Genomic DNA, 56,849 nt, shown 5'->3' with positions numbered 1-56,849 from the left:
TCGCCGGCGCCGCGGGCATCTCGCGGCGCACCTTCTTCCGACAGTTCCGGTCGAAGGAGGACGTGGTGTTCGCCGACCACGAGATCCTCCTCCAACAGGCGTCGGAGTACCTGGCCGAGGACCACGCCGATCCGTGGAACGCCGTCTGCGAGGCGGCGACGATCGTCTTCGAGCGGTTCGCCGAGTGGAACGACGTCGCGTCCCGACGGTACGAGGTGATGCACGAGGTGCCCGTCCTGCGGGACCGCGAAATCGTCACCAGCAACCGCTACGAGCGACTGTTCGTCGACTACCTGCGGCGCGCACTCCCCGACGCGCCGGACCTGGCGGTGGTGCAGTTCGCGGCGTCCGTCATCGCCACCCACAACTACCTGCTCCGGCGCATGGTGCGCGACGGTGTCGACACCACGTCCGCTCAGTTGCGTACCGCCCTCGCCGAGATCCGGCGGGGTGCTGCGCCGTCGGGCGCCGGTTCGGGGGTCGCCTCCGACGACGAGGGGGACGTCGTCGTCGCCGTCTTCCCGCGCGGAACCGCTCCGGATCGGGTTGCGGACGTCGTGCGGCGTCATCTCGGCGCACTTGGCTGACCCCCACCGCGTTGGCACTGGGTGCCGCGCCGTGGCACGTGGTACCCGGGAGTTCTGAATGTCGTGGGGTATGATGAGGCTCGAATGGCACTGAGTGCCGCCTTGGTGGCCGTGCGGTGTGCCACCTCGAATCCCTCTCGCAAGGAGTGACTGATGGCCGGAAACCCGGACTTCGACCTGTTCAAGCTCGGCGACGAGCACGACGAGCTGCGGGCTGCGATCCGCGCGCTGTCCGAGAAGGAGATCGCGCCGCACGCCAAGGACGTCGACGAGAACTCCCGGTTCCCGGAAGAGGCCCTCACGGCACTCAACAACTCCGGCTTCAACGCCATCCACGTGCCCGAGGCCTTCGACGGCCAGGGCGCGGACTCCGTGGCGACCTGCATCGTGATCGAGGAGGTCGCCCGCGTGTGCGGCTCCTCCTCGCTGATCCCCGCCGTCAACAAGCTCGGCACGATGGGCCTGATCCTCAACGGCTCCGACGAACTCAAGGCGAAGGTTCTGCCGGACCTCGTGAACGGTGAGATGGCGTCCTACGCGCTGTCCGAGCGTGAGGCGGGCTCCGACGCCGCCTCGATGCGCACCCGCGCGAAGGCCGACGGCGACGACTGGATCCTCAACGGTTCCAAGTGCTGGATCACCAACGGTGGCAAGTCCAGCTGGTACACCGTCATGGCCGTCACCGACGCCGACAAGGGCGCCAACGGCATCTCGGCGTTCATGGTCCACAAGGACGACGAGGGCTTCGTCGTCGGACCGAAGGAGAAGAAGCTCGGCATCAAGGGCTCGCCCACCGCGGAGCTGTACTTCGAGAACTGCCGCATCCCCGGCGACCGCATCATCGGCGCCCCGGGCACCGGCTTCAAGACCGCGCTGCAGACGCTCGACCACACGCGTCCGACGATCGGTGCGCAGGCTGTCGGTCTGGCGCAGGGCGCCCTCGACGCCGCGATCGCGTACACCAAGGACCGCAAGCAGTTCGGTACCTCGATCGCCTCGTTCCAGAACACCCAGTTCATGCTCGCAGACATGGCGATGAAGATCGAGGCCGCGCGTCTCATGGTGTACACCTCGGCGGCGAAGGCCGAGCGTGGCGAGAAGAACCTCGGTTTCATCTCCGCCGCCGCCAAGTGCTTCGCGTCGGACGTCGCGATGGAGGTGACCACCAACGCCGTGCAGCTGTTCGGTGGCGCCGGTTACACCACCGACTTCCCTGTCGAGCGCATGATGCGCGACGCCAAGATCACCCAGATCTACGAGGGCACCAACCAGATTCAGCGCGTCGTCATGTCGCGCGCGCTGCTCAAGTGAGCTGAGCCGTACTCGCCCTGTTCCCCGGTGCCGCGACGCGGTACCGGGGAACAGTCGTATTCGCTCGCTAGGCTGTGGTCATGCCCCGATTTCCTCTGAGCGAGCGGTGGTACCGCTGGAGCGCAGAGCATGTCGTCGGTATCGACCGGACGTTCGCCGCGCTCCTGACACTGTTCTGCCTGATCTTCGCGGCGGCGTCGGACCCGTGGATCGTGTCGGTGGTGGTCTCGCTGGGGATGACCGTGCCGCTCGCGTGGCGCCGCACCCGGGTCGCGTTGTCCGGTGCGGTGGTCGTCGCGTTCTCGGTCCTGCACGTGATCGTGATCCCGGACATGCTGCTGCCGTCGGTGGTGGCGGTTCCCGTCTCCCTGTACGCGCTCGCCGCCTACGGTCCCCGGTGGGCGAGCAGCGCCGGCCTGGCGGCGGCAGTGCTCGGGTCGATCGCGGCCGGGCTCCGTTACTTCGGTGGCGAGTACATGACGCGGGCGTCGACGGCGTTCACCACGGCCTTCCTGCTCGTGTTCGTCGTCGCGGTCTGGGCGTTCGGCGACCTGCGCAGGGTGCGCAACCAGGAACTCGAAGGCCTGACGGAACGGGCCCGGCTGCTGGAGCTTGAACGCGCCCAGGAGGCGGAACTGGCGGCGATGGCGGAACGCACCCGCATCGCCCGCGAGATGCACGACATCGTGGCCCACTCGCTGACGGTCGTCATCGCCCAGGCGGACGGCGGGCGGTACGGCGCGAAGGCCGACCCCGATGCCGCGATCACGGCACTCGAGACCATCGCGCGGACCGGCAGGCAGGCGCTGACGGACATGCGGGCCTTGCTGTCGGTGCTGCGCGAGGACCGGCCACGTGACACCCGGTCGACGCCGCAGGTGGCCGACATCGACGCGTTGGTGCAGGACCTTCGCGACGGTGGCCTGCGGGTCGAATTGCGTGCGGAGGGGGAGCCGCGGGCACTGACCACCGGCGCCGAGTTGACCGCGTACCGCATCGTGCAGGAGTCACTGACCAACGTTCTCAAGCACGCGGGCCCCGCCGCTTGCGTGGTGGTCGGGGCGCGGTGGACGGACGTCGGCCTCGATCTGACGGTGACGGACGACGGTCGAGGGGCGTCCGGCGGTTTGGTGCCCTCGACGGCCGGAGGGCAGGGTGTGCTGGGGATGCGGGAGCGGGCCGAACTGCACGGTGGGCGGTTCACCGCGGGGCCGGTGGCCGGCGGTGGATACCGGGTGCGCGCCGAGCTCCCGTACACGAGAGAGGTGTGAGCGGTTGTCCGACAAGGTGATCAGGGTGGCGCTGGTCGACGATCAGCAGCTGGTGAGGGCCGGTTTCCGGATGGTGATCGACTCCCAGGACGACATGGACGTCGTCCTGGAGGCATCCGACGGTGCGCAGGCGTTGCGGGAACTCGAGCGGGTCGCCGTCGACGTCGTGCTGATGGACGTGCAGATGCCGAACGTCGACGGCATCGAGGCGACGCGGGTGCTGGCGGCGCGGGAGTCGTCGCCGAAGGTGGTGATGCTCACGACCTTCGACAACGACGACTACGTCGTCGGCGCCATCTCGGCGGGCGCGAGCGGATTCCTGCTCAAGGATGCGGACCCCGAAGAATTGCTGGACGCGATCCGGACGGTCGACAGCGGCGACGCAGTCATCGCCCCGCGGTCCACGCGACGGCTGCTGCAGCACGTGGGGCCGCTGCTCGCCGGGACGGCGGCACGCCCGCAGCTGCCCGACCTGACGCCGCGCGAGGTCGAGATCCTCGAGGCGATGGCGCACGGACTGTCGAACGGGGAGATCGCGGTCAAGTTCACCGTCTCCGAGGCGACGGTGAAAACACATGTGGGACGGGTTCTCTCGAAGACGGGATCGCGGGACCGGGTTCAGGCGGTGGTGTTCGCCTACAGTTGCGGGCTCGTCCGTCCGGAGGACCTGCTCGGCGGCTGATCCTCCGACGGGGGGATCGTCGCGTCCGTCCACGGTAGGACGAGCCGGACCCGAAGATCGCCCGCGGCGCCGACGCGGAGCGTGCCGCGTCGTCAATACCGTCGACGACATGACTCCACAGCATCTTCCGGCGGCCCGTGCGGTCGCTCTGACCAAGATCTTCGGGGCGGGGGACGCTTCCGTGACGGCGCTCGACGCGGTCGACGTCGACTTCGCGACGGGTGCCTTCACCGCGATCATGGGTCCGTCCGGATCCGGGAAGTCGACGCTGCTGCACTGCCTGGCGGGGCTCGACGATCCGACGGCCGGCCGCGTGTACCTCGGGGACACCGATCTCACCCTGCTCGGGGACCGCGGGTTGACCGAATTGCGCCGTGACCGGATGGGTTTCGTGTTCCAGTCGTTCAACCTGCTGCCCGTGGTGACGGCCGCGGAGAACATGCTGCTGCCGATGCGCCTGGCGGGCGCGCGGCCGGATTCGGGATGGTTCGACGAGGTGGTCACCCGCCTCGGGCTCGCGGGCAGGTTGTCCCATCGGCCACACGAACTGTCCGGCGGTCAGCAGCAGCGCGTCGCCGTGGCGCGGGCGTTGCTACCGCGCCCCGACGTCGTCTTCGCGGACGAGCCGACCGGAAATCTCGATTCGCAGTCCGGCGCGGAGGTGCTGAGCCTGTTGCGGTCGAGTGTGCGTGAGTTCGGGCAGACCGTGGTGATGGTCACCCACGATCCGGTCGCGGCCTCGTACGCCGACCGTGTCGTCCTGCTCGCCGACGGCAGGCCGGCGGGTGAGATCGACGACCCCACACCGGATTCCGTGGTCCGGGTGATGCGCGAACTCCGGGCTCCCGCATGCTGAGGCTGACGCTGGCGCAGGTGCGGGCGCAACTCGGCCGGGTCCTGGCGTCCGGCGTGGCGATCGTGATCGCCGTCGCGTTCGTCGTGTCCACCCTCGTCCTCGGGTCGACGATCTCGGCGAGCGTGACTGCGTCGCTGGCGGGGCAGTATCGGAGCAGTGCGGTGGTGGTCGACGACGTCGGCGGGGCGGCCGCGGCCGCGGCCGCGGCGGAGCGGGTCGCCGGGGTTCCCGGCGTGCGGGCGGTGTCCGTCGACGCGCAGGCGCCGGTCAAGGTGACCGGAGGCGGAACCGGTTCCCACTACGGGACGGTGTCGTCGCTGGCCGAATCGCCGGAACTGCGGTGGCAGACGCTCACCGAGGGGCGATTCCCGTCGGCGCCCGGCGAGATCGCCGTGGGATCCGATGCGGGGCTGGCGGTCGGGGACACAGTGGCCGTGACCGTGCGTGGCGTCCGGGCGGACGAGCACTCCGAACGGGGCACCGAATCCGCGACGGTGGTCGGCGAGATCGACCTGTCCGGCACCGCACAGCGTCTCGACGGCGTGTCCGCCTTCGCGACGGCCGATCAGCTCGACTCCTGGGCGGGAGACGCCGCCCACCGCGAGCTCCGGGTCGCCGGCGACGGAGACGGATTGACGGACGCGGTCACCGCGGCGCTCGACCCGGGTGCCGTCGTGACCACCGGCGCCGAGCGGGCCGAACAGGCCTCCGCGGGCTACCTGGGTGACGTCGACGAGATCCGCAACGTCCTGCTCGCGTTCGCTGCGGTCGCCGTCGTGGTCGCCGGGTTGGTCATCGCGAACACCTTCGCGGTCCTGTTCGCCTCCCGCACCAGGGAGCTGGCGCTCCTGCGCTGCGTCGGTGCGACCGCAGCCCAGATCCGGCGCGGTGCCCGCATCGAGGCACTGGTCCTCGGCGCGGTCGCATCCGCCGCCGGAGTGCTGGTGGGGATCGCCCTGGCGTGGACCGTCACCCGCGCAGCGACCGCGTTCGATGCGCCCGTACCCCTCGACACGCTGGCCGTGCCGCTCGGCGGTGTCGTCGCGGGCTTCGCAGTGGGTGTCGTCGTGACCCTGATCGCAGCGGTCGCTCCGGCGCGTGCCGCGACCAGGGTGTCCCCGCTGGCGGCGCTGACCCCGGTCGAAGCGGGCGCCGAACCCGCGACGGTCTCCCGTCTTCGCGTGGCGGCCGGGATCGCGGGGTTCGTCGGCGGCGGTGCGGTCCTCGCGCTCGGTGTGGCCGAGGAGCAGGTGATGCTCGCGTGCGCGGGCGGCATCACGACGGCACTCGGTGTGGTCCTCCTGGGCCGGATCGTCGTCCCGCGCGCGGTCGCGGTCCTCGGGCGAGCGCCGGCGCGTCTCGTCGGGCCCCTCGGCGAACTGGCCGTCGGCAACGCCCTGCGCAATCCCCGCCGGACCACCGCGACCGCGACCGCGCTGCTCGTCGGTGTCACGGTGACGGCGACGATGGTCGTCGGGATCGCGACGGTCGGGGCCGCCGCGCCGCACGCACTCGACGAGCAGTTCCCCGTGGACGTCACCGTCGATGCCGAGAGCGCGCTCCCGGCGAATCTGGGAACGCTCGCACGGGACACGACACACGTGACGGCGGCCGCGACCCTGCTCGGTTCGGAGGTTCGATCCGCCGACGGCCACCGGATCGACGTGCTCGGCGTCGACGTGTCCGACGTCGCCGCGACACTGCGCGTACCGCTCACGCTGCCGCGGACGGGGGAGATCTCCCTGTCTCCGGAGCAACTCGGCGCGATCGGATCGTCGCCCGGATCCCGACTGGAACTGGAGAACTCGGGTGTTCGCAGGCAGCTGACGGTCGCATCCGGGCGTGAGGGACAACCGGCACTGGTGACCACCGCCGATGCCGTCGCCCTCGGTGGCGTGCCCCGATCGGTGTGGATCAGGTTAGCGGACGATCTCTCCGATCCAGATCGTACGGCGGCGCTGGACGAGATCACCTCGCTGGCGGAGGAACTCGCACCGACTGCCGACGTCGGCGGCGCGGTGGCAATGCGCGCGGCGGTGGCCTCGGTACTCGATGTACTGCTCCTGGTGGTCGTCGGCCTGCTGTCGGTGGCGGTGCTGATCGCGCTGATCGGGGTCGGGAGCACGATGGCGTTGTCGGTGGTCGAGCGTCGGCGGGAGACGGGATTGTTGCGGGCGCTGGGCGTGACGAGGGCCGGAGTGCGGTGCGTCCTGATCTGTGAGGCGGTTCTGGTTGCGGTCGTGGCGTCCGTGCTCGGCGTGCTGCTCGGAACCGTGCTCGGTTCGGCGGGCACGGCGTCGGTGTTCGGCGCGGACGCGCTCGTTCCCGGCGCGGTGCCGTGGCTCCAGCTCGTCACGATCGTGCTGGTGGGTGGGATCGCCGGAGTCGTCGCGGCCCTCGTCCCGGCCCGGACCGCCGCGAAGGTGACGCCGCTCCAGGCTCTGGCGGGGTGACACCGCGCAGAGGAGGCCGTCGGGTGGCTCAGACGCTCATCGCAGGACAAGTAGCGTGATGACGGAGTCCTCGACGGCCTGGAGTCGGTGCGTCAGCTCGGCGTCGACGTGCACGGCGACGCCGGGCACGAGGTCGACGGTGCGGTCGGCGGTGGCGAACGTGACGTGTCCGGACTGTCCCTGCACGAGGATTGGGAACCGTGCCTTGTGGTCTTCCATGCTCTGCCCCGCGCGAAAACTCAGCCGGACCACGGTGACTCCCGCGACTGCTGCTACGCGTTCGATCCGCGGCGCGGTGCCGTCCTGGGTGTTCGCGTCCCGCAGGCCCGTGATCTCGGTGAGGGTCCTGGTGTCCTGGTCGACGCTCATGCGGTCTTCCTCGCGATGATCTCGATCGCGACGAGATGGTCGCGGTACTTGGTGAAGGTGCGGCGCATCGCGAGCACCCGCTTCCGAGCGTCCGAGTCGGTCGCGACGTTGCGGACGAACTTCAGGGTTCCGAGCAGTCCCTCGTCGGCGATGATCCGGGTCGGGTCGAGCAGCGCCATCGGTGCGAAGTGCACCGCCTCGATCTCGAAACCGTTGTCGATGAGGAGGTCTCGCCACTCCCGGGCCGTGAGTGGCCGGGCGTTGACCTTGATCGAGCGGGCGAGGGCCTGCCGGATCTCGGTCTTGATCTCGTCGGCCACATCGTCCGGTTCGATCGCCAGTTCGTGGATCGCGTAACGGCCGCCCGGCCGTAGCACCCGCAATGCCTCGCTCGCGATCTCGGCCTTGTGCCGGTCCGTCTGCATGGTCAGCATCGCCTCGCCGACGATGACGTCCGCGCTGGAATCGGGGCGTCCGGTCTTGGCTGCCTCGCCGGTCACCACGGAGCCGCCGGCGCCGATCGCCTTGCGGGTCAGCTCGGCGGCGTGGTCGTCCGACTCGACGCCGACGTAGCTGGCGGGGGAGTGCTCGAGGATCGAGACGGCGGTCTTGCCGAGGCCTGGGGCGAGCTCGACGACGTCGGCGCCCGCGAGCGCCGCGTGCGTGAGGAGCTGCTCGGTCATTTTCCGACCGCCCGGTCGCAGGACGCGCTTGCCGAGCCGCGCGAGGAGCCAGTGCCCCGGAAGGTTCGCGGCGCCCCGGTCGGCCAGGGGGAGTTCCGGGTTCGCGTGGTCGGCAGGCTTGTCCGCCATCGTGTCCTCCTTCTCAGTCGTTCTTTGGTAAGTCAAACCTAATTAGAGGATTAATGTACGGTAATTTCCCATGAGTGGGAAGGGTTCACCCGTGTCGTGTGCGGTGACCAGCACAGCGACGCCCGAATCCGCCGCGCGGGACAGCACCTCGGCCACGAGACGCGCCGACCCGGAGTCGAGATGCGCGAACGGCTCGTCCGCGAAGACGACGGCGGGATCACCGAACAGGGCGCGCGCCAACGCAACCCGGCGCTGCATTCCGCCGGAGAGCCGAAACGGCGGCATCGCCGCGGTACCCTCCAGTCCCACCGACTCCAGTAGCCGTTCGACGTCGGGATTCGACGACCGCGACCACACCCCGCGTCCCGGAGCTCCGAGGAGGACGTTGCGCTGCACCGACATCCACGGCAGCAGGCGCGGCTCCTGGAAGAGCACCCCCTGCCGCTCCACTCGCCGGGTCACGGTGCCTGCGCTCGGCTCGACGAGCCCTGCCGCCGCGTGCAGCACCGTGGTCTTGCCGCGGCCCGACGGGCCGACGAGCGCGACGACCTCACCCGGTTCGATCCGCATCGAGAAGTCCTCGACGATCACCCGCCCGCCCCGCGACAGGTCCACCCTGTCGAACTCGACCAAAGGACTGTCGTGACCGCTCATCTTTCCCTCCGTTCGGTGCCGGCGACGACGGCCGCCGTGGTGCTCGCGGCCGGGCTGCTCGCCGCGTGCGGCTCGTCGGACCCGGTGACGTCGTGTGGTGAGGCGCCCGCGCACGGCGAGGTCGTCGCGGGGCTGCCGGAGTCGCTGCGGGTCGGCGTCGCCAACAACATCGCGATGGCGGCGCCCGTCACCGAGTTGGACTCGCTCGGCATCGCGAACACCGAGGTCGCGACCGCCAGCACGCCCGAGGAACTACGCACCAATTTCATCGCCGACCGCTACGACGTGGCGGCCATGCCCATCAACATCGCCGCGAACCTCTGCGCGCAGGGTATCGACCTGGCGCTCCTCGGCGCCGTCAGCGGCAACATCGTCTACCTCGTCGGGCCCGAGGGGACCACACTCGACACGCTGCGCGGCCAGACGCTGCACGTGCCGTTCGAGAACGACATCGTCGACCTCGTCACCCGCGCGCTCCTCGACTCCGCCGGACTTACCTACACGGGCGAGAACCCCGACGTCACGTTGGAGTACCACCCGACACCGCTCGACATCGCCAGCGGTCTGGCCGCCGGGTCGATGCAGTACGCGGTGATGCCCGAGCACCTCGCGACCGTCGTCGCCGGAACTGCGCCGGGGATCGTGAAGGCGCAAGGACTGCAGGACCTCTGGACCGAGCGGACCGGCGCGACCGGCCTGCCGTTCGCGGGATTCGTGATCCGCGGAGCACTGGCCCGCACCCATCCCGATCTGGTGGCGGCGCTGCAGGCCAATTTCCTGTCCTCGGTGATCGCGGTGTCCTCGTCGCCGGCCGCGGGTGCCGCCGCGATCGCCGAGGTGGTGCCGGTGCCGCAGGAGATCACCGCCCAGGTTCTGCCCGGCATGCGACCCGTGTACCTGCCCGCCGTCGACGCCGAACCGGACATCGAGGCGCTGTACGAGTCCCTCGTCGAGGCGGTTCCCGCGTCGGTCGGCGGCGAACTGCCCGCCGACGGCTTCTACCTGGGATCGCAGTGACGGGACGCGCCCTGAGAGGACGCTCGCCCCGGTTCCTGCTCGGGGCGCTCGCCGGGGTCGCGCTGTTCCTGGTGCTGTGGGAATGGGCGGCACGGGGTCAGTCGCCCGCCGTCATGCCGAGCCCCGCCCGGACGTTCGAGGCGCTCGGCGGACTGATCACGGACGGGACGTTGCTCCCCGAGTTGGGGCTCACGGTCGGCCGGGCGTTCGTCGCGACCCTGTGTGCGGCGGTCGTCGGCGTGCTGTTCGGCTGGGCCGCCGCACGATTCGACTTCGCAGACGGACTGCTCGCGCCGCTGCGGGCCGTGCTGCAGGGACTGCCACCGATCGTCCTCATCGTGTGCCTGGTGCTGTGGATGGGCAGCGACCCGGCGATCACGGTCATCGTGTGCACGACGGTGATGGTGCCGCTGGTCGCGGCCGCCACCACCTCCGCGCTCCGCGGAGTGGATCCGCACCTGCTGGAACTGGCTGCGGGACTGCACCTCTCCCGAACACGGCGCACCGTGTTCGTGGTGGTTCCCGCCGTTCTGCCCGCGATCCTCGCGGCGACCGGAGCCGTGGCGTCGGCGTCGCTGCGCGTGGTGGTGATGGCCGAACTGCTCTCCGCCCCGGACGGGATCGGAGCCGCCATCGCGCAGAACCGCACACTGCTGCAGACGCCCGAGCTGTACGCCTGGACCCTGGTCCTGGTCGGCTGTGCACTGGCGGTGGACGTCCTGGTGCGTGCCGTCGTGTCGCGCTGGTCCGCGGTCTTCACTCCCAGCCGCCGAGCTCCTGGTGGGCGACCCGCCCGTGTAGCTGGTGGGCGACCCGCCCGCGTAGCTGGTGGGCGACCCGCCCGTGCGGTCAGTTCGCGTAGCCGGGCGGGCACGCGAAGCCGTTGAACGAGGCGATGTCGCAGACGCTGCGCGCCGACAGCACCCAGGTGCCGTCGAGGTAGCGGAAGGCCAGGCGCAGCGGGGTTTGCGGTCCCGCCGCCCCGGCGAAGGTGACCTGAAGCAGACCCGATGCGGTGTCCCCGTCGACGGCAACCGGATCCACGATCGTCGGCTGGACCACGCGGAGCATGGTCGCGGCCCGTTCGCCGATCTGGGTCAGCACCGCAGTCGCCTCGCCGCCGCGTTCGACGTTCTGCGCGCGGACGTCGAGCGGCCGGGACGGGTCCACTGCGGAGTGCAGGACTGCGGTGAGTTGGTCGGCGGTCGGCGCCGGCGGCTGGGCGGGCGCGGCGGCGGCCTCCGGAGCGGGTGCGGGCACGGCGACCGATGGCATCGATGTCGTGTCGAGGACTCTCGGCGCCGGCGTCGTCGTGCCGGGTGCGGCCGCGGGAATCGGCGCGATGCCCGGATCTGCGGGATCGGGTGCGGCCCCCGGCACGACGGTGCCGCGATCGGCGGCGAGTGCCTGCAACGCCGCCAGGATCATCGCGTTCGACGAGTCGTCATCGGTGATGGGTCCGTCCTGCCTGGATTCGACGGCGATCGTCACCGATGCCCCTGCGGTGACCACCGCGGCGAGGCAGGTGACGACCGATGCCGCGGCGATCCAGGGGAGGGCAGCGGTTCGCCGGCTCTTCGAGGCGGGTCGTACCGTGGTCTCGGAGGGTGGTGTCGCCGTCATGCGGGACACTATAGAGGAGAATTCTCCGGTAAATAAGGGTTACCTACCCTTTGTGCCCGGAGTCGGGCCGAGAGGGCGTGACATGGCGTCGAAGCAGCGTGACCGGGTACTCGAACTGCTCAGGAACGCAGCAGAGCCGATGGACGCGCACCAACTCGCCGAGATACTCGACATTCACGTGACCACGGTGCGTTTCCATCTCTCCGGACTTGCCGACGAGGGTCACGTGCGGCAGCAGGCGATTGCGACACAGCGGGTCGGTCGTCCCCGCATCGGCTACGTCGCCATGCGTGAACCCTCGTACGGCGATCTCGTTGCACTCATGGCCGGGCATCTCGGGGGCACCCGTGACGAGCGGGCCCGACGTGCCCAGCAGGTCGGGCACGACTGGGCGGCCACCGTCGACCTCGGATCTGCAACCGACGCATGTGACCTGGTCGTGGATGCCCTCGCGCGACTCGGCTTCCAGACGCTCGCGGTGACCAGTTCCTTCGGAACCCACACCCTGACTCTCTGCACCTGCCCGCTCGCGGAGACCGCGCGCCGGAACCCCGAAGTCGCCCGCGGCATCCAACAGGGCCTGGTCCAAGGGTTCCTCGACGAGGCGGCGGAGCGGCTCGGAACCCGGCACACCGTGGATGTCGCACCCGCTCCCGCGGGGGAGCGGCACGGCGTGTCCGACACCTGCCGGGTGCACGTGGTGTTCGGGGCGATCGCCCGTGCCGAGGCGCGGACAGTGATGTGAGCGGCCTATGCGCGACGCGCGGTGACCTTCTCCGATTCCGTGCGCTGCGCCATCCGCTCCTCGTCGGGGTTGCTCACCTGCACCAGCGACGCCTGCGCGACGAAGACGGCGAGCAGTCCGTCGACGAGTTCGCCGGTCGTGGTCCAGTCGGTCGTCGAGAGCACCCGGTCCTCGGCCGAAAATCCTTGTGCGGCAGCGGATCGGCGGGCGGCGTCGAGGGTCTCCGCCGCCGTCCGGCCGTCCAGTGCCGCGGCGTCGGCGGGCGCCGGGTCCGGGCGGAACTGGTCGCCGTGCACGCGCACCGCAGTCGCGTAGTCGGTGACACCGATCGGCAGGTCCGGCGCCGGGCGGCCGAACGGATCGAGGGAGAGCACCGCGAGTTCCGGGGCGTCGGCGGCCTCGTCGAGCCGGTCCGCCGTCACCAGCGCGAGGTCGGCATCCGGGTCCGGTTCCAGCACCACCTCGGTTCCGGCCCACCAGCACCCGAGCAGCACCGCAGCGGTCTGCCAGTGTGCGGGCAGCAGCACCGACACCCGTGCGCCCGGCATCAGTCCGACCTCGTCACGAACGAGGTTTGCGGTCTTCGCCGCCCAGTTCGCCAGCGTCAGCGCCGACAGTTCGATGCGGGCGCCGGAGGCGTCGTCGTACCAGGTGATCCGAGGTCCGGCAGGGTCTCGTTCCATGATCGGGTCGAGCAGGGCCACCGTGAGATTGGGTGCTGCCATGGTACTGCGGTGCTCCTCGGTTCGAGCGTCAGTTGACGCACTGTGGTCCGCTGCGGCCCGCGTCGATCGGCGGACCGGCAGGGACCGGGGTCGGGCTGGTGCCCAGGTCGAGAATTCCGGATTCGGTGTCACCGGACCCGTCGTCGGACGCGGAGCCCGACGTCGAGTCCGCACCCGGACCGGAGTACCCGGAGGCCAGCACCACCAGGACGGTGTCGCTCGCCACGGTGGAATCCTGCACCACGGGCAGGTCGCCGAGCGCCGCGGCCACCGATTTTGCCGATTCCGAGTCCGGGTCGGCGGCGTGGACCTCGCTCTCGGTGACCGTGTCTCCCGCGTTGTTGCCGACGGAGCCGGGAACGTAGCCCTTCGTCGCGAGCGCGTCGGACACCCGGCTCGCGAGGCCGCTGATGCCGCTGTCGTTCGCCACGTCGACCGTGATCGTGGTCGGGTCCACCGTCGGATCGACGTCGGATTCGTCGGTGTCGCCGTCGGCGAGGCTCGACACGAACGAGCGCACAGCGGTGGGCTCGACCTGCACGATCGACTCGCCGTAGTCGGTCATCGCGTTGATGTCGACGACGGGAATCGTCTGGAACTGCACCGACCCGCCTGCGAGGTTCTGCAGCTCCTTCGCGAATCCGATGACGTCCCAGTCCTCGTCGAGGACCACAGACCGCTGCACCGCCGAGGTGAGCTGGCTCAGCTTCCCGGGGTTGCTGAGGGTCCGGGCGCTGAGCACCTCGTGCGCCAGCGAGGCCATGAACACCTGCTGGCGGACGATCCGGTCGAGGTCGCCGCGGGGAAGCCCGTGCCGTTGCCGCACGAACGACAGTGCCTCCGAGCCGTCGAGGGCCTGCTCGCCCGCGGCGAAGTTCGCTCCCGAGAGCGGCTCGTCGACGGCGTCGTTCAGGCACACGTCGACGCCACCGACGGCGTTGGTGAGGAGGACGAATCCGAGCAACCCGATCTCGGCGTAGTGGTCGACGGTGACGCCGGTCAGGTCGGCGACCGACTCGATCAGCGCCTCGCGGCCAGCCTGGGTGGCCTGCTGGTCCGCACTGGCGTCGTCGACGCCCTCGTCGATCAGCTTCTGCTTCTCGGTGAGCTTCGTCGCGCCGAATGCGGCGTTGATCTTGGACATCCCGATCCCGGGCACCTTGACGTAGGAGTCGCGGGGGATGGAGATGGCGGTGGCGGATTCACCGTTGCTGGGGATGCGGACGAGAACGATGGTGTCGGTGTTGTCGGCCTCGGCCTCACCGGCGCGCAGGGACTCGAGTTCCTGCTGGCTGAGGGGGTTGCCGTGTGCGTCGGTGCGGCTGTCGGTGCCGACGAGGAGCAGGTCGAGAGCGCCGTCCTTCATTCCGCCGAGCCCGAGCCTGGCGGTCGCGAGGTTCGACTCGAGTGCGTCGACGCTGCGCCATGCGAAGCCCGTCACGGCGAGGACGACGACTGCCACCGCGGCGACCGCGACCTGCACGGGCCGTGCTCGGCGTGGCGGGAGGGCCGCTGCGTCGGTGTCGGGGCCGGGATCGCCTTCGCGTGGCCGTGCCGAGCGGCCGCGTTCCGGCCGCCGGGTCCGGGACCCTCTCGTTCCGGCGCCCGGCGTCCCGCCCTCCGGCGCACGTCTGCGCGGTGGCCTGCTGTCCGGCAAACCTTGCCCCTCACACTTCATCGACTGCTGTGTGGTCACCACGACGCGGCGCGGCCACCCTCTGTCTCGACCCGTCAAGGCTACTCACGAACACCCGGTGTCCCGGGGACCGCGATCCGGCGTGCCAGACTTTCGCGTGTGATCAACATCCTTGTGACGGGGGCAGGCGGGCAACTCGCCGGCAACGTGATCCGACGCGGCAGCCCGGGCGTGTCGATCCGCGGGCTCACGTCGTCGGACCTGGACATCACCGACGCGGGCGCGGTTCGCGACGCGGTGCGGCCGGGCGACGTCGTGCTGAACTGCGCCGCCTACACCGCCGTCGATGCGGCGGAGACCGACGAGGACGCTGCCGTCGCCGTCAACGCCACCGGGCCGCGGATCCTCGCCGAGGCGACCGCGCGTGTGGGTGCCCGCCTGATCCACGTGTCCACCGACTACGTGTTCGCGGGTGACGCGTCCGAGCCCTACGAGGTGGACGATCCGACCGGCCCGCGAACCGCCTACGGCCGGACCAAGCTGGCGGGCGAGCGGGAGGTCCTGGCGGCCGACCCGGCCGCGGTCGTGGTGCGCACCGCCTGGGTGTACACGGGTGTCGGGTCCGACTTCGTCGCGACCATGCTGCGGCTGCAGCGCGAACGCGACACGGTCTCGGTCGTCGACGACCAGGTGGGGTCGCCGACGTACGCCTGGGACCTGGCCGGTGGGCTCCTCGAGCTCGCGGGGCGTCCCGACGTCGCCGGCGGTGTGCTGCACGCGACGAACGCGGGCCGGGCCACCTGGTTCGACCTCGCGCGGGCGGTGTTCGCCGGGGTCGGCGCCGATCCGGAGCGGGTTCGTCCGTGCACGACGGCGGACTTCCCGCGTCCGGCGCCGCGTCCGGCGTTCTCCGTTCTCTCCCCGACGGCATGGGCCCGAGCCGGGCTGACGCCCCTGCGGCCCTGGGCCGACGCGCTCGCCGACGCCCTGGCACAGCTGCCGCCGTCCGCCACCGACTAGGGTTGTCCGAGTGAGTTCGCAGCTGGCCGTGGTGACGGTGACGTATTCGCCCGGTAGACATCTCCGGGAGTTCTTGGAGACCCTCGAGGTCGCCACCACACTGTCCACCCAGGTCATCCTCGCGGACAACGGGTCCACGGACGGGGAACCGGAGGCAGCCGCCGCCGCCCACGAGCACGTCCGACTGCTCCGCACCGGCGGCAACATCGGGTACGGCGGCGCCATCAATCGCGCCGTCGCGGAACTCGACCCGGAGGCGGAGTTCGTCGTCGTCGCGAATCCCGACATCCGGTGGGAAGCTGGTTCGATCGACGCGCTGCTCGAGGCCGCGGAGCGGTGGCCGCGCGCGGGTGCGCTCGGTCCGCTGGTGCGCGAGCCCGACGGCACCGTGTACCCGTCGGCCAGGCACGTGCCGGGGCTGGTGTCCGGTGCCGGGCACGCCGTGCTCGGCACGGTGTGGCCCTCGAATCCGTGGACCACGCGGTACCGGCAGGAGGACGAGTCGATCTCGGAGCGCTCGGTCGGGTGGCTGTCGGGTTCGTGCCTGCTGGTGCGGCGCGCGGCGTTCGACTCGATCGGCGGATTCGACTCCCGCTACTTCATGTACATGGAGGACGTGGACCTCGGCGACCGGCTGGGGAGGGCCGGCTGGCACAACGTCTACGTGCCGGGCGCGGAGGTCACCCACGCGAAAGGGCATGCGGCGGGACGGCATCCGGAGCTGATGCTCCCGGCCCACCACGCCAGTGCCTACCGCTTCCAGGCGGACCGGCATCCGCACTGGTGGCAGGCGCCGCTGCGGTGGGCGTTGCGTGGCGGACTGGCAGTGCGATCGAAGTTGGCCGTCGCGGCGGCAACTCGGAACAGAGCGAAGGACGAGGGGAACTGACATGACTGTGACGAGCGACGGCGCACAGGTGCCGACTGCCGGACCGGTGGACGCGGTCATTCTGGTGGGAGGCAAGGGCACTCGGCTCCGCCCGTTGACCCTGTCGGCACCCAAGCCGATGCTGCCCACCGCTGGGCTGCCGTTCCTCACGCACCTGCTGGCGCGGATCAAGGCCGCAGGCATCACCCACGTCGTGCTCGGCACCTCCTTCAAGGCCGAGGTGTTCGAGGAGCACTTCGGTGACGGTAGCGAGATGGGCCTGGAGATCGAGTACGTCACCGAGACCGAGCCTCTCGGTACCGGCGGCGGCATCCGCAACGTGCTGCCGAAGCTGCGCGCCGACAACGCGATCGTGTTCAACGGCGACGTGCTGGGCGGCACCGACCTGCGCGAGGTCATCGCCTCGCACGAGGCGAACGACGCCGACGTCACCCTGCACCTGGTGCGGGTCAGCGATCCCCGCGCATTCGGATGTGTGACCACCGACGAGAGCGGTCGCGTCCTGGACTTCCTGGAGAAGACGCAGGATCCGCCGACCGACCAGATCAACGCCGGGTGCTACGTCTTCAAGCGGGAGATCATCGAGAAGATCCCCAGCGGCCGTGCCGTGTCCGTGGAGCGTGAGGTGTTCCCGGGCCTGCTTGCCGACGGACGGCGCGTGTTCGGCTTCGTCGACAGTTCCTATTGGCGTGACATGGGCACCCCCGAGGACTTCGTGCGCGGCTCCGCCGACCTGGTCCGCGGCATCGCGCCGTCGCCGGCGCTGAACGGTCAGCGCGGCGAGTCGCTCGTGCATCCCGGCGCCGGTGTCGCGCCGGGCGCGGTACTCATCGGCGGGACCGTCGTCGGACGCGGCGCCGAGGTCGGCGCCGGTGCCCGACTCGACGGTGCCGTGGTGTTCGAGGGCGCCATCGTGGAGGCGGGTGCGACCGTCGAACGGTCGATCATCGGCTTCGGCGCGAGGATCGGTCCGCGCGCACTGGTACGCGACGCCGTGATCGGCGACGGCGCGGACGTCGGAGCCCGCTGCGAGCTGCTGCGCGGGGCCCGAGTGTGGCCGGGCGTCACCCTCCCCGACGGCGGAGTCCGCTTCTCCACCGACGTCTAGCTTCTGCGTGCGACCCGGTCCGCTGTGACCGGGCGCACGCTGGCAGGATCGATCGGGTGAGTGTTGTCGGACCCGTCTTCCACCGGTACGTCGCCCTCGGCGACTCGTTCACCGAAGGGCTGGGTGATCCGGCGCCGTCGCGGCCGAACCAGCTGCGCGGCTGGGCAGACCGCGTCGCCGAGCACCTCGCAACCCGGACCGACGACTTCGCCTACGCCAACCTCGCTGTTCGTGGGAAGCTGCTCGGGCAGATCCTCGACGACCAGCTGGACGCAGCGCTCGCCATGTCACCCGATCTGGTGACCGTCTACGCGGGCGGCAACGACCTCATGCGGCCTTCCGTGGACATCGACGCACTCGTCGCCCACTACGACGACGCGGTCGGAAAACTCACCGCCGCCGGAGCGACCGTCGCGATCTGGACCGCCTACGACGCCGGCTGGGACGCGGTGTTCAAGGTCCTGCGGGGACGCACGGCGATCTACAACGAACTGGTCCGTGAGGTCGCCGAACGGCACGGCGCCACCCTCGTCGACTTCTGGCGGTTCGACGGATACGACGACGATCGGATGTGGGACTGGGACCGCCTCCACATGTCGTCCGCGGGCCACCAGCGGATGGCCGTCGAGGTGCTCGATGCGCTCGCCGTGCCGCACGGGCTGACAGCGCCCGACCTCGGTCCGCGGCCGGTGCGCAGCCGCGAGGAGCAGAAGAAGATCAACTCGACGTGGCGCCGGGAGTTCCTGCTGCCCTGGTTCGGCCGGCGGCTCACCGGCCGGTCGTCGGGTGACGACGTCACCGCCCGCAGGCCCGTCCTCGCCGGGATCGCCGAAACCGACTGACGCGCACCGCAATTCCTCCTGTCGTTCCCAAATGGCCCACTGAGTCGTTCAGACCGACCGACTGGGCCATTCGGGAAGGGGAAGTGCGTGCGGACGAACCGTCAGCGCAGGCGGGCGAGTGCGACGAGGTGGTCGATGGTCTCGCGCTCGGCGGTGTCCGGGAGGGCGTCGACGGGCCACCAGCGCAGGTCGTCCGACTCGTCGCTTCGTACCGGCTCCGAGCCGGCCGGTGCCCACACCAGGAACCTCAGGTCGAGGTGACGTGTCGGCTTGCCGAGCGAGCAGGTGATCGGGTGGGTGTGCGCGGAGAGCAACTGCGGGTCGATGCGCAGGCCCGCGATGCCGGACTCCTCGGTGGCCTCGCGGAGTGCGGCGTCGACGACTGTCTCGTCCGACGGCTCGCAGTGCCCGCCGAGCTGAATCCACCTGCCCACCTTCGGATGAAGGGTCAGCAGCACGTGTTCGGCGTCCTCCGTGATCACCAGTGACGACGCCGTGATGTGCCCGGGCTCGTGCTCGCGCAGGCATCCCTTCGGGGAGGCGTCGAGGAATGCGAGCATCGTGTGCCGCAGTGACTCGTCGGCCTCGTTCGGTGTGCGCCACCGGTCGAGCGCTGCACGCGCGGACGCGTGCAGCGAATCCGCTGTCACAGCTCCACCAGCAGTTCGCCGGGCTCCACCGGGGGCCGGGGGACGAGCGGCTCGTCCGGATGTCCGATCGCCACCGCACCGAGGGGCTGCCAGTCGTCGGCGAGGCCCAACTCGGCTCGCACCACGTCGGGGGCGAAGATCGTCGATCCGATCCAGCAGCTGCCGATGCCCCTGGTCGCCAGCGCAACCAGGAGTCCCTGCACCGCGGCGCCCGCCGCGACGGTGAACATGGTCTGTTCGGCGGCGGTGCGCGCGGCGTCCGGGTAGCTGTGGGCCCCGTCGGGAACGCAGAACGGGATCACCATCTCCGGCGCGTCGAACAGGATGTTGCCGCGATCGAGGCGTGCGGCGATCGCTGCGGCGCTCAGTCCGTCCGAGGTGAGGTCGGCGCGCCAGCGCGCGCGCATCGCGGTCAGCAGCCGCCTGCGCACCTCGGGAGTGCGCACCCACACGAACCGCACCGGCCGAGTGTGGTGCGGCGCAGGCGCGGTCAACGCGTCCGCGATCGAATCGCTGACCAGTCGGGGCTCGACACTGTCCGAGGCGAAGGAGCGGACCGACCGACGGAGCAGAAGGGCCTCGCCGTGGCCGCGTGCGATCGCCTCGTTCGTGCCGAGCCAGAACAGGTCCTCGTCGCCGCGCCGGATCAGATCCGACGCGCTGGAACCGTCGTCCGGGAGGCCGACGCCGCGTGCGACGGCGACGGGCATACCGCCCGTCTTGCCCTTGACCAGGTCGCCGGCCGCCGCGAGCTCGTCCGCGACCGCGACCGACGTGACCAGCAGTTCGTTTCCCTGTGCGTCGACCGACCCGGCGTAGCCGTGCAGGACGGGCAGCCCAGCGGACCCGATCGCGGCGTCCGTCTGGCCGTTCCGCCAGGCGCGGCCCATCGTGTCGGTCACCACCACGGCCACGGTCACCCCGAGCAGCTCGCGCAGCCGTTCCCGAAGGGCGCGGGCGCTCGCATCGGGATCCTCGGGGAGTAGTGCCAGTTCGCCCGGGTGCACGTTGGAGCCGTCGATGCCGGACGCCGCCTGCACGATGCCGAGACGGTTCTCGGTGATGAGGGTGCGGCCCTTACGTGCCAGCACCCGCACCGCCTCTTGATCGACGAGCACGCGGCGGGCGGCGTCCCGGGCCTCGGGGTCGGTGGGGGAGGGCACGATTCGGCCCTCGACCTTCGAGACGATCTTGCTGGTCACGATGAGGACGTCGCCGTCGCGCAGCCAGGGCGCGGCACCGGCGAGCGCGGCGGCGAGGTCGTCGCCGGGACGGAACTCGGGCAGCCCGGGGACGGGGAGGATCTCGATGCCGTCACTTGCGCCGTGATCGTCCACGTTGTCCGGTGCCGTGCCGTCGCTCACAGCGTGACCCCGGCGAGTTCCAGTGCGGCACGAGCCATTTCGGCGGTGGTGTCGGGATCGGTCATCAGGAGCGGAACCGCGCGCACCTCGACGCCGGGAACGTCGGCGGTGTCCGTGTCGTGGATGAGCCAGCCGTCGAGGATGCCGGTCGACGAACGAGCGCCGTAGTGACGACCCACGGCCTCCGCGGAGGTTTCGACGCCGATGACGTCGAGGCATTCGTCGGCCATGCCGCGCAACGGCTTTCCGTCGATGACCGGTGAGAGTCCGATCACCTTCGCCCGTCCGGTGCGGAGGGCGCCGCGGATCCCGGGAACGGCGAGGATCGCGCCGATGCTCACGACCGGGTTGGACGGGGCGAGGAGCACGACGTCCGCTTCCTCGAGTGCCTCGACGACGCCGGGCGCCGGCTTGGCCGCGTCGGCCCCGATGTGGGCGAAGCTGTGGGTCGGAATCTGCGCGCGGTACCGGACCCACCATTCCTGGAAGTGGATCGCGCGCTGGTCGCCGTCCTCGGGGTCGGTCACGACGACGTGGGTCTCGCTGCGGTCGTCGGTCACGGGGAGCAGGCGGACGCCGGGCTGCCACCGGTTGCACAGCGCCTCGGTGACGGCGGAGAGGGGGAATCCGGTCCGGAGCATCTGCGAGCGGATGAGGTGGGTCGCGATGTCGCGGTCGCCGAGGCCGAACCAGTCCGGCTTGGCGCCGTACGCGGCGAGCTCCTCCTTGGCGTTCCACGTTTCACCGACGTGGCCCCACCCGCGCTCGGGGTCGATGCCCCCGCCGAGCGTGTACATGCACGTGTCGAGGTCGGGACAGATGCGCAGCCCGTGCATCCAGACGTCGTCTCCGACGTTGACCACTGCGGTGATCTCGTGCTCCCGGGCGCCCGCGTCGGATCGGTCGAGGAGGCTGCGCACTCCCTGGAGGAAACGCGCGCCACCGACACCGCCGACCAAAACTGTGACCTTCACGTCGAAGAGCGTAGGCGGTGCCCGGTGCGGTGGGCACACCCCCGCCGGGCCTGCTCGCGCGGGTGCGATGCGCGACACGCTGTTGACGGGCGGGAACGCGTTTCTTGCGGAAACCGGTATTCGGGGATGGTAAATATTCGGACTTCCGGCTTGACCCTGCTCAGTGGTCCGTGTCTAATCACGTGTATGTCATTTTGCGGTCGCCGTCCGGGAACGGATGCAGTACCGCCGTTTTCGATCCGGTGTTCCGTCGGTGGATTCACCATGGTGTCGCTCAATGACATTGTCGGGGAGGCAATTTCAACAAGTCAGGAAGTTCTGCGCTATCAAAGGTGAGGAGGCGGAACGGATGGCCATCCAGCACGAAGTGTCGAGTATTCGAACGAGCGCGCTTGGCAACGAACCGCAGACCGATTCCATGGCAGGAGCAGCGGGGGGCGCCTGCCGGCCCGAGGGTGAGAGTGACAGCGATCGCCCCGTGTTGAGCCTGATCGCCGGCGGTTTCGACGCAATGTTCGAGGCCGTCGAGGATCAGTGGCAAGACCGCGCGCTGTGCGCGCAAACAGATCCCGAGGCGTTCTTCCCCGAAAAGGGAGGGTCGACTCGTGAGGCGAAGCGGATCTGCCTCGGATGCGAGGTGCGAGACGACTGCCTCGAGTACGCGCTCGCCAACGACGAGCGATTCGGTATCTGGGGCGGACTTTCCGAACGGGAACGCCGCCGCCTCAAGCGAGGCATCATCTGACGCGCTGAATCTCCTCGAGGTTCGGCGCGTGTGTTTTTCGGGCCGACTGTCATTCGATCGACCGGCCGCGTGGTCGACGGTCGATCGAATGACAGTCGAACACCGGACATTTCGGCTTCGGTGATGTCCTGCCTCTGCCCGCCCACGCGAATGTTCGCCTGTCGGAACCTCACTCGTGCCGCCGGCGTCATGCGCCTCAGTCGTCCGGGTCGTCCGTCATCTCCGGATCGATGACCTCCGGTCCCACGCCGAGGTAGGTCGCGACCTGCCGGACCAGGACCTCGTGCAGCAGGTCGACGAGTTCGTCCGGGTGCTTCGCTCGCAGTTCGAGCGGGCGCCGGAACAACACCAGTCTCGCGCGGGTGGCGTTCCCGTGTCGATCCACTCCCGCGGGCACCAGACGTGAGAGGGGCACAGGCCCCTCCGCGACAACTTCCGGCGGCCAGGTCACCGAATCGGGATCGAGCGCCCGGATCTTCGGCACCTCGTCGACCGCGACGTCGAGTTTGGTCATCCGCTCGTGCCATCGGGCGTCGATCGGTGCGAACGCCTCCAGGACGAGCATGTCGAACTGCTCGGCTCGACTCCGCCACGCCGGGACCCCTGGCGGGAGAACGGGCCCGCGAATCCCACGCCCGCGCCGAGCCGCGGAACGCGAGGTCAGTGGACGTCCGTGTCGGGCTCTGTGCATGACTGTCGATGCTACCGAGACCGGCCGTGCCGCACCCGTCGCCTACGTCCACCCGGCGCGGTGTCCGAATCCGGTGTGTCCGAGTAGGCGGTGACCGGTCGGGGCGCTACCCTCTCATTCGTGAGAGGACTGCGTCGATGCTGCCGGCCCGGGTGCAAGAACCCCGCCGTTGCGACGCTGACCTACGTCTACTCGGACTCCACCGCGGTCGTCGGTCCGCTCGCGACCGTCGACGAACCGCATTCCTGGGACCTGTGCGAGGCGCACGCTTCCAGGATCACGGCGCCCAAGGGCTGGGAGCTCGTTCGCTACGAGGGTGGATTCTCGAGTTCCACCCCCGACGAGGACGATCTGACGGCCCTCGCGGAGGCGGTTCGTGAGGCAGGTCGCGGTGAGGGGCCGAGCGTGGACCGCGTCACGCCGACACCGGCGGCCCGAACCGGGCGACGCGGCCACCTGCGGGTACTGCCGGATCCCGGGAACTGAGCCGGTCGGCGATGTGCCGTGGGTCACCGTCGTGAAACGAGGGTCCGGCGGGACGTGTAGCCATGGCACTAGGGTGATCTCGGCACGCCCGCAACCGGGTGGCGACACGCAGTGTGCAACTCCGGACCGCGCCGGCGCCCGACCGCACAACCGAACGAGGAGACCCGTAGTGGCACGAACCGCCGAATCCGTCCATGCCGTCATCAAGGCATACGACGTCCGCGGCGTCGTCGGTGAGCAACTCGACAGTGACTTCGTGCGGGACGTTGCGGGGTCCTTCGCTCGCCTGATGCGCGAGGACGAGGCGCAGCGGGCGACCCGCATCGTGGTCGGTCACGACATGCGGGCCTCGTCTCCGGAACTCGCCGCCGCCTTCGCCGACGGGGTGACCGCCCAGGGCCTCGACGTGGTTCTCATCGGGCTGGCGTCGACCGACCAGCTGTACTTCGCGTCCGGACTGCTCGACTGCCCGGGCGCCATGTTCACAGCGAGCCACAACCCGGCCCGCTACAACGGCATCAAGCTGTGCCGGGCCGGCGCGAAGCCGGTCGGCCAGGACACCGGGCTGGGCACCATCGCGCAGGACGTGATCTCGGGTGTGCCGGGCCACGACGGTCCGCACGGGAAGACGACCGAGCAGGACGTCCTCGGTGACTACGCGGCCTTCCTCGGCGGACTCGTCGATCTCACCGGCATCCGTCGGCTCACCGTCGCGGTGGACGCAGGCAACGGCATGGGTGGGCACACGGTGCCCGCGGTGTTCGGTCCGCTGCCGCTGACGGTGGAGCCGCTGTACTTCGAACTCGACGGCACGTTCCCCAACCACGAGGCGAACCCGCTCGATCCGAAGAACCTCGTCGACCTGCAACAGCACGTCCGGGCGACCGGCGCGGACATCGGGCTGGCGTTCGACGGCGACGCCGATCGCTGCTTCGTCGTCGACGAGAAGGGCAACCCGGTCTCGCCGTCGGCCGTGACCGCGCTCGTCGCGCAGCGCGAACTGGCGAAGGAGCCGGGGGCGACGATCATCCACAACCTGATCACGTCGCGGGCGGTACCCCAACTGGTCACCGAGCTCGGCGGCACACCGGTTCGTACCCGGGTCGGCCACTCGTTCATCAAGCAGCAGATGGCGGAGACCGGTGCGGTGTTCGGCGGCGAGCACTCCGCGCACTACTACTTCCGCGACTTCTGGGGCGCCGACTCCGGAATGCTGGCCGCGATGCACGTTCTCGCCGCGCTCGGCGAACAGGACCGGCCGCTCTCCGAACTGATGGCCGGCTACAACACCTACGCGGCGTCGGGTGAGATCAACTCGACCGTCGCGGACGCCGGGCAGCGGACCGAGGCGGTGCTCGCGGCCTTCGCCGAGCGCACGGCATCCGTCGACCGCCTCGACGGCGTGACCGTCGACCTCGGCGACGGCGCCTGGTTCAACCTGCGTGCGTCGAACACGGAGCCCCTGTTGCGGCTGAACGTGGAGGCTCGTACCGGCGCACAGGTCGACGCGCTCGTCGACGAGATCCTCTCCGTGGTGCGTGCCTGACCGAAGCAGCGCCCGAGACGTCGCCCGAGGTCGGACCGACCCGAGCGGCCGGGCATTCCGCCGGCACGCGAACGGGACGGAGGCACCGCGAGCCGTGCGCGTGACGAGGCGACCACACTTCCCGTCCCGGCGGTGCGAGAATGGTCGAATCGGGCAGTGTGGGTCCGGGCGGTTCGACATCGGTCAGTGCGAGAAAGGCAGGTTGCCATGACGGCTCCATCACCCCTTCTCGATCTCGACGACGCCGCGAGCGTCGCCGCTGCCGACACCGAGGGCGCGATGCGTGCGGCCGCCCTCGGCGGAGCCCAGGTCAGGTCGGTCGCCGAGGCGGTCGGTGAGGGGCTCCTCGACCGGGTCCGGGAGATGCGCCCGCGGAGTGTCGTCGTCGTGACGGCGGGCGGGCGAGCGGCCCGCGCCGCAGCCGTCCTCGAAGCCTCCGTCGGTCCGCGCCTCGGGGTGCCGATCGTTCACACGCCCGTCGTCCCGCCGTGGGTCGGTTCGCTCGACGTCGTGGTCGTGGCCGGCGACGACGCCGGTGATCCGCGGCTCGTCTCCGCCGCGGACTCGGCGCTGCGCAGGCGCGCCGAACTCGTCGTCGTTGCACCGGACGAGGGTCCGTTGCGCGCGGCCGCGGCAGGACGCGCCGCATTGCTCGCGCCGCGGGTACGCACACCCGACCGGCACGGTTTCCTGCGCTACCTGGCGGCAGGCGTCGCCGTGCTGGGAGCCCTCGACTCCGGCCCGCGCGTGTCGTTGCCCGACCTCTCGGAGCTCGCCGACGTCCTCGACGGGGAGGCGGCCCGCAACCATCCGTCCGCGGAGGTGTTCCACAATCCTGCGAAGTCGCTGGCGGTCCGGCTTCAGAATCGCCGAGTCGTGATCGCCGGGGACGGCCCCGCGACGACGGCGCTGGCCGGACACGCCACCGACATGCTTCTGTGCGCGGCGGGGTCGTCGGCCGTCGCAGCGGGACTGTCGGACGTGCTGGCGTCGGCGCCGCTGCTGTCGGGGGTGGGTGAGCTGCCTCCCGGATACGACCCGCTCTTCCACGACGAGGAACTCGACGGACCGGCGCCGGTGACACCGGCGCGGGTGTTCGTGCTGGCGACGTCGCAGTCGCGGGTCGCGACGACCAGGCGCCTCGGCGCGCTCGCCGACGCGGAACTGGTCACGGCAGCGCCCGACGCGGACGACCTCGCAGCGGGTGACCATTACGGAACAGGGGACAGTGAGATGACGAGTCGGGCCGCGCACGGTCCCGCTCAGGGGGAGCGCGCCGAGATGGAGCAATTGGCGGTGCTTGCCGTCCGTGTCGAGATGGCTGCCGTGTACCTACGGTTGATCGGCGGTCGTTAGGTGCACGTTCTGCAGGGCGCGCTCCGCACCTACGCCTGGGGGTCGCGCACCGCGATCGCCGAACTGTGCGGCCGGCCGGTTCCCTCCGATCACCCGGAGGCCGAACTGTGGCTCGGTGCCCATCCGGCGAATCCGTCGCGACTGAGGATCGGCGCCGACACGGTGTCGCTGCTCGACACGATCGCGGAGGACCCGGCCGGGCAACTCGGCCCGCGGGCCCGGGCCGGATTCGGCGACCGTCTGCCGTTCCTCCTCAAACTGCTCGCCGCGGACGAGGCACTGTCGCTGCAGGCGCACCCCAGCGCCGCTCAGGCGAAGGAGGGATTCGCGCGGGAGGAGGCCGCGGGCATCCCGCGGGACTCGGCGGTGCGCAACTATCGCGACGACAGCCACAAGCCCGAACTCGTCGTCGCCCTGACCCGGTTCGAGGCACTCGCCGGGTTCCGTGCGCCGGACCGAACCGTCGAACTGCTCCGCGCACTGCGCGTTCCCGAACTCGACCACTACATCGCGTTGCTCGAGGGGCAGCCCGACTCGTCGGGTCTCCGGGCCCTGTTCACGACGTGGATCACCCTGCCGCAGCCGGCGCTGGCGTCGCTGCTCCCGCAGATTCTGGACGGCTGCGTCCGGTACCTGTCCGCGCCGGGCGAGTCCCGGGAGTTCGCGCCCGAGGTGCGGACCGTCCTCGAACTGGGCGAGTCCTATCCGGGGGACGCAGGGGTGCTCGCGTCGATCCTGCTCAATCGGGTCACGCTCGAACCCGGTGAGGGGCTCTACCTCGCGGCGGGCAACCTCCACGCCTACCTGCACGGGCTGGCTGTCGAACTGATGGCGAACTCCGACAACGTGCTGCGCGGTGGCCTCACGCCGAAGCACGTCGACGTGCCGGAGCTGTTGCGGGTTCTCGACTTCGAGCCGCTCACCGGTCCGGTCCGGACAGCCACTCCGATCCCGGGTGACAGCGCGGTGCACGTGTACGACACGCCCGCGCCCGAGTTCGCGCTCTCGCGCATCGACCTGACACCGAGGTCGCCGAGCGCCGAACTGGGACGGACGGGGCCCCGCATCCTGCTGTGCACCGCTGGATCGGTCTCCCTGCGCTGCGGTGGCCAGGAGCTCGAGCTGGCGCGCGGCGAGTCGGCGTGGATCGCCGCCTCGGACCCGCCGGTGGAGATCGTCGCGACCGCGGATGCGCAGGTGTTCAGCGCCACCGTCGGCTGAGCCGACCTCCGGCACCTCCGCCGAGCAGGCCGTCGGCGTTGCCGAATCGACGCTTCCGAGGTGACGCAAATTCGCGGAGGGAACGGCGGCGGGCAATAGGCTCGGACGGTACCCCAGTCGAGGAGGCCTGCGATGGCAGATCACGAGAGCCCGGGTGGCGCAGCCGCACGGCGGACGGGACTGCGACGGATCAAGTCGGTCGAGCAGTCGATCGCCGACACCGACGAGCCGGACAGCAAACTCCGCAAGGACCTGACCGCGTGGGACCTGACCGTCTTCGGCGTCGCGGTCGTTGTCGGTGCAGGCATCTTCACCCTCACCGCCCGGACCGCGGGCAACGTCGCGGGCCCCTCGGTGTCGCTGGCATTCGTGCTCGCCGCCATCGCCTGCGGCCTCGCCGCCCTGTGTTACGCCGAGTTCGCGTCGACGGTGCCGGTGGCGGGCAGCGCCTACACGTTCTCGTACGCGACGTTCGGTGAGTTCGTCGCGTGGATCATCGGCTGGGACCTGATCCTCGAGTTCGCGCTCGCGGCGTCCGTCGTCGCGAAGGGGTGGTCGCTGTATCTCGCGGACGTCATCGGCGCGGAGTCGACCGTCGTGCAGATCGGCGGTGTCGACTTCGACTGGGGTGCGGTGCTGTTGATCGCGGCGCTGACCTCGTTGCTGGTGACCGGGACCAAGCTGTCGTCGCGGGTCTCCGCGGCGATCACCGCGATCAAGGTGTTCGTGGTGCTGTTGGTGATCGTCGTCGGCGCGTTCTACATCACCGGGTCCAACTACTCGCCGTACATTCCGCCGTCGCAGCCGGGCGAGACGGGCGAGGGCATCCACCAGTCGCTGTTCTCGTTCCTGACGGGCGCGGGCGGGAGCACGTTCGGGTGGTACGGACTGCTGGCCGCGGCGTCGCTGGTGTTCTTCGCGTTCATCGGTTTCGACGTCGTCGCGACCACCGCGGAGGAGACGAAGAATCCGCAGAAGGCGCTGCCGCGCGGCATCCTCGGCTCGCTCGCGATCGTGACCGTCCTGTACGTGGCGGTGACGCTGGTACTGACGGGAATGGTCAACTACACCGAACTGTCGGGGGAGGACTCGACACTGGCGACGGCCTTCGAGTTCCACGGCATCACCTGGGCGCAGTGGGTGATCAACCTCGGCGCCCTCGCCGGCCTGACCACGGTTGTGATGGTGATGCTGCTCGGCCAGACCCGCGTCGCGTTCGCCATGTCGCGCGACGGTCTGCTGCCCACGCCGTTGGCGCACACCGGCAAGCGCGGAACCCCGGTCCGGATCACGCTGATCGTCGGCGTGATCTCCGGAACGCTCGCGGCCTTCTTCCCGATGGGCACCCTCGAGGAGATGGTCAACATCGGCACCCTGTTCGCGTTCGTGCTCGTGTGCATCGGTGTCGTGGTGCTGCGCCGCACCCGGCCCGACCTCGAGCGAGGATTCCGGGTCCCGTGGGTGCCGCTGATCCCGATTCTCGCGGTCCTCGCGTGTCTGTGGCTGATGCTGAACCTGTCGGTCGAGACGTGGATCCGATTCGTGGTCTGGATGGCGATCGGCGTCGTCGTGTACTTCGCATACGGGCGCAGGCACTCGCTCGTCGGAAAGCGGCAACGTCCGCAGCCGGGCGTCGAGTCGGAGGCGCTCGACCATCTGGGCGGACCCGACGAACCACGTCATCGGGGGAAGTGAATCCCTCTCACTCCGGACCAGGCACCACCGACCAGGACACGGCCTCGGCGAACCGCCGGGGCCGTTTCCTTCGACTCGCGCGGTTTACAAATCACCGACTATGTATAGACAGACGACAAACTGTCGAATAGTGTCGAATCTCGAGTGGTGCGGGTCACATCGGTGGCCCTCGGCCTGGAGGTGGGGATGGACATGCGAACGGAACGCGAGACGCCGGTGGTGTGGCGCGACAAGAAGCGTTACCTGTGGCTGCTCGGTCTGGTGCCGCCGACGGCGGTGTTCCTCGCGGCGGCGCTGGTGTGGGGGTTCAACGAACTCGGCTGGGAGTCGGTGTCGCCGGTCTGGTGGTGGATCGGTCCGATCCTCGTCTACGGCCTGCTCCCGGTTCTCGACGTCTTCTTCGGGCCGGACGGGCAGAATCCGCCCGACGAGGTGATGGAGCAGCTCGAGAACGACCGGTACTACCGCTGGTGCACCTATGCCTACATTCCGTTCCAGCTGGTGAGTCTCGTGTTCGCGTGCTACCTGTGGACCGCCGACGACCTGACCTGGCTCGGAATCGACGGCGGACTCGGGTGGGTGTCGAAGGTCGGGCTCGCGCTGAGCATCGGCGTGATGGGTGGCATCGGCATCAACACTGCCCACGAACTGGGACACAAGAAGGACGACCTCGAGCGGTGGCTGTCGAAGGTCACGCTCGCGCAGACCTTCTACGGCCACTTCTACATCGAGCACAACCGCGGGCACCACGTGCGCGTGTCCACGCCGGAGGATCCGGCGAGCGCTCGATTCGGTGAGACGTTCTGGGGGTTCCTGCCGCGCAGCGTGTGGGGCAGTCTGCGCTCCTCGTGGGAGTTGGAGAAGGCGCGTCTGCAGCGACTCGACAAGGGGCCGTGGACGATTCGCAACGACGTGCTCAACGCGTGGCTGATGTCGGTGGTGCTGTGGGGTGCCCTGGTCGCGGGGTTCGGCTGGGAAGTGCTGCCGTTCCTGCTGATTCAGGGAATCTACGGGTTCTCGCTGCTGGAGACCGTCAACTACCTCGAACACTACGGGCTGCTGCGGCAGAAGACCGCGAGCGGTCGGTACGAGCGGTGCACGCCCGAGCACAGCTGGAATTCGGACCACATCTGCACCAACATCTTCCTCTACCACCTGCAGCGGCACAGTGACCATCACGCGAATCCCACGCGCCGCTATCAGACGTTGCGCAGCATGGACGGTGCACCGAACCTGCCCAGCGGGTACGCGAGCATGATCACCTTGGCGTACGTCCCGGCCGTCTGGCGCCGGGTCATGGACCGCCGGGTGCTCGACCACTACGACGGTGACATCACCAGGGTGAACGTGCACCCGTCCAAGCGGGACCGGATCCTCGCCCGGCACGGGGCGGCGTGACGATGGCGGCGTACGTGTGTCCCGTGTGCGAGTACGTGTACGACGAAGCGGAAGGTGCTCCGCGAGAGGGATTCCCGGCAGGCACGGTCTGGGAGCGAGTTCCCGACGACTGGTGCTGTCCCGACTGCGGTGTGCGGGAGAAGATCGACTTCGACAGAAAGATCTCGTGAAGGTGGCTGTCATGAAGCTCTACCGATGTGTCCAGTGCGGATTCGAATACGACGAGGAACTGGGCTGGCCCGAGGACGGCATCGAACCCGGCACCCGCTGGGAGGACATCCCGGACGACTGGAGTTGCCCGGACTGCGGCGCCGCCAAGGCCGACTTCTACATGGAGGAGGTGGCACGTCCGTGACCGGGTGTGGTGCCGTCGCGGTTTGACGACGTCGCGTCGCCGGTGTCAGGGTCGCCCTCATGACGAACCGCGTTCCGTTTCAGCAGGCCACCCGAACCCTGCTGCGTGACTCGGTGCTCGGCGCGATGCGGGAACTCCTCGCGGGCAAGGACTGGTCGGAGATCACCATGACCGACGTCGCCACTGCCGCCGGGGTCAGCAGGCAGACCGTCTACAACGAGTTCGGCTCCCGGCAGGGACTGGCTCAGGCGTACGGGCTGTCGCTCGCAGACGTCTTCGTCGACACCGTCGACGCCGCCGTGTACGCGCACGTCGGTCGCGCACACGACGCGCTGGTCGCCGGGTTCACCGGATTCTTCGAACGTGCCGCGGCGGATCCGCTCGTCCAGTCCTTGCTCGGCGGGGCCGTCAAGCCCGACCTGCTCCGACTGATCACGACCGACGGCGCGGTCCTCATCGACCACGCCGCGGCCCGGCTGGCCGAAACCTTCCGGCGCAGCTGGGTGCAGGCGTCGGAGGCCAACGCCGTGGTGCTCGGCCGGGGTATCGCGAGGCTGGCGATCAGCTACATCGCGATGCCGCCGGAGCCGGACCGCGACGTGCCCGCGGACCTGGCCCGGGTGTTCGCGCCGTTCGTCGAGGCGATCGGTTCCGCAGGTGGAGACGGTCCGGGAACGACGCGGTTCCGCTAGTCCGCGCGGTACCGATAGCCTTACCTGAGATATTTCCAACCAGGAGAGGCAGATGACGACCAGCGTGTCTGTAAACAAGCTCGTGGCGGACAGCCGCAACGGAATCGACTACAAGGTGGCGGATCTCTCGCTCGCGGAGTTCGGCCGCAAGGAGATCCGGCTTGCCGAGCACGAGATGCCCGGTCTGATGGCGCTGCGTCGCGAGTACGCCGAGGTCCAGCCGCTCAAGGGCGCGCGCATCTCCGGCTCGCTGCACATGACGGTTCAGACCGCCGTCCTGATCGAGACCCTCGCCTCGCTCGGTGCCGAGGTCCGCTGGGCGTCGTGCAACATCTTCTCCACCCAGGACCACGCCGCCGCCGCGATCGTCGTCGGTCCGCACGGCACCCCGGAGGAGCCGAAGGGCATCCCCGTCTTCGCCTGGAAGGGCGAGACGCTGGAGGAGTACTGGTGGGCGGCCGAGCAGATGCTGACCTGGCCGGGCGAGCCCGCCAACATGATCCTCGACGACGGTGGCGACGCCACCATGCTCGTGCTGAAGGGCGCGCAGTTCGAGAAGGCCGGAGTCGTCCCGCCGACCGACGACGAGCACGACTCCGACGAGTACAAGGTCTTCCTGGCGTTGCTGCGCGCCTCCCTCGAGGCCGACAAGTCCAAGTGGACGACGATCGCGGCGTCCGTGCGGGGCGTGACCGAGGAGACCACCACCGGCGTGCTGCGCCTGTACCAGGTCGCCGCTGCCGGTGAACTGACCTTCCCGGCGATCAACGTCAACGACTCGGTCACCAAGAGCAAGTTCGACAACAAGTACGGCACCCGGCACTCGCTGCTCGACGGCATCAACCGCGGCACCGACGTCCTCATCGGTGGCAAGGCCGCCCTCGTCTGCGGCTACGGCGACGTCGGCAAGGGCTGCGCCGAGGCGCTGCGCGGCCAGGGCGCGCGCGTCACGGTCACGGAGATCGACCCGATCAACGCGCTGCAGGCGATGATGGACGGCTTCGACGTCAAGACCGTCGAGGAGTTCATCGGTCAGGCCGACATCGTCATCACGTCGACCGGCAACAAGGACATCATCTCGTTCGAGCACATGAAGCAGATGAAGCACCAGGCGATCCTGGGCAACATCGGCCACTTCGACAACGAGATCGACATGGCCGGCCTGGAGCGGGCCGCGGACGTCACCCGGATCAACATCAAGCCGCAGGTCGACGAGTTCACCTTCGCCGACGGTCACAGCATCATCGTGCTGTCCGAGGGCCGCCTGCTGAACCTCGGCAACGCCACCGGGCATCCGTCCTTCGTGATGTCGAACTCGTTCGCGAACCAGGTCATCGCGCAGATCGAGCTGTGGACCAAGCCGGACGAGTACGACAACGAGGTGTACCGGCTGCCCAAGCACCTGGACGAGAAGGTCGCCCGGATCCACGTCGAGGCGCTCGGTGGCTCGATCACCAAGCTGACGAAGGACCAGGCGGAATACATCGGCGTCGACGTCGAGGGCCCGTACAAGCCCGAGCACTACCGGTACTAGCGGCTCCGCAGCCTGTGCGTGAATTCCTCCCCCGGCGGGCCCCACCCGACAGGGGTGACATTCACGCACAGGCGCGCAGCGCATAGGGTCTCCGGTCGTGGGCATCCTCATCGCACTGGAAGGTCTAGACGGCGCGGGCAAGCGCACCCTCGTGGACAAGGTCGTCGCCGCGTTGACGGCGTCGGGCCTGCGGGTGGCGGTGGGTGCGTTCCCCCGGTACGGCGAATCGCTGCACGCCGACGTCGCGGCCGAGGCCCTCAAAGGTGGTCACGGCGATCTCGCGGATTCCGTCTACGGGATGGGTCTGGTGTTCGCACTCGACCGCGGTGGCTACGCCGACGAGCTTCGGAAGCTGCTGTCCGACAACGACATCGTCATCCTCGACAGGTATCTCGCGTCGAACGCGGCGTACGGTGCCGCACGACTGCGACAGCACGCCGACGGTGAGTACACGCAGTGGGTCCGGGAACTCGAACTCGGCCGGCTCGGTCTGCCCGCGCCCGACCTGCAGATGCTGCTCGACGTCCCGGTGGAGCTGGCGCGGGAGCGGGCCAAGGCGCGGGAGGCGCAGGATGCGACCCGCGAACTCGACGCCTACGAGCGCGACGGCGACCTGCAGTCCCGTACCGGCGAGGTCTACCGGGAACTCGCGTCGACGAACTGGGTCAGCCGGTGGCGAGTGCTGTCCCCGGACGTCGACCCGGCGGCGCTCGCCGCGGATCTGGCAGAGTGGAAGTGACCACGACACGCCACCCGAGCACCGTTTACGCCGGGATTCCGGGGACAGGGATGACACGATAGGGACATGAAGCCACGCATTCTGGTTGTCGACGACGACACGGCGCTCGCCGAGATGCTCACCATCGTCCTCCGCGGCGAGGGCTTCGAGCCCTACGTGGTGGGTGACGGCACGCAGGCACTGTCCGCGGTCCGGGAGATCCGCCCGGACCTGGTCCTGCTCGATCTCATGCTGCCGGGAATGAACGGCATCGACGTCTGCCGGGTGCTGCGCGCCGACTCCGGAGTGCCGATCGTGATGCTCACCGCCAAGACGGACACCGTCGACGTCGTGCTCGGGCTGGAGTCCGGCGCCGACGACTACGTGATGAAGCCGTTCAAGCCGAAGGAACTGGTGGCGCGTGTTCGTGCGCGACTGCGGCGTACCGAGGAGGAGCCCGCGGAGCTGCTGTCGATCGCAGACATCGACATCGACGTCCCGGCCCACAAGGTGACGCGGGACGGTCAGCTCATCTCGCTGACGCCCCTGGAGTTAGACCTGCTCGTGGCGCTGGCCCGTAAGCCGCGCCAGGTGTTCACCCGTGAGGTACTGCTCGAACAGGTGTGGGGTTACCGGCACGCGGCCGACACCCGCCTGGTCAACGTGCATGTCCAGCGACTGCGCGCGAAAGTGGAACGTGACCCGGAGAATCCGCAGGTGGTACTCACGGTCAGGGGGGTCGGCTACAAGGCCGGACCGCCGTGATCCGAACCCGCATGAGGCGCCGGATCAACGGCACGTTCACGCCGTTGCTCCGCCGGTTCCGGAACACGAGCCGGGCTCTGGCGCATCTGTGGCGGCGGTCCCTGCAGTTGCGGGTCGTCGTGTCGACGCTCAGCCTGTCGCTGATCGTCATCACCATCCTCGGTGTCGTGCTGACCAGTCAGATCACCGACCGGCTGCTGGAGGCGAAGATCTCCGCGGCGACCGAGGAGATCGATCGTGCGCGCGGAACCGTGCAGAGCGAGCTGGCCGGTACCGACGAATCCGCCGCGCTCAGCACCCGTCTCGACGCGGCACGAGCGTCGCTGACCAATCGGAACTCCGACTCCGGCCCGGCGTCGGGTGCGGCGGGCACGTTCGACACGGTGCTCATCGCCGGGACCGACGACCCGGCGGGTGAACCGGCCGCCGGACCGGCCGACCAGATCCCGCGCAATCTTCGGGACTTCGTGCACAACGGGCAGATCAGCTACCAGTTCACGACGGTCGCCGATCCCGACGGCTACTCCGGTCCGGCGCTGCTGGTGGGCAGCCCCGTGGTCGCCGACATTCCCAACCTGGAGCTGTACCTGGTGTTCCCGCTCGCGAGCGAGGACCGCAGCCTGTCGCTGATGCGCAGCACGCTCCTGATCGGTGGTGCGGTGCTGCTCGTGCTGCTCGCCGCGATCTCGCTGATCGTCGCCCGGCAGGTCGTGTTGCCGATCCGCTCGGCCTCGCGGATCGCCGAGCGGTTCGCGGAGGGCAAGCTGCGTGAGCGGATGCCCGTCCGCGGTGAGGACGACATGGCGCGCCTCGCGATGTCGTTCAACGACATGGCGGAATCGCTCTCGAAGCAGATCACTCAGCTGGAGGAGTTCGGCAACCTGCAGAAGCGGTTCACCTCCGATGTGAGCCACGAGCTGCGCACCCCGCTCACGACCGTGCGGATGGCGGCGGACCTGATCCACGACGGCAGCGCCGAACTCGATCCCGCGCTGCGTCGCTCGTCCGAGCTTCTCGTCGCCGAACTCGACCGGTTCGAGACCCTGCTGAACGACCTGCTGGAGATCAGCAGGCACGACGCCGGTGTCGCGGAACTCGCCGCGGAGAAGCTCGACCTGCGGATGAGTGCACGCGCGGCGGTGTCGACCATCCGTCACCTGGCCCGGGAGACCAGCACCGAGCTGATCCTCGACCTGCCCGAGGAGCCCGTCTTCGCGATCGTCGATCCGCGCCGCGTGGAGCGGATCCTCCGGAATCTGCTCGCGAACGCGATCGATCACGGGGAGGGCAAGCCCGTGCTGCTGCGGTTGCGGTCCGACAACGACGCCGCCGCGTTCATCGTCCGCGACCAGGGCATCGGCCTGCGTCCGGGCGAGGAGAAGCTCGTGTTCAACCGGTTCTGGCGGTCGGATCCGTCCCGGGTCCGCCGGTCCGGCGGTACCGGACTGGGCCTGGCGATCAGCGTCGAGGACGCCCGACTCCACGACGGCAGGCTCGAGGCGTGGGGCGAGCCCGGCGTCGGAGCGTGCTTCCGGCTGACGCTGCCGCTGGTGCGTGGACACAAGGTGACGAGCAGTCCGCTGCCCTTGCGTCCCCCGACCACCAAGCGCGTGCAGGGCAAGGAGCCGGACGGTACGGCGTCGCCCGCGGGCGAGGAGGTCGAGCACGGAGACCACGCCGAGCCGCTCGACCCCGACGAGACGGCGAGCGTTCCGATGCTGCGGGAGCGGCGGACATGACCCGGCGACCGGCCGCACTCGCCGCTGCACTGTTCGCGATCCTGGTTGTGGCGGGATGCGCGAGCGTGCCCGACTCGTCCACGCCGCAGGCGATCGGCACGATCGAGCGGTCGCCGGCGAATCCGACGGTGCCCGCGCCGACCCCGGGCCGCGAGCCGGACCTGCTGCTGCGGGACTTCTTCGCGGCGAGCACCGACCCGACCGACGGGCACGCGGCGGCGCGTCAGTTCATGACGGAGTCCGCGTCGGCGGGGTGGGACGACACCGAGAGCACGTCGATCGTGGACAAGGTCGACGTGCTTCCGGAATCGCGGTCGAACGACACCGCCAGCTACACGATCCGCGCGAACAAGGTCGGCCAGCTCGACCCCGAGGGCGTGTACGAGGCCGTCGAGGGCGCCTACGAGGCGACGGTCCGGCTGACACGGGCCGACGGAGAGTGGCGGATCGACGAACTCCCGCCGGGCGTAACCCTGGACCGGCCCCAGTTCCTCAAGACCTATCAGCGCTACTCGCTGTACTTCCTCGACCCGACCGGGTCGACCACCGTGCCCGACCTGCGGTGGATCTCGACCAATCCCCAGGACGTGGCGGACCGGCTGGTCGAGATGCTCATCGCGGGTCCGAAGCCGTCGCTCGAGGGCGCCGTGACGAACCAGCTCGACGAGGTCACCCTCGCCGAGCCGATCACCAAGACCGACGGGCGCAGCGCGGGGGTGGGAATCGGGTTCGGTGGCCTGCGAATCGAGTTGGAGGGCACGTCGACGCTCGACGTCGTCAGCCGGGACCGGCTCGCCGCCCAGGTTGTGTGGACGCTGGCGAACGCCGAGATCCCCGGCCCGTACGTCATCATGGGGGACGGCAAGCCGCTCGACGACCGGATGGCGAACGGATGGACGACGGCGGACGTGTCGTCGTCGAACCCCGGTGCCAACGCGTCCGCGGCCGCCGGTCTGCACGCGCTGCGCGACGGCGCGCTCGTGCGGGTCACGGACGGCGGCGTCGAGGCGATGCCCGGGTACTTCGGCACCGGGAACGGGTTGCGTTCGATCGCGCTGTCCCGGGACGGACTGGTTGCGGCAGGCGTGAACGCCCCCACCCGGCCGACCACCGGACCACCCGCCGCCCTGATGATCGGGGAGGTGGACGGATTCGCGACCTCGGTGATCGAGGGCGCGACATTGACGCGGCCCTCGTGGGCATACGCCGATTCGGCCGTGTGGACTGTCGTCGACGGGTCGAAGGTGGTGCGGATCTCCCGCGGGGCGTCGGGGGAGTCGGTCGCGCAACCGGTCGACACGTCGGAGATTGCCGGGCTCGGCACCACGATCACTGATTTCCGGCTCTCCCGTGACGGGGTTCGCGCAGCGATGATCGTCGACGGCAAGGTGTACGTCGTGACCCTCGTGCCGACGCCGGACGGAACCTTCAAGCTGTCGGGAGCGAGTCCGATCGCAGTCGGGCTCGGCAGTCCCGCCGTCGCACTCGACTGGTCGACGGGTGACGCCGTGGTGATCGCCCGTGCCGCGTCGGACATCCCGGTCGTGACCGTCGCGATGGACGGCTCCCGGATGGACGCGCTGCCGAGCCGCAACCTGACGCCGCCGGTGACCTCGGTGGACTCGTCGGCGACCCTGACCTTCGTCTCCGACACCCGGGCGGTCTTCCAGTTGAACAGCAACGACCCCGCCGGCGACCGTTACTGGCGTGAGGTTCCGGGCCTGACGGGTGTCAAGGCGATCCCGGTGTTGCCGGGCTGAGATCCAGCGGGCGCGCTAACGCGTCGGCGCTGCGTCGCGGAGTGAGCGGGCGATCTCGTCGAGCATCGTGTCCACGTCGGCCTGATCGCAGCCGGGATAGTCGGACACGAACTCGTGCAGCCGTCGTCGCTGCGCGTCGAGCAGCCGGTCCGCCTCGGCGTCGCCCGCGAACGTGATCGCGACCCGCTCGCCGTCGATCGTCACCATCCCGCGCCGTTCGAGGGAGCGGGCGGTCTCCTCGACGACGGTCGGCGGCGTCTTCGACGCCGTGGACATCTGTGAGGTGGTCCGGGATCGTTCCTCGGCAACCCGGCTCACCATCCACGCCTCCCCGCGCGAGAGGTCGCTGCCCGCCTCGGCGACGACGATCTCCCATATCCGCAGTCGGTGCTCACGGCCGAGTGTTCGCCAGATCGCGAGCCGCAGCTCCTCCAGCGACGACCTCTCGGTCGGCATGCCGAACGACTCGCCGGGGTCGGGTGCGCTCGTGGCTGTGCGGAGCTCGACCTCGGGCAGGAACCACGACAGCACGAAGGCGAGGAGGCCGAACGGCACCGCGAACAGGAACACGACGTGGAACGCATCGGTGAACCCGTCGAGGAACCACACCTGGACGTCCGGCGGGCACGCGGGGAGCGTGAGGGTCGAGGACTCGAGCACCTCCACCGAGCACGGACCGACGGCGCCGGGTGGTGCGGTACCGGACAGGTGCGAGTCGAGCTGCGTGTTGAACACCGCGCCGAACACGGCGACGCCCACCGCCGAGCCGATCGACCGGAAGAAGGTGGCTCCGCTGGTCCCGGCGCCGAGGTCGCGGTACTCGACCGCGTTCTGCACCGCGAGGACCAGCACCTGCATCACCATGCCGAGGCCGACGCCGAGGACGAACAGGTACATGCCGGTCACGGTGTCGGACGTGGTGCGATCCATGGTCGACAGCAGGTACAGCGCGACGGTGAAGATCGCACAGCCCACGATCGGATAGATCTTGTAGCGCCCGGTGCGACTGATGATCTGTCCGCTGGCGATCGAGGTGATGAGCAGTCCCGCCATCATCGGGATCATGCGCAGACCGGAGGACGTCGCGGTCGCGCCCTGCACCGACTGCAGGAACAGCGGCAGGAAGGTGATGGCGCCGAACATCGCGAAGCCGACGACGAAGCCGATGGTCGACGCGGTGGCGAACACCCGGTTCGTCAGCAGCCGGATCGGCATCACCGGCTCCGGAACCCGCAGCTCGACGAACACGAACGCGACGACGGTGATGACGGACGCGACGATCAGCCCCAGGATCCGCGCCGACCCCCAGCCCCAGATGGACCCGAAGCTGGTCACCAGGACGATGCACCCCGAGGCCGCCGCGAGCAGGACGATGCCGAGGTAGTCGATCGACGGCTTCGACTGTGCCTCGGTCTTCGGCAGCACGATGATCACCGCGACGAGGGCCACGATCCCGATCGGCAGGTTGATGTAGAAGACCCACTGCCAGCTGAGGTTGTCGACGAAGAACCCGCCGAGCAGTGGGCCCGCGACACTCGCGAGCCCGAACACCGCACCGAACACGCCCTGGTAGCGGCCGCGATCGCGGGGTGGCACGACGTCGCCGACGATTGCCTGCGAGAGCACCATCAAGCCGCCGGCGCCGACGCCCTGCAGCGCCCGGTAGGCGATCAGTTCCGTCATGGACGTCGAGGTGCCGCACAGCGCGGAGCCGACCAGGAAGATCACCACGCACCCGATGAACAGGTACTTGCGACCGAACAGGTCGCCGAGTTTGCCCCACAGCGGTGTCGTCGCGGTGGTCGCGAGCATGTACGCGGTGACCACCCAGCTGAGGTGCTCGGCGCCGCCGAGGTCGCTGACGATGGTCGGCAGGGCCGTGGAGACGATGGTCTGGTCCAGGGCGGACAGCAGCATCGCCAGCATCAGCCCACCGAAGATGGACCAGAGCCTGCGCTTGTCCAGGTCGCCGGTCGGCCCTGCCTGCGGCGCGGTCATCGGATCGGACCTCGGCACGACGACACCCCGGACGAACTCGTTCCCCGCGTCGGCGGCGTGCTCATGAGAAGAATTGTGACCCGGGAACGCGACGGGCGTCGTTGCGAAACGGTGGGTGGTCGTAGATCGTGTCGCGTTCGTGTCGGTGGCGGTCGGCACACTGGCCCGGGTGCGGACCCTCCTGGATCTCCTGCTGCCCCGCGAGTGCGGAGGATGTGACGCCCCCGGCACGCTGTGGTGCGCCCGCTGCGCGGGGGCCCTGTCGGGGGAACCGATCGTCGTCTCGCCGCGCCTCGACCCCGGGGTGCCGGTCTTCGCGCTGAGTGCACACACCGGCGTCGCCCGCCACGCCGTCATCGCCGCGAAGGAGCGGGGGCGCCGGGACCTCGCCCAGCCGTTCGGGCAGGCCTGGGCGCGGGCCGTGTCCGCACTGCGTGCCCGCGGCGAGATCGACCCGCCCGAACTGTCACGACTGCGGCTCGTCCCTGCGCCGACCCGGAGCCGAGCGGCACGGATGCGTGGAGGAGACCCGGTGTGCGCCGCGGCCCGTGCGGCGGCGGGTGCGCTGCGGCCGGAGCCGGTCACCGTCGACCCGACCCTCGGTTTCGTTGGGGCGGTGCGGGATTCGGTGGGGTTGTCGGCGCGGGAGCGGGCCGCGAACCTGTCCGGGCGGATCAGGGTGGAGTCGCCGCGGCCGGCGGGCGGGCCCCGAACCGTCCTTCTCGTCGACGACGTCCTCACCACCGGAGCGACCGCCACGGAGTCCGTTCACGCTCTCGCCCGAGCCGGTGTGCGGGTCGACGGCGTCCTTGTGATCACCGCCGCATGACTCGTTCGACGGTAACGCTGGCACTCGGCACGAACTCGTACTAGCGTCGCCAACACAGCCGACGACACGGGCGGGAGGTGATAGCTCCGAACCTGACGCCGGGCGGTCCCCTTCCCGGCGTAGCTCACTCCGCCGCAGGTCAAACACTTGACTCGGCCGTATTCGGGAGGTACGCGTGACGACCCCTTCGACAGCATCCGCATTCGTTCAGGACGCTGCAGAAAGCACCGGGGAATCCGAAGCCCCACGCTCCGAGATTGTGGTCAAGGGCCGCAATGTCGAGATTCCGGACCATTTCCGGGTCTACGTATCCGAGAAGCTCGCTCGACTCGAGCGCTTCGACCCGACCATCTACCACTTCGACGTCGAGCTCCAACACGAGCGCAACCGCAGGCAGGCGAAGAACTGTCAGCGTGTCGAGATCACCGCCCGGGGCAAGGGCCCTGTGGCCCGCGCCGAGGCTGCCGCCGACAGCTTCTACGCCGCGTTCGAGAGCGTGACCTCCAAGCTGGAGTCGCGACTGCGTAGGACGAAGGACCGCAGGCGCGTGCACTACGGCGACAAGACGCCGGTGTCCGTCGCCGAGGCCACCGCCGCGCTCGCCGAGGACGACTCGCTCGGGATCTCGCCCGACATCTCGCTCGAAGCGGAACAGCCGGAAGGTCCCGGCCAGATCGTCCGCACGAAGGTGCACTCCGCCGCACCGATGGCGGTGGACGACGCGCTCTACGAGATGGAACTGGTGGGCCACGACTTCTTCCTGTTCCACGACAAGGAGACGGACCGACCTTCCGTCGTCTACCGGCGGCACGCGTTCGACTACGGCCTCATCCGGCTGGCCTGAGTCTGACCGCACCGCACCGACACGCCCGCTCGCGAAGCCGGTCGAAGCCCGGCCGACGAGGAGGGCGAACCTGAGCAACAGACAAGAATGAGCGGTCGATCGACTCGCTCGGCGACCGCAGCGCCTACCATGGGATCCGGTCGAGGGTCAGCCCTCGACCGGATCCTGCTGCGAAGGGCAGCCCGATCCACCGCGTACCGACCTGCCCGCCGAGACCCAAGGACGTTCAAGCCCGTGCCGTCGTTGTCACTGTCCAAGCTGCTCCGTGTTGGTGAAGGTCGCATGGTCAAGCGGCTCAAGCACATCGCCGAACACGTCGACACGTTGTCGCCCACGTACGAGGGTCTGTCCGACCAGCAGCTGCGGGCGAAGACCGCGGAGTTCAAGGAACGCCACGCGAACGGCGAGTCGCTCGACGAGCTGCTCCCCGAGGCGTTCGCGGTGGCCCGCGAGGCGTCGTGGCGCGTCCTCGGCCAGAAGCACTACATCGTGCAGATCATGGGTGGAGCCGCGCTCCACTTCGGCAACGTCGCGGAGATGAAGACCGGTGAGGGCAAGACCCTGACCTGCGTTCTTCCCGCATATCTCAACGCCATCGGCGGTCAGGGCGTGCACGTCGTCACCGTCAACGACTACCTCGCCAAGCGCGACTCCGAGTGGATGGGCCGCGTGCACAGGGCCCTCGGGCTCGAGACCAGCGTGATCCTGTCGGGGATGAACCCCGCCCAGCGTCGCACCGCGTACGCCGCGGACATCACCTACGGCACCAACAACGAGTTCGGCTTCGACTACCTGCGCGACAACATGACGCACAGCCTCGACGACCTGGTGCAGCGCGGACACAACTTCGCGATCGTCGACGAGGTCGACTCGATCCTCATCGACGAGGCCCGCACGCCGCTGATCATCTCCGGCCCGGCCGACGCCTCCAGCAAGTGGTACGGCGAGTTCGCGCGGATCGCGCCGCTGCTGAAGCGGGACACCCACTACGAGGTCGACATCAAGAAGCGCACCGTCGGTGTGCACGAGGCGGGCGTGGAGTTCGTCGAGGACCAGCTGGGTATCGAGAACCTGTACGAGGCCGCGAACTCCCCACTGGTCAGCTACCTGAACAACGCGATCAAGGCCAAGGAGCTGTACCAGCGCGACAAGGACTACATCGTCCGCGACGGCGAGGTCATCATCGTCGACGAGTTCACCGGCCGCATCCTCGTGGGCCGCCGCTACAACGAGGGCATGCACCAGGCGATCGAGGCCAAGGAGAAGGTCGAGATCAAGGCCGAGAACCAGACCCTCGCCACGATCACCCTGCAGAACTACTTCCGCCTCTACGAGAAGCTGTCCGGAATGACCGGTACCGCCGAGACCGAGGCAGCCGAGCTGCACCAGACGTACGAGCTGGGCGTCATCCCGATCCCGACGAACAGGCCGATGGTCCGCGTCGACCAGGGCGACCTGATCTACAAGACCGAGACCGCCAAGTTCGACGCCGTTGTCGACGACGTCGCCGAGCGGCACGCCAATGGTCAGCCGGTCCTGATCGGCACGACCAGCGTCGAGCGGTCCGAGTACCTGTCGAAGCAGTTCACCAAGCGCGGGATCGCGCACAACGTGCTGAACGCGAAGTTCCACGAGCAGGAAGCGCAGATCGTCGCCGAGGCGGGCCGGACCGGCGCCGTCACCGTCGCGACGAACATGGCCGGTCGAGGCACCGACGTCGTGCTCGGTGGCAACCCGGACATCATCGCGGACGCGCACCTGCGCAAGCAGGGACTCGATCCCGTCGAGACTCCGGAGGAGTACGAGGCGGCGTGGGATGCCGAGCTCGCGAAGGTGCAGGCCCAGGTCAAGGCCGACGCCGACGAGGTGCGTGGCGCGGGTGGCCTGTACGTGCTCGGAACCGAGCGGCACGAGTCGCGCCGCATCGACAACCAGCTGCGCGGCCGTTCCGGTCGGCAGGGCGACCCGGGCGAGTCCCGCTTCTACCTCTCGCTCGGCGACGAGTTGATGCGCCGCTTCAACGGCGCGGCGCTCGAGTCGATCATGACCCGGCTCAACCTGCCCGACGACGTCCCGATCGAGGCGAAGATGGTCTCGAAGGCGATCAAGAGCGCGCAGACGCAGGTCGAGCAGCAGAACTACGAGATCCGCAAGAACGTCCTCAAGTACGACGAGGTGATGAACCAGCAGCGCACCGTCATCTACGACGAGCGCCGCCGCATCCTCGCGGGCGAGAACATGGAGGGCCAGGTCGAGACGATGATCACCGACGTGGTCACCGCCTACGTGGACGGCGCGACCGCCGAGGGATACGTCGAGGACTGGGATCTCGACCAGCTGTGGACGGCGCTCAAGACGCTGTACCCGGTCGGGATCGACCATCGGCAGCTGACGAACGAGACGGCCGAGGGCGACCGGGACGACCTCTCCCGTGACGAGCTCCGCGAGGCGCTGCTCGAGGACGTGCGGCAGGCATACGCGCGGCGTGAGGAGCAGATCGACGCCATCGCGGGCGAGAACGGCATGCGGGAGCTGGAGCGGCGAGTGCTGCTGTCGGTCCTCGACCGCAAGTGGCGCGAACACCTCTACGAGATGGACTACCTCAAGGAGGGCATCGGACTGCGTGCCATGGCGCAGCGTGACCCGCTGGTCGAGTACCAGCGCGAGGGCTTCGACATGTTCGGCGCGATGCTCGAGGGCCTGAAGGAGGAGTCGGTCGGCTTCCTGTTCAACCTGCAGGTCGAGGCCGCACCGGCGCAGCCGCAGACCGGCTGGACGACCGCCGCGGCGGCCGCCCGCGGCCAGGCGGCGCCGACAGCGCCTGCCCCGACCGCGGAACCGGTGGCTCCCGCTCCCGCCGCACCGGCGGCACCTGCCGCACCCGCGGCTCCGGCGCCTCCCGCCGCATTGCGCGCGAAGGGACTCGAGAACCGCGAAGAGGGCCGGCTCACCTACTCCGGACCCGCCGAGGACGGTACCGTGGCGGCCCGGACGTCGTCCGCGGGAAGCGGTGACGGCACCGGCGTCCCCAGCGGCGTCGTCGGCCCGACCCGCCGTGAGCGGCGGCAGGCCGAGCGGGACAACAAGAAGTCGCGGCCGAAGGGCAAGCGCTAGCCAGTCGGTCTATCCGACCTGTAGTGACGTGACCACCCATCCGGCGGCGGGCCTGCCCGCGTTTCGCCGGTGGGTGGTCGCGCGCGTTGCGGCGCGTGACGATCCGGTGGTCGGCTGCGTCGGTGGTGCGACACGTTCGACCCGGCACGCGATCGCGAATGTCCGGGGGCCGCGCGCGTAGGTGCCGAACACCTCGGCGCTGTTCGGGCCGCTGGTGGTGACGTGCACCCTCCGCAGGGCCGCGGCGCCCAGTTGCCGGCCCGGTGCCCCGGCCCGGGTCAGAGCCGCGACGAGGTCCATCGGTGTGGGTGCCAGCAACCCGATCAGTGCGGACGTGTGTCGACGCCGGTCGAGCACTTCGAGGACCGACCTCAGCGTCAGTTCGCAGAACCGTCTGCAGTCGGGTGCGGTCGTGACAGCCCCGCCACAGGGGGCGAATCGGGGGGTCGGGGTCCGGTGCGGCAGCCGCCGTCCGGATCGCAGATCGGGCCGGCCGCTGCAGCGCGGCTGCTCCGCGGTACGGGCATCGGGAACGCGCGAGCCGACCGCGGGTTCGCAGTGCGGGGCGGTGGTGACGTACGGCTCCATGAACTCTCCTCGCGCCGGGCGGCGCACTCGACGGGTGGAATCGAGCCGACTGCACGAGAGGCAGCAGGCAGGGTCGGTCGAGCCCGGGGAGAGTCCGGGACCGCAGCGAGGATCGCACGAATTCCGTTCGCCCGCACGTCGTTCGCGGGATCGACCTCGCTCGCGCCGTCGTGGGTGGTGCGGCGACGAACGCGCGGTGAGGCCGTACTGTTGGCACGTGCCAGCACTACTCCTCGACTTCGGTGGCGTTCTCGACGGTCCGGACAGCGTCCCGCTCACCGACCTCGTCGCGGAACTCCGGGCACGCGGCGTGCGGACGGCGGTGGTCAGCAACGATCCCGGCGGTGCGCGGGCGGAGCCGCTGCGGCGGCTCGGCGGCGGCCGTCTCGTCGACGAGGTCGTGCTCTCGGGGGACGTGGGGATGGCGAAGCCCGACCCGCGTGTCTACCGCTATTCGGCGCGACTGCTGGGCGTGGAACCGCGAGAGTGCGTGTTCGTGGACGATCTGCGCGTGAACGTCCGCGCCGCGGTCGCCGTCGGGATGGTCGGCGTCCATCATGTGGGGGTGGACGCCACGGTCGAGGAACTGCGAATACTGTTCGGCTCACCGGAACCGGCGCCGCCCGGCCACGGGAGATGAGGGGAGGCGAGGCAGTGGACACCAGGCTGACGACGCAGGACGCGTCCTTCTATTTCCTGGAGGCGAGCAGCACACCGATGCACCTCGGGTCGCTGGCGATCCTGCGGACGCCCGAGGGGGGCCTGGACTACGAGGACCTGCTCACCCACGTCGAGCGCAGGCTGTCCCTGGTGCCGCGGTATCGCCAGCGTGTGCGCGAGGTGGCGCTGGGGCTGGCCCGGCCGGTGTGGGTCGACGACCGCGACTTCGACATCACGTATCACGTTCGGCGATCGGCACTTCCGAAGCCCGGTTCGGACGAGCAGCTGCACGATCTGGTGGCGCGTCTGACGTCGCGGCCGCTCGACCGCAGCAGGCCGCTGTGGGAGATGTACCTCGTCGAGGGGCTGGCGGACGACCGGGTCGCGATCTTCACGAAGTCGCATTCGGCGCTCGTCGACGGATTGCGTGCGCTGGAGATCGGGCAGGTGATGTTCGACGACTGCGAGCATCCGCGGCAGGTGCCCGACGAACTGTGGATGCCGGCCCGCGAGCCGCGTGAGTCCGAGCTCGTACTGGGTGCGTTGGCCGAGATGGTCGCGCGCCCCGCCGAGGGGGTCGCGACGATCCGGCACCTGGTCGGGGACGTGGTGGGTACGGCGTCGACGGTCGTCGGAAACGCGGCGGCACTGGTCCGGACGGCGGCTGCGACGGCACCCGCGACACCGCTGAACGCGACCATCTCGCGCAACCGGAGGTTCGCGACCGCGAAGACGTCGCTGGAGGACTACCGGACCGTGCGGTCGAAGTTCCACTGCTCGGTCAACGACGTGGTCCTGGCGGTGCTGACGGGCGCGATGCGCAACTGGCTGCTGTCGCGGGGCGAGCCGGTGACGGCGTTCTCGACGGTGCGGGCGATGGTGCCGATCGCGGTGCACGTTGCCGGCGTCGAAGGCGACGCCGAGGAGGATACGGATTCGGTGCCGCGGAACTTCGACCGCCGGGCGTCGTCGCTGCTGATCGACCTTCCGGTCGGCGAGCCGAATCCGGTTGTCCGGTTGTCCCACATCGCGCATGCGACGGAGGCCCACAGCAGGCAGAACCGCACCATGACGGCGCAGACGCTGGTGCGGGTGTCGGGTACGGCACCGCCGACCCTGCACGCCGTCGGGTTGCGGCTGGCCGCGGGACTGTCGCAGCGGATGTTCAACGTGATGATCACGAACGCCCCGGGCCCGCAGGCGCCGCTGTGCCTGGGCGGGGCCCGGCTGCTCGAGACGTACCCGGTGTCCCCACTGATCCGGAACCAGGCACTGAGCATCGGCCTGACGTCGTACGACGGGCACGTCTACTACGGTTTGAACGGTGACCGGGACGCGATGTCCGACGTCGACGTGATCACCGGTCTGTTGCACGAAGCGCTCGACGAGTTGTTGGAAGCCTGCCGGTAAGGGGAGTACATGAGGGTCTACGTGCCCGCGACGATCGCGATGCTTCAGCGGCTGGTCGCCGAGGAGGAACTGAACCCGGTGAGCCGGACCGCGTTCGCGGTGACCCCGGCACTGCGGGAGGCGTACGCGTCCGGTGACGACGAGGAACTCGCCGAGGTCGCGATGGGCGAGGCCGCCCGGGCGTCGCTGCGGCTGCTCGCCGGGGAGATCGGCGACGCGGACCCCGGTTCCGCCGTCGAGGTGCGGTTCCGGCGCGCGGTGATCGCAGCGGACGTCGACGACGTGACCGTGCGGTCCGATCTCGACGACGCCGTCGTTCGGTTGGGTGCGCCGCTCCGGTTGTCGTCGGTGGCGTCGGTGCATGTGGACCTGTCGGAGGCGGAGCCCGCCATCGAGCGTGCGGTCGGGATCGTGGACGCGGCGGACCTCGGCGACGCCGACGCCGAGTTCGTGCTCGGTGACGCGGAGGACCACGAACTCGCGTGGTACGCCACCCAGGAGCTGCCGTTTCTGCTCGAACTCCTGTGATGTCGGGCACTGCGTGACAGCACTCGCGAACTACGGGTAACCTACGGGACCGTAGCTTCAGCGAGTGGACGGGATTTCGATGGGTGTGAGGAAGTGGCTCGAGGCGCCGGCGGCAGATGTGTCGGCACCGCGACGGCCGAGTGTCAACATGCTGCGCGGGGCGGTGACCCGAGTGACCACCCCGCTGCTGCCGGACGATTTCCTGCATCTGGCGAATCCGCTCTGGTCCGCGCGCGAACTGCGCGGCAAGGTCGTCGAGGTGCGCGCCGAGACCTCGGATTCGGCAACCCTCGTCATCAAGCCCGGCTGGGGGTTCAACTTCGACTACCAGCCCGGCCAGTACATCGGCATCGGGATCCTCGTCGACGGACGGTTCCACTGGCGTTCCTACTCGCTCACCTCACCGCCGAGCCGTGACCACAAGCTGATCACCATCGCGGTCAAGGCGATGCCGGAGGGCAGGCTGTCGAGCCACCTCATCAACGGCGTCCCCGCAGGCACGGTGGTGCGGCTCGCCGCGCCGCAGGGCAACTTCGCGCTGCCCGAGCCGCCGCCGGCAAAGATCCTGTTCCTCACCGCGGGCAGCGGCATCACCCCGGTGATGGCGATGCTGCGCGCGATGGTCCGGCGCGGCACCCTGCCGGACGTCGTGCACGTGCACTCCGCGCCCACCGAGCAGGACGTGATGTTCGGTGAGGAGCTGGTCGCGCTGCACGACGCCCACCCGGAGTTCGTCTCGTACGTCCAGCACACCCGTAGCGGCGGCCGGTTCAAGCTCGCCGACCTCGACGAGCTGTTCCCCGACTGGCGCGAGCGGCAGACCTGGGCGTGCGGCCCGGTCGAGATGCTCGACGAGGTCGAGAAGAAGTGGACCGACGAGGGTCTCGTGGGCAGCCTGCACACGGAGCGGTTCACGATCTCCCGCGCCGACATGTCCGGGCAGGGCGGCACCGTCACGTTTGCGAAGTCGGATCGGTCCGCGGAGCTGGACGGCGCGACTACCCTCCTCGAGGGCGGCGAGAACGAAGGCGTGCAGATGCCTTTCGGCTGCCGGATGGGCATCTGTCAGACGTGTGTGGCTCCACTGTTGTCCGGGCACGTACGGGACCTGCGGTCCGGTCGTGAGCACGGTGAGGGCGAGCGGATCCAGACGTGTGTCTCCGTTGCCGCGGGGGACTGCACGATCGACCTGTAGGTGACGGACCGGCCGGTAACAGCCGGCCCGCAAGTCCACTACCCTTGGACTCACGAGCCGCGGTGCCTCCGACGGTGACAATCGACCGCAATCCCGACGGAAGGCCCCGATGGCCATCACGGACATCAAAGAATTCGCCCACCTGACCGACGCGGACATCGACGAGCTGGGGCGCGAGCTGGACCGCATCCGCCGCGACGTCGAGGAGTCCCGCGGAGCGTCCGACGCCCGGTACGTCCACAACGTGATCCGGCTTCAGCGTGCCCTGGAGATCGGGGGACGGGCGCTTCTGTTCGGCAGTCGGTACCGCCCGGTGTGGCTGGTCGGTACCGGGATGCTCGCCGTCGCGAAGATCGTCGAGAACATGGAGCTCGGGCACAACATCGTGCACGGGCAGTGGGACTGGATGAACGATCCGGAAATCCACTCCACCACCTGGGAATGGGACCAGACCGGGCCGTCGTCGCACTGGAAACGCGCCCACAACTACTCCCACCACACGTACACGAACGTCGTCGGGATGGACGAGGACGTCCAGTTCGGCATCATCCGGATGACGCGGGACGTGCCGTGGCAGCCGATCAACCTCGCTCAGCCGCTCGCGAACGCCCTGCTCGCGGCCACGTTCGAGTGGGGCATCGCCCTGCACGACTGGAAGATCACCCGGCAGGCCGAGATCGACCGCGGCGCAACGGATGTCAGCGACATCGACCGCGAGTTCGCCCGCAAGGCGACACGGCAGGTCGTCAAGGACTTCGTGCTGTTCCCCGCACTGACCGGGCCGGCGTGGCGCTCGACGATGTCGGCGAACGCCGCCGCGAACGTGATCCGGAACGTGTGGGCCCATGCGGTGATCTTCTGCGGGCACTTTCCCGACGGCGCCGAGAAGTTCACCGTCGAGGAGCATGCGCGCGAGACGAAGGCACAGTGGTACCTGCGGCAGATGCTCGGGAGCGCGAACATCTCCGGCGGTCGCGTGATGGACTTCATGACGGGCAATCTCAGCTTCCAGATCGAGCACCACCTGTTCCCGGACCTGCCGAGCAACCGGCTGCGCGAGGTGTCGGTCCGGGTCCGTGCGCTCTGCGACAAGTACGACCTGCCCTACACGACGGGACCGTTGAGTCGGCAGTACCTCCTGTCGATGCGCACGGTGCTGAAGCTGTCCCTGCCGGACCGGTTCCTGCGCGCGACGTCCGACGACGCGCCGGAGACCTCGTCGGAGCGCAAGTTCCGGGCACTGACGCGGGTCGGTGCGGCTGCGCAGACCGACGCCGCCGTCGACCCGGTGACGGGCCGCAGAGCGGGTCTGAGGTCGGCGCTCCGCCGCCTGCGCGGACGGTGATGTTCGTGCCCCGCACGCTGCAGGGACTGTGATTCGACTCACAACACCATCTCCGTAACCTACGGGGCCGTAACTTACGGTACGGTAGGCCGGTCAGTGAAAGTTCAGCACCGGGAGAACGATGGCTATTTCGGACGTCAAGGAGTACGCGCACCTCACCGAGGCCGACATCGAGGCCATCGGTCGGGAGCTCGACGCGATACGCCGCGACATCGAGGCATCGCGGGGTGAGCGGGACGCCAGGTACCTGCGCAACACCATCCGGCTGCAGCGCTCGCTCGAGGTCGGTGGCCGCGCGGTGCTCTTCGGCAGCCGCAAGCGCCCGCTCTGGCTGCTGGGCGCCGGCATGCTGGGTGTCGCGAAGATCGTCGAGAACATGGAGCTCGGGCACAACGTGATGCACGGGCAGTGGGACTGGATGAACGACCCCGAGGTGCACTCGTCGAGCTGGGAGTGGGACGTCGTCGGGCCGTCGGCGCACTGGAAGCAGACCCACAACTACATCCACCACAAGTACACGAACATCCTCGGCATGGACGACGACGTGGGATACGGCCTGCTTCGCGTCACCCGTGACCAGCGGTGGAAGCCGTTCAACGCGGGCAACCTCGTCTACAACACCCTGCTCGCGCTGTTCTTCGAGTTCGGCATCGCCGCGCAGCACGTCGAGCTCGGCAAGGTGGCGAAGGGCCGTGACGACCGCGAGGAAACCAGGCGCAAGCTGCGCGAGGTGCGGGACAAGATCGGCAAGCAGCTGTTCAAGGACTATGTCGCGTTCCCGGTGCTCACGGGCAAGGCGTGGAAGTCCACCATGTCCGCGAACTTCACCGCCAATGTCATCCGCAACGTGTGGACCAACGCGGTCATCTTCTGCGGGCACTTCCCGGACGGTGCCGAGAAGTTCACCAAGGCGGACGTCGACAACGAGACCCAGGCGCAGTGGTACCTGCGGCAGATGCTCGGCAGCGCGAACATCTCGGGTGGCCGGGTCATGGACTTCATGACCGGCAACCTCAGCTACCAGATCGAGCACCACATCTTCCCGGATCTGCCGTCCAACCGGTACTCCGAGATCGCGGTGCGTGTCCGGGAGCTGTGCGAGAAGTACGACCTGCCGTACACCACGGGTCCGCTGCTGGTGCAGTACGGCAAGTCCTGGCGGACCATCGCCAAGCTGTCGCTGCCGAACAAGTACCTGACGGGCACCGTCGACGACGCGCCCGAGACGGCATCCGAGCGCAAGTGGGCCGGCCGGGAGGCGGTGCTCACCGTCGATCCCGAGACCGGGCGCGCGCGCGGACTGAAGACCGCGATCCGTGAGTCGAAGAAGCGGCGGGGCCTTCGGAAGCTGGTCTCCCGCTAGCGGAAGTGCAACGAACAGCGGCTCCCCACCCGAACCGGGTGGGGAGCCGCTGCTCGTCGTGGGTCGATCAGTAGTCGCCCTCGGACCCGACGGCGTTCGAGCCCAGATCGACGCTCGAGCTGAAGCCGTAGAAGAAACTGTTCAGGAAGTTCTGGATGCCGTCGAGTACCGGGTCCATGATGCTGCCGATGCTTCCCATGTGCCTGTTTTCCCCTTCTCTGGCCGCAGGGGCCAACAGTCCCCCCGGGCTGGTCGTGCAGTGATGAAGTGCTCTGGTCGAGCGAGTGGAGCCTATGGCCGTACGACCGGCGATTTGGCCGCATGATACAAACGTGACGCGTTTGTTACTCTGTCCGCGGGGGAGGGGTGGCGGCCCGTGAAATGGGGTTGGTGATCGACGCACGCGACCGGCCGCCCCGGAACCGAGTGGTTCCGGAGCGGCCGGAGGCGTGTTCGGGTTGTGACTGGCCGTCAGGACCCGGCGAGCGCGGAACCCAGGTCGATGAGGATTCCGATGCTGTCGAGCGCATTGCCGAGCAATGCCGAACCGGCGTCGAGGACCAGGTCGAAGCTACCCATCTGACACTCCCTTTGTCGTGACCGAGGCCCGGATGGCCTGCAGTGTCGTGACGTTCTCCCGCGCCGACCCGTCGGACTGGCGCGGTGTGAGCTGATTCGAATCAGATTGAGCCAATACAGCGTAAAACGATTGCGAGCATGTTTCGTGTGCCCGCGCGGAATTGTCCGAAACGTGACCTACCAGGCTTCGTTGGACGACAGCGCGACCAGGAGCTGGCGAACCGCACCTGCTCGCCGCGCCGCCTGTCCGTCGAGTCGGTCGAGGGCGCACTCGGGGTCCGCGGGCGGGCCGAGGTGGGTGCAGCCGCGGGGGCAGTCCTCGGTGGCCGCCGCGAGATCGGTGAAGGCGCCCATCACGTCGTCGGGGGAGATGTGCGCGAGTCCGAACGAACGGATGCCGGGTGTGTCGACGACCCAGCCGCGCGGTCCGCCCTCGGGCCCGCCGTCGGTCTCGGGTAGGGGGAGGGCGACCGACTGCGTCGAGGTGTGCCGGCCCTTGCCGACCCCGGACACCACGCCGGTGGCCCGATCCGCTTCGGGGACAAGGCGGTTGACGAGGGTCGACTTGCCGACACCCGAGTGTCCGATCAGTGCGGTGAGCTTGCCCGCCAGGATGCCGCGCAGCGCGTCGATCGGTTCGGAGGTGCCTGCCAGCACCACCGGGACGTCGAGATCGGCGAACGCGGCCGCGAACTCGCGGTGATCCGCCAGGTCGCCCTTGGTCAGGCAGAGAATCGGCTCCAGGCCGCCGACGTACGCGGCGACCAGTGCGCGCTCGACGAAGCCCGTCCGGGGTGGCGGATCCGCCAGCGCCACCACGATCAGCAGCTGTGAGGCGTTGGCGACGACGACCCGCTCGTAGGGGTCGGTGTCGTCGGCGGTGCGCCGCAGGACGGTGGTCCGGTCCTCGACCCTCACGATGCGGGCGAGGGTGTCCACACGGCCCGACACGTCCCCGACGACTCCGACGCGGTCGCCCACCACGATCGGTGTACGGCCGAGTTCGCGGGCCCGCATGGTGACCACCGGCCGGTTCGGGTCACCGCCGAGGACACAGCCCCAGCGCCCGCGGTCGACGGAGACCACCATCGCCTCCTCGGCGTGGGCGTGGTCCGGCCGGTTCTTCGTCCTCGGCCGCGATCCCTTGCCGGGCCGGATCCGGACGTCCGACTCGTCGTACCGCCGCCGGCTCAGGACCGCGCCCCCGGCTCGGCTGCCTCCGGCTGGGCCGGCTCCGATGTCTCCGTGGGCTCGAGCATCGCGGTCCACATGTTCTCGAAGCCGGGGAGCGTCTTCGCTGTGGTGCCGACGTCGTCGACGTCGACGCCGTCCACCACGAGTCCGATGATCGCGCCCGCGGTCGCCATACGGTGGTCGGCGTAGGACCCCCAGGTGCCCCCGTGCAGGGGGGCCGGATCGATTCGCAGTCCGTCCTCGGTCTCGGTCACCGAACCGCCGAGCCGGTTGATCTCGGTGGACAGCGCTGCGAGACGGTCGGTTTCGTGTCCGCGCAGGTGCGCGATGCCCCGCAGGACCGACGGTCCGTCCGCGAGTGCGGCCAGCGCCGCGACCGTGGGTGTCAACTCGCCGATGTCGTGGAGATCCACGTCGATGCCGCACAGCTTCTCGGGTCCGGCGACGGTGAGGAGCGAATCCTGAAGGGAGACTGTCGCTCCCATGTCGGTGAGGATGCCACGGAAGGCGTCTCCCGGCTGCGTCGTCGACGACGGCCACAGTGGCACCGAGACGGTTCCGCCGGTGACCGCGGCCGCGGCGAGGAACGGGGTCGCGTTCGACAGGTCCGGCTCGATCACCCAGTCGACCGGAGTCACGGTGCCCGGCAGCACCTTCCAGGTGTCCATCTCGCCGCTGTCGGCCGGTGTCAGGACCGTGACACCCGCGTCGCGCAGCATCTCGACGGTCATGTCGATGTGCGGCATCGACGGCAGTGAACTGCCGTCGTGCCGGACCGTGACGCCCTCGTCGAAGCGCGCCGCCGACAGCAGCAGACCCGAGACGAACTGGGACGAGCCGGACGCGTCGATCGTCACGGTGCCGCCGCGCAGCCCGCCGCGACCGTGCACGGTGAACGGCAGTCCCGCGCCGTCGATGTCCGCGCCGAGCCCGCGCAGCGCGTCGAGGACGGTCGCGAGCGGCCGGGTGCGTGCCTGCTCGTCGCCGTCGAACGCGACGGTGCCGTCCGCGAGCGCCGCGACCGAGGGGAGGAATCGCATGACCGTTCCCGCCAGACCGCAGTCGACGGTCGCCGAGTGCAGTGTTCCCGGGGTGACGCGCAGCGTGGTGGGGGAGTCGACCACGGTGATCCCGACGCCGAGCGAGCGCAGTCCCGCGATCATCAGGTCGGTGTCGCGGCTGCGCAGCGCCCCGGTGACCGTCGACGGTCCCGATGCCAGCGCCGCCAGGATCAGTGCCCGGTTCGTGATGGATTTCGACCCGGGCAGGGTCACCGTCGCGTGCACGGGCGATTCGGCCAAGGGTGCTCTCCACAGACTCACGGCGTCCATCTTCCCGCATCGGGGGTGGGACCGGTGCGGCGGCCGCGACGGATGTCGTCGCTTCGGGCGCTGCCGCATGTCGGAGGTGCGGGTCATCATGGATGCATGTGCGGGAGATATGCGACCACCGTCGACCCGGCGCTCCTCGCCGTGGACATCGACGCACTCGACGAAACCGGCTCCGCGCCGGCGCAGCCGACGGAACGGTACAACGTCGCGCCGACCGACCCGGTGCTCGCCGTCGTGGCCCGTCACGACCGCGAACACCCCGACGACCCGCCCACGCGGAGGATCAGGCGGATGAGATGGGGTCTGGTTCCCCCGTGGACGAAGCCCGGCGAGGACGGCGCCCCGGTCCGGTCGGCTCCGCTGTTCAACGCGCGCGCCGACACCGCCGCGGAGAAGCCCGCGTTCCGGGCGTCCGTCAAGGCGAAGCGGGCGCTGGTGCCGATGGACGGCTGGTACGAGTGGACCACCGAACCGACTGCCGCGGGCAAGGCGGTCAAGGTGCCGCACTTCATGACGCCCGCCGACGGGTCCACGTTGTTCATGGCGGGACTGTGGTCGGTGTGGCACCCGCCCGGAGACGCGGCGCCGCTGCTCAGCTGCACGATCCTGACGACCGACGCCGTCGGGGAGCTGACGTCCGTGCACGACCGGATGCCGCTGATCCTGCCCCGAGAGCACTGGGACCCCTGGCTCGATCCGGATGCCGACGTTCCGACGGACCTGCTGGCGTCGGGGGTGTCGGAGTCGCTCGCGGCGGGAATCGAGATCCGCACGGTGTCGAACCGCGTCAACAGCGTGCGCAACGACGGCCCGGACCTCGTCGCCCCGGCCGCGCCGCCCGGCTCCGCAGTCGGGGAGCAGATCACCCTGCTGTGACCGTGACCGACCCACCCGCTGTTCCCCGAATGTCTCGTCCGGTCGGTCAGACCGACCGGACGAGACATTCGGGAGATGTCGGCAGGGTCAGCGGGCGAGCGCCGTCAGGTTGCTGACCTCGGCGACCAGTTCGAGCGAGCGCAGCCATGCGGGCCGCTCGACAGCGGAGGACGCGACGATCAACTCGTCGGCGCCGGTGAGTTCGGTGAAGGAGTCGAGGTAGTCACGGACCTGTCGGGGGGTGCCGACGGCGGTGTACTTGAGCATCCCCAGCACCTGCCGGCCTGCGGGTGACTCGAGCACCATGTCGAGCTCTTCGGGTGTGAAGGTGCGGCCTCGGCCGACGAACAGTGCGACGCGATGACGCTTCGTCGCGGTGAACAGGCGCTGCGCCTCGTCCTCGGTGTCGGCGGCGATGACGTTGACGGCGGCCATCACGTACGGTTCCGCCAATTGTGCGGACGGCCGGAACTCGCGCCGGTAGATGGCGATCGCATCTTCCAGGGCGTTCGGCGCGAAGTGCGAGGCGAATGCGTACGGGAGGCCGAGCATGGCGGCGAGCTTCGCGCCGAACAGCGACGAGCCGAGGAGGTACAGCGGCACGTTGGTGCCCCGACCCGGGGTGGCCTCGACCCCGGGAATGCGGGACGGCCCGGTGAGGTAGCCCTGCAGTTCGAGGACGTCCTGGGGGAACGAGTCCGCGGAC

The 56,849-nt window shown here is 69.5% G+C and carries 54 protein-coding genes (2 of these 54 cut by a window edge); 38 read left to right on the top strand and 16 right to left on the bottom strand.

Translation table 11 applies throughout. From position 1 onward, the window contains the following. The 6 genes from ACFSJG_RS14705 to ACFSJG_RS14680 form a co-directional block, all read left to right on the top strand. Window positions 1-587: the 3' portion of a TetR family transcriptional regulator gene (locus ACFSJG_RS14705; RefSeq protein ID WP_378485925.1), read on the top strand. It extends 97 nt beyond the left edge of the window; only the last 587 of its 684 coding nucleotides appear in the window; its start codon lies beyond the left edge, outside the window; it ends in the stop codon at window positions 585-587. A 153-nt stretch (window positions 588-740) separates the two neighbouring features. Continuing rightward, window positions 741-1,898, top strand: a complete 1,158-nt coding sequence (locus ACFSJG_RS14700; protein ID WP_378485924.1) for an acyl-CoA dehydrogenase — start codon at window positions 741-743, stop codon at window positions 1,896-1,898. Window positions 1,899-1,978: 80 nt separating this feature from the next. Continuing rightward, complete coding sequence (locus tag ACFSJG_RS14695; protein ID WP_378485923.1) at window positions 1,979-3,169, top strand: sensor histidine kinase; 1,191 nt, start codon at window positions 1,979-1,981, stop codon at window positions 3,167-3,169. A 16-nt stretch (window positions 3,170-3,185) separates the two neighbouring features. Then, window positions 3,186-3,851, top strand: coding sequence for a response regulator (locus ACFSJG_RS14690; protein WP_378485999.1), 666 nt, complete (start codon window positions 3,186-3,188; stop codon window positions 3,849-3,851). 109 nt (window positions 3,852-3,960) lie between these two features. Then, a complete protein-coding gene (locus ACFSJG_RS14685; protein WP_378485922.1) occupies window positions 3,961-4,707 on the top strand; it encodes an ABC transporter ATP-binding protein in 747 nt (248 codons plus the stop codon). After that, the gene (locus tag ACFSJG_RS14680; RefSeq protein ID WP_378485921.1) at window positions 4,701-7,160 is read left to right on the top strand and encodes an FtsX-like permease family protein; all 2,460 of its coding nucleotides are present in this window, start codon (window positions 4,701-4,703) and stop codon (window positions 7,158-7,160) included. The genes ACFSJG_RS14685 and ACFSJG_RS14680 overlap by 7 nt, the downstream gene beginning before the upstream one ends. Window positions 7,161-7,196: 36 nt before the next feature. Here ACFSJG_RS14680 and ACFSJG_RS14675 read toward each other — a convergent pair whose 3' ends face one another. Genes ACFSJG_RS14675 through ACFSJG_RS14665 form a run of 3 tightly spaced genes read right to left on the bottom strand, consistent with a single transcriptional unit; the run spans window position 7,197 to window position 8,995 of the window. After that, window positions 7,197-7,529 carry a cupin domain-containing protein gene (locus ACFSJG_RS14675; RefSeq protein ID WP_378485920.1) on the bottom strand — a complete coding sequence of 111 codons (333 nt, stop codon included), beginning with the start codon at window positions 7,527-7,529 and terminating at the stop codon, window positions 7,197-7,199. Beyond that, complete coding sequence (locus ACFSJG_RS14670; protein ID WP_378485919.1) at window positions 7,526-8,341, bottom strand: class I SAM-dependent methyltransferase; 816 nt, start codon at window positions 8,339-8,341, stop codon at window positions 7,526-7,528. The genes ACFSJG_RS14675 and ACFSJG_RS14670 overlap by 4 nt, the downstream gene beginning before the upstream one ends. A gap of 42 nt (window positions 8,342-8,383) precedes the next feature. Further along, window positions 8,384-8,995 carry an ATP-binding cassette domain-containing protein gene (locus tag ACFSJG_RS14665; RefSeq protein WP_378485918.1) on the bottom strand — a complete coding sequence of 204 codons (612 nt, stop codon included), beginning with the start codon at window positions 8,993-8,995 and terminating at the stop codon, window positions 8,384-8,386. Here ACFSJG_RS14665 and ACFSJG_RS14660 point away from each other — a divergent pair. Both ACFSJG_RS14660 and ACFSJG_RS14655 read left to right on the top strand, forming a co-directional pair. Then, on the top strand, window positions 8,984-10,012 hold the full coding sequence (locus tag ACFSJG_RS14660; protein ID WP_378485917.1) for a substrate-binding domain-containing protein: 1,029 nt from the start codon (window positions 8,984-8,986) through the stop codon (window positions 10,010-10,012). The two genes, ACFSJG_RS14665 and ACFSJG_RS14660, sit on opposite strands and share 12 nt — an antisense overlap. Further along, window positions 10,009-10,899, top strand: a complete 891-nt coding sequence (locus ACFSJG_RS14655) for an ABC transporter permease (RefSeq protein WP_378485916.1) — start codon at window positions 10,009-10,011, stop codon at window positions 10,897-10,899. The genes ACFSJG_RS14660 and ACFSJG_RS14655 overlap by 4 nt, the downstream gene beginning before the upstream one ends. On the opposite strand, the gene ACFSJG_RS14650 is transcribed toward ACFSJG_RS14655, so the two are convergent. Continuing rightward, window positions 10,862-11,635 carry an MTB12 C-terminal domain-containing protein gene (locus tag ACFSJG_RS14650; protein WP_378485915.1) on the bottom strand — a complete coding sequence of 258 codons (774 nt, stop codon included), beginning with the start codon at window positions 11,633-11,635 and terminating at the stop codon, window positions 10,862-10,864. The two genes, ACFSJG_RS14655 and ACFSJG_RS14650, sit on opposite strands and share 38 nt — an antisense overlap. An 82-nt stretch (window positions 11,636-11,717) precedes the next feature. Between ACFSJG_RS14650 and ACFSJG_RS14645 the strand changes: the two genes are divergently transcribed. Then, window positions 11,718-12,380 (top strand): helix-turn-helix transcriptional regulator, encoded by a 663-nt coding sequence (locus tag ACFSJG_RS14645; RefSeq protein ID WP_378485914.1) that lies wholly within the window; start codon window positions 11,718-11,720, stop codon window positions 12,378-12,380. Between the two features lie 5 nt (window positions 12,381-12,385). Here the strand turns inward: ACFSJG_RS14645 and ACFSJG_RS14640 are convergent, their stop codons facing one another. Both ACFSJG_RS14640 and ACFSJG_RS14635 read right to left on the bottom strand, forming a co-directional pair. Then, the gene (locus ACFSJG_RS14640) at window positions 12,386-13,105 is read right to left on the bottom strand and encodes a TIGR03089 family protein (RefSeq protein WP_378485913.1); all 720 of its coding nucleotides are present in this window, start codon (window positions 13,103-13,105) and stop codon (window positions 12,386-12,388) included. A 28-nt stretch (window positions 13,106-13,133) separates the two neighbouring features. Continuing rightward, a complete protein-coding gene (locus ACFSJG_RS14635) occupies window positions 13,134-14,783 on the bottom strand; it encodes an LCP family protein (protein WP_378485912.1) in 1,650 nt (549 codons plus the stop codon). Window positions 14,784-14,900: 117 nt separating this feature from the next. Here ACFSJG_RS14635 and rfbD point away from each other — a divergent pair, with 117 nt between their 5' ends. The 4 genes from rfbD to ACFSJG_RS14615 are packed head-to-tail and all read left to right on the top strand — an operon-like array spanning window position 14,901 to window position 18,600. Then, window positions 14,901-15,761, top strand: a complete 861-nt coding sequence (gene rfbD, locus ACFSJG_RS14630; protein ID WP_378485911.1) for a dTDP-4-dehydrorhamnose reductase — start codon at window positions 14,901-14,903, stop codon at window positions 15,759-15,761. A 10-nt stretch (window positions 15,762-15,771) separates the two neighbouring features. Further along, window positions 15,772-16,650 carry a glycosyltransferase family 2 protein gene (locus ACFSJG_RS14625; protein WP_378485910.1) on the top strand — a complete coding sequence of 293 codons (879 nt, stop codon included), beginning with the start codon at window positions 15,772-15,774 and terminating at the stop codon, window positions 16,648-16,650. A 1-nt stretch (window position 16,651) separates the two neighbouring features. Next, entirely contained in the window at window positions 16,652-17,758 is a 1,107-nt protein-coding gene (gene manB, locus ACFSJG_RS14620; protein WP_378485909.1) for a mannose-1-phosphate guanylyltransferase, read from the top strand. Between the two features lie 56 nt (window positions 17,759-17,814). After that, window positions 17,815-18,600, top strand: coding sequence for an SGNH/GDSL hydrolase family protein (locus tag ACFSJG_RS14615; protein ID WP_378485908.1), 786 nt, complete (start codon window positions 17,815-17,817; stop codon window positions 18,598-18,600). Window positions 18,601-18,701: 101 nt separating this feature from the next. Here ACFSJG_RS14615 and ACFSJG_RS14610 read toward each other — a convergent pair whose 3' ends face one another. From ACFSJG_RS14610 to cofD, 3 genes are read right to left on the bottom strand one after another with little or no spacing between them, the layout of a single operon-like run. Further along, window positions 18,702-19,250, bottom strand: coding sequence for an NUDIX hydrolase (locus ACFSJG_RS14610; protein WP_378485907.1), 549 nt, complete (start codon window positions 19,248-19,250; stop codon window positions 18,702-18,704). Next, the gene (locus tag ACFSJG_RS14605) at window positions 19,247-20,614 is read right to left on the bottom strand and encodes a coenzyme F420-0:L-glutamate ligase (protein ID WP_378485906.1); all 1,368 of its coding nucleotides are present in this window, start codon (window positions 20,612-20,614) and stop codon (window positions 19,247-19,249) included. The genes ACFSJG_RS14610 and ACFSJG_RS14605 overlap by 4 nt, the downstream gene beginning before the upstream one ends. After that, window positions 20,611-21,588, bottom strand: coding sequence for a 2-phospho-L-lactate transferase (gene cofD / locus ACFSJG_RS14600; protein WP_378485905.1), 978 nt, complete (start codon window positions 21,586-21,588; stop codon window positions 20,611-20,613). The genes ACFSJG_RS14605 and cofD overlap by 4 nt, the downstream gene beginning before the upstream one ends. 511 nt (window positions 21,589-22,099) lie before the next feature. Between cofD and ACFSJG_RS14595 the strand changes: the two genes are divergently transcribed. Next, a complete protein-coding gene (locus tag ACFSJG_RS14595; RefSeq protein ID WP_171018669.1) occupies window positions 22,100-22,333 on the top strand; it encodes a WhiB family transcriptional regulator in 234 nt (77 codons plus the stop codon). Between the two features lie 196 nt (window positions 22,334-22,529). Here the strand turns inward: ACFSJG_RS14595 and ACFSJG_RS14590 are convergent, their stop codons facing one another. Next, complete coding sequence (locus tag ACFSJG_RS14590) at window positions 22,530-23,024, bottom strand: metallopeptidase family protein (RefSeq protein ID WP_378485904.1); 495 nt, start codon at window positions 23,022-23,024, stop codon at window positions 22,530-22,532. Window positions 23,025-23,144: 120 nt separating this feature from the next. Here ACFSJG_RS14590 and ACFSJG_RS14585 point away from each other — a divergent pair, with 120 nt between their 5' ends. The 14 genes from ACFSJG_RS14585 (at window position 23,145) to lpqB (ending at window position 38,289) form a co-directional block, all read left to right on the top strand. Then, window positions 23,145-23,510 (top strand): DUF3499 domain-containing protein, encoded by a 366-nt coding sequence (locus tag ACFSJG_RS14585; RefSeq protein ID WP_378485903.1) that lies wholly within the window; start codon window positions 23,145-23,147, stop codon window positions 23,508-23,510. A 169-nt stretch (window positions 23,511-23,679) separates the two neighbouring features. Further along, a complete protein-coding gene (locus ACFSJG_RS14580; RefSeq protein WP_378485902.1) occupies window positions 23,680-25,056 on the top strand; it encodes a phosphomannomutase/phosphoglucomutase in 1,377 nt (458 codons plus the stop codon). A 207-nt stretch (window positions 25,057-25,263) separates the two neighbouring features. Then, window positions 25,264-26,412 (top strand): tobH protein, encoded by a 1,149-nt coding sequence (locus ACFSJG_RS14575; protein ID WP_378485901.1) that lies wholly within the window; start codon window positions 25,264-25,266, stop codon window positions 26,410-26,412. Continuing rightward, the gene (manA, locus tag ACFSJG_RS14570) at window positions 26,413-27,633 is read left to right on the top strand and encodes a mannose-6-phosphate isomerase, class I (protein WP_378485900.1); all 1,221 of its coding nucleotides are present in this window, start codon (window positions 26,413-26,415) and stop codon (window positions 27,631-27,633) included. Between the two features lie 132 nt (window positions 27,634-27,765). After that, the gene (locus tag ACFSJG_RS14565; RefSeq protein ID WP_378485899.1) at window positions 27,766-29,328 is read left to right on the top strand and encodes an amino acid permease; all 1,563 of its coding nucleotides are present in this window, start codon (window positions 27,766-27,768) and stop codon (window positions 29,326-29,328) included. A 186-nt stretch (window positions 29,329-29,514) separates the two neighbouring features. Further along, on the top strand, window positions 29,515-30,726 hold the full coding sequence (locus tag ACFSJG_RS14560; RefSeq protein WP_378485998.1) for an alkane 1-monooxygenase: 1,212 nt from the start codon (window positions 29,515-29,517) through the stop codon (window positions 30,724-30,726). A gap of 2 nt (window positions 30,727-30,728) precedes the next feature. Next, the gene (locus tag ACFSJG_RS14555; RefSeq protein WP_378485898.1) at window positions 30,729-30,896 is read left to right on the top strand and encodes a rubredoxin; all 168 of its coding nucleotides are present in this window, start codon (window positions 30,729-30,731) and stop codon (window positions 30,894-30,896) included. An 11-nt stretch (window positions 30,897-30,907) separates the two neighbouring features. After that, complete coding sequence (locus ACFSJG_RS14550; protein ID WP_007537977.1) at window positions 30,908-31,081, top strand: rubredoxin; 174 nt, start codon at window positions 30,908-30,910, stop codon at window positions 31,079-31,081. A 59-nt stretch (window positions 31,082-31,140) separates the two neighbouring features. Then, window positions 31,141-31,773 (top strand): TetR/AcrR family transcriptional regulator, encoded by a 633-nt coding sequence (locus ACFSJG_RS14545; protein WP_378485897.1) that lies wholly within the window; start codon window positions 31,141-31,143, stop codon window positions 31,771-31,773. A 52-nt stretch (window positions 31,774-31,825) separates the two neighbouring features. Next, window positions 31,826-33,307 carry an adenosylhomocysteinase gene (gene ahcY, locus ACFSJG_RS14540; protein ID WP_378485896.1) on the top strand — a complete coding sequence of 494 codons (1,482 nt, stop codon included), beginning with the start codon at window positions 31,826-31,828 and terminating at the stop codon, window positions 33,305-33,307. Window positions 33,308-33,404: 97 nt separating this feature from the next. After that, window positions 33,405-34,046, top strand: a complete 642-nt coding sequence (locus ACFSJG_RS14535) for a dTMP kinase (RefSeq protein WP_378485895.1) — start codon at window positions 33,405-33,407, stop codon at window positions 34,044-34,046. 66 nt (window positions 34,047-34,112) lie between these two features. Further along, window positions 34,113-34,790 (top strand): MtrAB system response regulator MtrA, encoded by a 678-nt coding sequence (gene mtrA, locus ACFSJG_RS14530; RefSeq protein WP_378485894.1) that lies wholly within the window; start codon window positions 34,113-34,115, stop codon window positions 34,788-34,790. A gap of 11 nt (window positions 34,791-34,801) precedes the next feature. Next, window positions 34,802-36,529 (top strand): MtrAB system histidine kinase MtrB, encoded by a 1,728-nt coding sequence (gene mtrB / locus ACFSJG_RS14525; protein ID WP_378485893.1) that lies wholly within the window; start codon window positions 34,802-34,804, stop codon window positions 36,527-36,529. Continuing rightward, window positions 36,526-38,289, top strand: a complete 1,764-nt coding sequence (gene lpqB / locus ACFSJG_RS14520) for an MtrAB system accessory lipoprotein LpqB (protein ID WP_378485892.1) — start codon at window positions 36,526-36,528, stop codon at window positions 38,287-38,289. Before mtrB ends, lpqB begins: the two co-directional genes overlap by 4 nt. Before the next feature lie 15 nt (window positions 38,290-38,304). Here the strand turns inward: lpqB and ACFSJG_RS14515 are convergent, their stop codons facing one another. Continuing rightward, on the bottom strand, window positions 38,305-40,287 hold the full coding sequence (locus ACFSJG_RS14515; RefSeq protein WP_378485891.1) for an MDR family MFS transporter: 1,983 nt from the start codon (window positions 40,285-40,287) through the stop codon (window positions 38,305-38,307). 169 nt (window positions 40,288-40,456) lie between these two features. Here ACFSJG_RS14515 and ACFSJG_RS14510 point away from each other — a divergent pair, with 169 nt between their 5' ends. From ACFSJG_RS14510 to secA, 3 genes are all read left to right on the top strand, one after another. Then, on the top strand, window positions 40,457-41,116 hold the full coding sequence (locus ACFSJG_RS14510) for a ComF family protein (RefSeq protein WP_378485890.1): 660 nt from the start codon (window positions 40,457-40,459) through the stop codon (window positions 41,114-41,116). Between the two features lie 175 nt (window positions 41,117-41,291). Continuing rightward, the gene (hpf, locus tag ACFSJG_RS14505) at window positions 41,292-41,960 is read left to right on the top strand and encodes a ribosome hibernation-promoting factor, HPF/YfiA family (RefSeq protein ID WP_378485889.1); all 669 of its coding nucleotides are present in this window, start codon (window positions 41,292-41,294) and stop codon (window positions 41,958-41,960) included. A gap of 234 nt (window positions 41,961-42,194) precedes the next feature. After that, on the top strand, window positions 42,195-45,074 hold the full coding sequence (secA, locus tag ACFSJG_RS14500) for a preprotein translocase subunit SecA (RefSeq protein WP_378485888.1): 2,880 nt from the start codon (window positions 42,195-42,197) through the stop codon (window positions 45,072-45,074). A 9-nt stretch (window positions 45,075-45,083) separates the two neighbouring features. Here secA and ACFSJG_RS14495 read toward each other — a convergent pair whose 3' ends face one another. After that, on the bottom strand, window positions 45,084-45,662 hold the full coding sequence (locus tag ACFSJG_RS14495; RefSeq protein WP_378485887.1) for an Rv3235 family protein: 579 nt from the start codon (window positions 45,660-45,662) through the stop codon (window positions 45,084-45,086). 217 nt (window positions 45,663-45,879) lie between these two features. Here ACFSJG_RS14495 and ACFSJG_RS14490 point away from each other — a divergent pair, with 217 nt between their 5' ends. The 6 genes from ACFSJG_RS14490 (at window position 45,880) to ACFSJG_RS14465 (ending at window position 52,163) form a co-directional block, all read left to right on the top strand. Continuing rightward, window positions 45,880-46,302, top strand: a complete 423-nt coding sequence (locus ACFSJG_RS14490; RefSeq protein ID WP_378485886.1) for an HAD-IA family hydrolase — start codon at window positions 45,880-45,882, stop codon at window positions 46,300-46,302. A gap of 14 nt (window positions 46,303-46,316) precedes the next feature. Further along, window positions 46,317-47,732: a WS/DGAT/MGAT family O-acyltransferase gene (locus tag ACFSJG_RS14485; protein WP_378485885.1), complete on the top strand. Its 1,416-nt coding sequence runs from the start codon at window positions 46,317-46,319 to the stop codon at window positions 47,730-47,732. A gap of 9 nt (window positions 47,733-47,741) precedes the next feature. Then, window positions 47,742-48,260: a DUF6912 family protein gene (locus ACFSJG_RS14480; protein WP_378485884.1), complete on the top strand. Its 519-nt coding sequence runs from the start codon at window positions 47,742-47,744 to the stop codon at window positions 48,258-48,260. A gap of 79 nt (window positions 48,261-48,339) precedes the next feature. Continuing rightward, window positions 48,340-49,455, top strand: coding sequence for a ferredoxin reductase (locus ACFSJG_RS14475; protein ID WP_378485883.1), 1,116 nt, complete (start codon window positions 48,340-48,342; stop codon window positions 49,453-49,455). Between the two features lie 109 nt (window positions 49,456-49,564). After that, window positions 49,565-50,800, top strand: coding sequence for a fatty acid desaturase family protein (locus ACFSJG_RS14470; protein ID WP_378485882.1), 1,236 nt, complete (start codon window positions 49,565-49,567; stop codon window positions 50,798-50,800). A gap of 121 nt (window positions 50,801-50,921) precedes the next feature. After that, window positions 50,922-52,163, top strand: a complete 1,242-nt coding sequence (locus ACFSJG_RS14465; protein ID WP_378485881.1) for a fatty acid desaturase family protein — start codon at window positions 50,922-50,924, stop codon at window positions 52,161-52,163. A 67-nt stretch (window positions 52,164-52,230) separates the two neighbouring features. Here the strand turns inward: ACFSJG_RS14465 and ACFSJG_RS14460 are convergent, their stop codons facing one another. From ACFSJG_RS14460 to aroA, 3 genes are all read right to left on the bottom strand, one after another. After that, the gene (locus ACFSJG_RS14460) at window positions 52,231-52,362 is read right to left on the bottom strand and encodes a hypothetical protein (protein ID WP_378485880.1); all 132 of its coding nucleotides are present in this window, start codon (window positions 52,360-52,362) and stop codon (window positions 52,231-52,233) included. A 557-nt stretch (window positions 52,363-52,919) separates the two neighbouring features. Further along, the gene (gene rsgA / locus ACFSJG_RS14455) at window positions 52,920-53,936 is read right to left on the bottom strand and encodes a ribosome small subunit-dependent GTPase A (protein WP_378485997.1); all 1,017 of its coding nucleotides are present in this window, start codon (window positions 53,934-53,936) and stop codon (window positions 52,920-52,922) included. Then, the gene (aroA, locus tag ACFSJG_RS14450) at window positions 53,933-55,267 is read right to left on the bottom strand and encodes a 3-phosphoshikimate 1-carboxyvinyltransferase (protein WP_378485879.1); all 1,335 of its coding nucleotides are present in this window, start codon (window positions 55,265-55,267) and stop codon (window positions 53,933-53,935) included. Before aroA ends, rsgA begins: the two co-directional genes overlap by 4 nt. A gap of 96 nt (window positions 55,268-55,363) precedes the next feature. Here aroA and ACFSJG_RS14445 point away from each other — a divergent pair, with 96 nt between their 5' ends. Further along, complete coding sequence (locus ACFSJG_RS14445) at window positions 55,364-56,143, top strand: SOS response-associated peptidase (RefSeq protein WP_378485878.1); 780 nt, start codon at window positions 55,364-55,366, stop codon at window positions 56,141-56,143. 87 nt (window positions 56,144-56,230) lie between these two features. Here the strand turns inward: ACFSJG_RS14445 and ACFSJG_RS14440 are convergent, their stop codons facing one another. After that, on the bottom strand, window positions 56,231-56,849 hold the 3' portion of the coding sequence (locus ACFSJG_RS14440; RefSeq protein WP_378485877.1) for an LLM class flavin-dependent oxidoreductase. 377 nt of this gene lie beyond the right edge of the window; the window shows 619 of its 996 coding nt (coding positions 378-996); its start codon lies beyond the right edge, outside the window — the gene reads right to left on this strand; the stop codon is at window positions 56,231-56,233.

The sequence above is a fragment of the Rhodococcus gannanensis genome, from assembly GCF_042681175.1.
Classification (GTDB): Bacteria; Actinomycetota; Actinomycetes; order Mycobacteriales; family Mycobacteriaceae; genus Rhodococcus_G; species Rhodococcus_G gannanensis.
This window is presented reverse-complemented; position numbering and strand designations above follow the sequence as displayed.

Bases quoted from the DNA above. Each gene is read 5' to 3' on its own strand.
- ACFSJG_RS14550 (WP_007537977.1), top strand. From the start codon at position 30,908: ATGAAGCTCTACCGATGTGTCCAGTGCGGATTCGAATACGACGAGGAA.
- ACFSJG_RS14650 (WP_378485915.1), bottom strand. From the start codon at position 11,635: ATGACGGCGACACCACCCTCCGAGACCACGGTACGACCCGCCTCGAAG.
- manB (WP_378485909.1), top strand. From the start codon at position 16,652: ATGACTGTGACGAGCGACGGCGCACAGGTGCCGACTGCCGGACCGGTG.
- ACFSJG_RS14565 (WP_378485899.1), top strand. From the start codon at position 27,766: ATGGCAGATCACGAGAGCCCGGGTGGCGCAGCCGCACGGCGGACGGGA.
- ACFSJG_RS14445 (WP_378485878.1), top strand. From the start codon at position 55,364: ATGTGCGGGAGATATGCGACCACCGTCGACCCGGCGCTCCTCGCCGTG.
- ACFSJG_RS14475 (WP_378485883.1), top strand. From the start codon at position 48,340: ATGGGTGTGAGGAAGTGGCTCGAGGCGCCGGCGGCAGATGTGTCGGCA.
- ACFSJG_RS14685 (WP_378485922.1), top strand. From the start codon at position 3,961: ATGACTCCACAGCATCTTCCGGCGGCCCGTGCGGTCGCTCTGACCAAG.
- ACFSJG_RS14590 (WP_378485904.1), bottom strand. From the start codon at position 23,024: ATGCACAGAGCCCGACACGGACGTCCACTGACCTCGCGTTCCGCGGCT.
- ACFSJG_RS14635 (WP_378485912.1), bottom strand. From the start codon at position 14,783: ATGAAGTGTGAGGGGCAAGGTTTGCCGGACAGCAGGCCACCGCGCAGA.
- ACFSJG_RS14465 (WP_378485881.1), top strand. From the start codon at position 50,922: ATGGCTATTTCGGACGTCAAGGAGTACGCGCACCTCACCGAGGCCGAC.
- mtrB (WP_378485893.1), top strand. From the start codon at position 34,802: ATGAGGCGCCGGATCAACGGCACGTTCACGCCGTTGCTCCGCCGGTTC.
- ACFSJG_RS14645 (WP_378485914.1), top strand. From the start codon at position 11,718: ATGGCGTCGAAGCAGCGTGACCGGGTACTCGAACTGCTCAGGAACGCA.
- ACFSJG_RS14515 (WP_378485891.1), bottom strand. From the start codon at position 40,287: ATGACCGCGCCGCAGGCAGGGCCGACCGGCGACCTGGACAAGCGCAGG.
- ACFSJG_RS14470 (WP_378485882.1), top strand. From the start codon at position 49,565: ATGGCCATCACGGACATCAAAGAATTCGCCCACCTGACCGACGCGGAC.
- ACFSJG_RS14665 (WP_378485918.1), bottom strand. From the start codon at position 8,995: ATGAGCGGTCACGACAGTCCTTTGGTCGAGTTCGACAGGGTGGACCTG.
- ACFSJG_RS14460 (WP_378485880.1), bottom strand. From the start codon at position 52,362: ATGGGAAGCATCGGCAGCATCATGGACCCGGTACTCGACGGCATCCAG.
- aroA (WP_378485879.1), bottom strand. From the start codon at position 55,267: ATGGACGCCGTGAGTCTGTGGAGAGCACCCTTGGCCGAATCGCCCGTG.
- ACFSJG_RS14695 (WP_378485923.1), top strand. From the start codon at position 1,979: ATGCCCCGATTTCCTCTGAGCGAGCGGTGGTACCGCTGGAGCGCAGAG.
- ACFSJG_RS14670 (WP_378485919.1), bottom strand. From the start codon at position 8,341: ATGGCGGACAAGCCTGCCGACCACGCGAACCCGGAACTCCCCCTGGCC.
- ACFSJG_RS14545 (WP_378485897.1), top strand. From the start codon at position 31,141: ATGACGAACCGCGTTCCGTTTCAGCAGGCCACCCGAACCCTGCTGCGT.
- ACFSJG_RS14480 (WP_378485884.1), top strand. From the start codon at position 47,742: ATGAGGGTCTACGTGCCCGCGACGATCGCGATGCTTCAGCGGCTGGTC.
- ACFSJG_RS14700 (WP_378485924.1), top strand. From the start codon at position 741: ATGGCCGGAAACCCGGACTTCGACCTGTTCAAGCTCGGCGACGAGCAC.
- ACFSJG_RS14680 (WP_378485921.1), top strand. From the start codon at position 4,701: ATGCTGAGGCTGACGCTGGCGCAGGTGCGGGCGCAACTCGGCCGGGTC.
- ACFSJG_RS14560 (WP_378485998.1), top strand. From the start codon at position 29,515: ATGGACATGCGAACGGAACGCGAGACGCCGGTGGTGTGGCGCGACAAG.
- ACFSJG_RS14495 (WP_378485887.1), bottom strand. From the start codon at position 45,662: ATGGAGCCGTACGTCACCACCGCCCCGCACTGCGAACCCGCGGTCGGC.
- mtrA (WP_378485894.1), top strand. From the start codon at position 34,113: ATGAAGCCACGCATTCTGGTTGTCGACGACGACACGGCGCTCGCCGAG.
- ACFSJG_RS14555 (WP_378485898.1), top strand. From the start codon at position 30,729: ATGGCGGCGTACGTGTGTCCCGTGTGCGAGTACGTGTACGACGAAGCG.
- ahcY (WP_378485896.1), top strand. From the start codon at position 31,826: ATGACGACCAGCGTGTCTGTAAACAAGCTCGTGGCGGACAGCCGCAAC.
- ACFSJG_RS14675 (WP_378485920.1), bottom strand. From the start codon at position 7,529: ATGAGCGTCGACCAGGACACCAGGACCCTCACCGAGATCACGGGCCTG.
- ACFSJG_RS14640 (WP_378485913.1), bottom strand. From the start codon at position 13,105: ATGGCAGCACCCAATCTCACGGTGGCCCTGCTCGACCCGATCATGGAA.
- lpqB (WP_378485892.1), top strand. From the start codon at position 36,526: ATGACCCGGCGACCGGCCGCACTCGCCGCTGCACTGTTCGCGATCCTG.
- ACFSJG_RS14595 (WP_171018669.1), top strand. From the start codon at position 22,100: ATGTTCGAGGCCGTCGAGGATCAGTGGCAAGACCGCGCGCTGTGCGCG.
- ACFSJG_RS14575 (WP_378485901.1), top strand. From the start codon at position 25,264: ATGACGGCTCCATCACCCCTTCTCGATCTCGACGACGCCGCGAGCGTC.